Origin of the sequence: Achromobacter sp. (assembly GCF_049647645.1) — a bacterium.
In the GTDB taxonomy this organism is placed as follows: Bacteria; Pseudomonadota; Gammaproteobacteria; order Burkholderiales; family Burkholderiaceae_B; genus Achromobacter.
This window is the reverse complement of sequence record NZ_JBARYB010000131.1, coordinates 112,051-153,623: the sequence shown is the minus strand read 5'-3', so window position 1 is coordinate 153,623 and position 41,573 is coordinate 112,051. Positions and strand designations below refer to the sequence as shown.

The 41,573-nt window shown below is 65.5% G+C and carries 42 protein-coding genes and 1 tRNA gene (1 of these 43 running past the window's edge); 19 read left to right on the top strand and 24 right to left on the bottom strand.

Going from position 1 to position 41,573, the window contains the following annotated elements; all coding sequences use genetic code 11:
- The 6 genes from WBB14_RS16015 to WBB14_RS15990 form a co-directional block, all read right to left on the bottom strand.
- Positions 1 to 261: CoA-binding protein (locus tag WBB14_RS16015; protein WP_424240710.1), on the bottom strand; the 261-nt coding region annotated here is incomplete at its 3' end.
- Positions 262 to 278: 17 nt separating this feature from the next.
- Positions 279 to 1,274 (bottom strand): acryloyl-CoA reductase, encoded by a 996-nt coding sequence (locus WBB14_RS16010; RefSeq protein WP_424240709.1) that lies wholly within the window; start codon positions 1,272 to 1,274, stop codon positions 279 to 281.
- An 18-nt stretch (positions 1,275 to 1,292) separates the two neighbouring features.
- A complete protein-coding gene (locus WBB14_RS16005) occupies positions 1,293 to 2,462 on the bottom strand; it encodes an acyl-CoA dehydrogenase family protein (protein WP_424240708.1) in 1,170 nt (389 codons plus the stop codon).
- Positions 2,463 to 2,465: 3 nt separating this feature from the next.
- Positions 2,466 to 3,437, bottom strand: coding sequence for a Bug family tripartite tricarboxylate transporter substrate binding protein (locus WBB14_RS16000; RefSeq protein ID WP_424240707.1), 972 nt, complete (start codon positions 3,435 to 3,437; stop codon positions 2,466 to 2,468).
- 20 nt (positions 3,438 to 3,457) lie between these two features.
- The gene (locus tag WBB14_RS15995) at positions 3,458 to 4,441 is read right to left on the bottom strand and encodes a Bug family tripartite tricarboxylate transporter substrate binding protein (protein ID WP_424240706.1); all 984 of its coding nucleotides are present in this window, start codon (positions 4,439 to 4,441) and stop codon (positions 3,458 to 3,460) included.
- A gap of 63 nt (positions 4,442 to 4,504) precedes the next feature.
- Positions 4,505 to 5,671: an acyl-CoA dehydrogenase family protein gene (locus WBB14_RS15990; RefSeq protein ID WP_424240705.1), complete on the bottom strand. Its 1,167-nt coding sequence runs from the start codon at positions 5,669 to 5,671 to the stop codon at positions 4,505 to 4,507.
- Positions 5,672 to 5,854: 183 nt separating this feature from the next.
- Here WBB14_RS15990 and WBB14_RS15985 point away from each other — a divergent pair, with 183 nt between their 5' ends.
- From WBB14_RS15985 to WBB14_RS15975, 3 genes are all read left to right on the top strand, one after another.
- Complete coding sequence (locus WBB14_RS15985) at positions 5,855 to 6,652, top strand: IclR family transcriptional regulator (protein ID WP_424240704.1); 798 nt, start codon at positions 5,855 to 5,857, stop codon at positions 6,650 to 6,652.
- A complete protein-coding gene (locus WBB14_RS15980) occupies positions 6,642 to 7,415 on the top strand; it encodes an IclR family transcriptional regulator (RefSeq protein ID WP_424240703.1) in 774 nt (257 codons plus the stop codon). Before WBB14_RS15985 ends, WBB14_RS15980 begins: the two co-directional genes overlap by 11 nt.
- Positions 7,416 to 7,653: 238 nt before the next feature.
- Positions 7,654 to 8,853, top strand: coding sequence for an MFS transporter (locus WBB14_RS15975; RefSeq protein WP_424240702.1), 1,200 nt, complete (start codon positions 7,654 to 7,656; stop codon positions 8,851 to 8,853).
- Positions 8,854 to 8,930: 77 nt separating this feature from the next.
- On the opposite strand, the gene WBB14_RS15970 is transcribed toward WBB14_RS15975, so the two are convergent.
- Genes WBB14_RS15970 through WBB14_RS15955 form a run of 4 tightly spaced genes read right to left on the bottom strand, consistent with a single transcriptional unit; the run spans position 8,931 to position 13,093 of the window.
- A complete protein-coding gene (locus tag WBB14_RS15970; protein WP_424240701.1) occupies positions 8,931 to 10,241 on the bottom strand; it encodes an MFS transporter in 1,311 nt (436 codons plus the stop codon).
- Between the two features lie 42 nt (positions 10,242 to 10,283).
- Complete coding sequence (dgoD, locus tag WBB14_RS15965; protein ID WP_013396423.1) at positions 10,284 to 11,432, bottom strand: galactonate dehydratase; 1,149 nt, start codon at positions 11,430 to 11,432, stop codon at positions 10,284 to 10,286.
- Positions 11,429 to 12,082, bottom strand: coding sequence for a 2-dehydro-3-deoxy-6-phosphogalactonate aldolase (locus tag WBB14_RS15960; protein WP_424240700.1), 654 nt, complete (start codon positions 12,080 to 12,082; stop codon positions 11,429 to 11,431). The genes dgoD and WBB14_RS15960 overlap by 4 nt, the downstream gene beginning before the upstream one ends.
- A 9-nt stretch (positions 12,083 to 12,091) precedes the next feature.
- Positions 12,092 to 13,093 carry a 2-dehydro-3-deoxygalactonokinase gene (locus WBB14_RS15955; RefSeq protein ID WP_424240699.1) on the bottom strand — a complete coding sequence of 334 codons (1,002 nt, stop codon included), beginning with the start codon at positions 13,091 to 13,093 and terminating at the stop codon, positions 12,092 to 12,094.
- Between the two features lie 330 nt (positions 13,094 to 13,423).
- On the opposite strand from WBB14_RS15955, the gene WBB14_RS15950 reads away from it, so the two are divergent.
- Positions 13,424 to 14,242: an IclR family transcriptional regulator gene (locus tag WBB14_RS15950; protein WP_332013143.1), complete on the top strand. Its 819-nt coding sequence runs from the start codon at positions 13,424 to 13,426 to the stop codon at positions 14,240 to 14,242.
- 16 nt (positions 14,243 to 14,258) lie between these two features.
- Here the strand turns inward: WBB14_RS15950 and WBB14_RS15945 are convergent, their stop codons facing one another.
- The 4 genes from WBB14_RS15945 to WBB14_RS15930 form a co-directional block, all read right to left on the bottom strand.
- Positions 14,259 to 14,879 carry a glutathione S-transferase family protein gene (locus WBB14_RS15945; protein ID WP_424240698.1) on the bottom strand — a complete coding sequence of 207 codons (621 nt, stop codon included), beginning with the start codon at positions 14,877 to 14,879 and terminating at the stop codon, positions 14,259 to 14,261.
- 17 nt (positions 14,880 to 14,896) lie between these two features.
- Positions 14,897 to 15,475: a 1,6-anhydro-N-acetylmuramyl-L-alanine amidase AmpD gene (gene ampD, locus WBB14_RS15940; protein WP_424240697.1), complete on the bottom strand. Its 579-nt coding sequence runs from the start codon at positions 15,473 to 15,475 to the stop codon at positions 14,897 to 14,899.
- A gap of 75 nt (positions 15,476 to 15,550) precedes the next feature.
- A complete protein-coding gene (locus tag WBB14_RS15935; protein WP_424240696.1) occupies positions 15,551 to 15,814 on the bottom strand; it encodes a PP0621 family protein in 264 nt (87 codons plus the stop codon).
- A gap of 1 nt (position 15,815) precedes the next feature.
- A complete protein-coding gene (locus WBB14_RS15930) occupies positions 15,816 to 16,658 on the bottom strand; it encodes a cytochrome C assembly family protein (protein ID WP_424240695.1) in 843 nt (280 codons plus the stop codon).
- 106 nt (positions 16,659 to 16,764) lie between these two features.
- Here WBB14_RS15930 and ffh point away from each other — a divergent pair, with 106 nt between their 5' ends.
- Positions 16,765 to 18,168 (top strand): signal recognition particle protein, encoded by a 1,404-nt coding sequence (gene ffh, locus WBB14_RS15925; protein WP_013396415.1) that lies wholly within the window; start codon positions 16,765 to 16,767, stop codon positions 18,166 to 18,168.
- Positions 18,169 to 18,426: 258 nt separating this feature from the next.
- Here the strand turns inward: ffh and lysM are convergent, their stop codons facing one another.
- The 5 genes from lysM to trmB form a co-directional block, all read right to left on the bottom strand.
- A complete protein-coding gene (gene lysM / locus WBB14_RS15920; RefSeq protein WP_013396414.1) occupies positions 18,427 to 18,873 on the bottom strand; it encodes a peptidoglycan-binding protein LysM in 447 nt (148 codons plus the stop codon).
- A gap of 42 nt (positions 18,874 to 18,915) precedes the next feature.
- Positions 18,916 to 19,233, bottom strand: a complete 318-nt coding sequence (locus WBB14_RS15915; protein ID WP_013396413.1) for a hypothetical protein — start codon at positions 19,231 to 19,233, stop codon at positions 18,916 to 18,918.
- 280 nt (positions 19,234 to 19,513) lie between these two features.
- Positions 19,514 to 19,714: a sulfur carrier protein ThiS gene (thiS, locus tag WBB14_RS15910; protein WP_013396412.1), complete on the bottom strand. Its 201-nt coding sequence runs from the start codon at positions 19,712 to 19,714 to the stop codon at positions 19,514 to 19,516.
- Positions 19,715 to 19,728: 14 nt separating this feature from the next.
- A complete protein-coding gene (gene pip / locus WBB14_RS15905) occupies positions 19,729 to 20,667 on the bottom strand; it encodes a prolyl aminopeptidase (protein ID WP_424240694.1) in 939 nt (312 codons plus the stop codon).
- A complete protein-coding gene (trmB, locus tag WBB14_RS15900; protein ID WP_424240693.1) occupies positions 20,667 to 21,491 on the bottom strand; it encodes a tRNA (guanosine(46)-N7)-methyltransferase TrmB in 825 nt (274 codons plus the stop codon). Before trmB ends, pip begins: the two co-directional genes overlap by 1 nt.
- A gap of 185 nt (positions 21,492 to 21,676) precedes the next feature.
- Here trmB and WBB14_RS15895 point away from each other — a divergent pair.
- A tRNA-Gly gene (locus WBB14_RS15895) sits at positions 21,677 to 21,750 on the top strand.
- Between the two features lie 71 nt (positions 21,751 to 21,821).
- On the opposite strand, the gene WBB14_RS15890 is transcribed toward WBB14_RS15895, so the two are convergent.
- A complete protein-coding gene (locus WBB14_RS15890; protein ID WP_013396409.1) occupies positions 21,822 to 22,280 on the bottom strand; it encodes an Lrp/AsnC family transcriptional regulator in 459 nt (152 codons plus the stop codon).
- Positions 22,281 to 22,459: 179 nt separating this feature from the next.
- Here WBB14_RS15890 and WBB14_RS15885 point away from each other — a divergent pair, with 179 nt between their 5' ends.
- From WBB14_RS15885 to WBB14_RS15865, 5 genes are all read left to right on the top strand, one after another.
- On the top strand, positions 22,460 to 23,419 hold the full coding sequence (locus WBB14_RS15885; RefSeq protein ID WP_424240692.1) for a LysR family transcriptional regulator: 960 nt from the start codon (positions 22,460 to 22,462) through the stop codon (positions 23,417 to 23,419).
- Between the two features lie 214 nt (positions 23,420 to 23,633).
- Entirely contained in the window at positions 23,634 to 24,854 is a 1,221-nt protein-coding gene (gene metC / locus WBB14_RS15880; RefSeq protein WP_424240713.1) for a cystathionine beta-lyase, read from the top strand.
- Positions 24,855 to 24,894: 40 nt separating this feature from the next.
- On the top strand, positions 24,895 to 25,830 hold the full coding sequence (locus WBB14_RS15875) for a 4-hydroxy-tetrahydrodipicolinate synthase family protein (RefSeq protein ID WP_088158300.1): 936 nt from the start codon (positions 24,895 to 24,897) through the stop codon (positions 25,828 to 25,830).
- A 130-nt stretch (positions 25,831 to 25,960) separates the two neighbouring features.
- A complete protein-coding gene (locus tag WBB14_RS15870; protein ID WP_424240691.1) occupies positions 25,961 to 26,740 on the top strand; it encodes an SDR family NAD(P)-dependent oxidoreductase in 780 nt (259 codons plus the stop codon).
- Between the two features lie 108 nt (positions 26,741 to 26,848).
- Positions 26,849 to 27,868 (top strand): Bug family tripartite tricarboxylate transporter substrate binding protein, encoded by a 1,020-nt coding sequence (locus tag WBB14_RS15865; RefSeq protein ID WP_424240690.1) that lies wholly within the window; start codon positions 26,849 to 26,851, stop codon positions 27,866 to 27,868.
- A gap of 84 nt (positions 27,869 to 27,952) precedes the next feature.
- Here WBB14_RS15865 and WBB14_RS15860 read toward each other — a convergent pair whose 3' ends face one another.
- Positions 27,953 to 30,271, bottom strand: a complete 2,319-nt coding sequence (locus WBB14_RS15860; protein WP_424240689.1) for a molybdopterin-dependent oxidoreductase — start codon at positions 30,269 to 30,271, stop codon at positions 27,953 to 27,955.
- Positions 30,272 to 30,523: 252 nt separating this feature from the next.
- On the opposite strand from WBB14_RS15860, the gene WBB14_RS15855 reads away from it, so the two are divergent.
- Positions 30,524 to 31,780 (top strand): D-amino acid dehydrogenase, encoded by a 1,257-nt coding sequence (locus tag WBB14_RS15855; RefSeq protein ID WP_424240688.1) that lies wholly within the window; start codon positions 30,524 to 30,526, stop codon positions 31,778 to 31,780.
- A 69-nt stretch (positions 31,781 to 31,849) separates the two neighbouring features.
- Here the strand turns inward: WBB14_RS15855 and WBB14_RS15850 are convergent, their stop codons facing one another.
- Complete coding sequence (locus tag WBB14_RS15850; protein ID WP_424240687.1) at positions 31,850 to 32,812, bottom strand: GNAT family N-acetyltransferase; 963 nt, start codon at positions 32,810 to 32,812, stop codon at positions 31,850 to 31,852.
- Positions 32,813 to 32,971: 159 nt separating this feature from the next.
- Entirely contained in the window at positions 32,972 to 34,036 is a 1,065-nt protein-coding gene (locus tag WBB14_RS15845) for a GlxA family transcriptional regulator (RefSeq protein ID WP_424240686.1), read from the bottom strand.
- Positions 34,037 to 34,128: 92 nt separating this feature from the next.
- Here WBB14_RS15845 and WBB14_RS15840 point away from each other — a divergent pair, with 92 nt between their 5' ends.
- The 7 genes from WBB14_RS15840 to WBB14_RS15810 all read left to right on the top strand — a co-directional run bounded on the left by WBB14_RS15840 (position 34,129) and on the right by WBB14_RS15810 (position 41,306).
- Positions 34,129 to 34,914, top strand: coding sequence for an alpha/beta fold hydrolase (locus WBB14_RS15840; protein WP_424240685.1), 786 nt, complete (start codon positions 34,129 to 34,131; stop codon positions 34,912 to 34,914).
- A gap of 28 nt (positions 34,915 to 34,942) precedes the next feature.
- Positions 34,943 to 35,926, top strand: a complete 984-nt coding sequence (locus WBB14_RS15835) for a tripartite tricarboxylate transporter substrate binding protein (protein WP_424240684.1) — start codon at positions 34,943 to 34,945, stop codon at positions 35,924 to 35,926.
- A 166-nt stretch (positions 35,927 to 36,092) separates the two neighbouring features.
- On the top strand, positions 36,093 to 37,073 hold the full coding sequence (locus tag WBB14_RS15830) for a Bug family tripartite tricarboxylate transporter substrate binding protein (protein WP_424240683.1): 981 nt from the start codon (positions 36,093 to 36,095) through the stop codon (positions 37,071 to 37,073).
- Entirely contained in the window at positions 37,070 to 38,317 is a 1,248-nt protein-coding gene (locus WBB14_RS15825) for a CaiB/BaiF CoA transferase family protein (RefSeq protein WP_424240712.1), read from the top strand. Before WBB14_RS15830 ends, WBB14_RS15825 begins: the two co-directional genes overlap by 4 nt.
- Positions 38,314 to 39,477 (top strand): acyl-CoA dehydrogenase family protein, encoded by a 1,164-nt coding sequence (locus WBB14_RS15820; protein ID WP_424240682.1) that lies wholly within the window; start codon positions 38,314 to 38,316, stop codon positions 39,475 to 39,477. Before WBB14_RS15825 ends, WBB14_RS15820 begins: the two co-directional genes overlap by 4 nt.
- An 11-nt stretch (positions 39,478 to 39,488) precedes the next feature.
- Positions 39,489 to 40,496, top strand: a complete 1,008-nt coding sequence (locus tag WBB14_RS15815) for an acyl-CoA dehydrogenase family protein (protein WP_424240681.1) — start codon at positions 39,489 to 39,491, stop codon at positions 40,494 to 40,496.
- A gap of 24 nt (positions 40,497 to 40,520) precedes the next feature.
- Positions 40,521 to 41,306, top strand: coding sequence for a crotonase/enoyl-CoA hydratase family protein (locus tag WBB14_RS15810; RefSeq protein ID WP_424240680.1), 786 nt, complete (start codon positions 40,521 to 40,523; stop codon positions 41,304 to 41,306).
- 58 nt (positions 41,307 to 41,364) lie between these two features.
- Here WBB14_RS15810 and WBB14_RS15805 read toward each other — a convergent pair whose 3' ends face one another.
- Positions 41,365 to 41,573 carry the 3' portion of an amidohydrolase gene (locus WBB14_RS15805; RefSeq protein WP_424240679.1) on the bottom strand. Its footprint extends 1,117 nt past the window's final position, so only the last 209 of its 1,326 coding nucleotides appear in the window; the start codon falls outside the window, past its right edge — the gene reads right to left on this strand; the stop codon is at positions 41,365 to 41,367.

The window sequence follows — 41,573 nt, the reverse complement described above, 5'->3', positions numbered from 1 at the left end:
TTCCAGCGCCTGCGCGGCGTGGGCGGCGGGCACGGCCAGGATGGCCAGGTCCACATCGGCGTCCAGCGCGTCCAGGCCGGGGACGGCAGGGAGGCCGGCGATGGTATCCGCGCGCGGGTTGACGGGGATGATGCGGCCGCCGTAGCCGTGCTGGAGCAGCAGGCTGATCGGCATCGCGCCGATCTTGCCTGGCGTAGCCGAGGCGCCGACGATGGCGATGCCTTGCGGATCGAAGAGGCGGGACAGGGAGGTGTCGGTCATGATGTGGCGATGAAGAATCAGGAGAAACGCACGACGCTGCGGCCGGTGCTGCTGCGTTCGAGCATGGCGGCCAGCGCCTGGGGAAGTTCGCGGGGTTCGATGACGCGTTCGATCAGGTCGAGATGCGCGGGACGGTATTCGGCGGCGAGCTTGTTCCACACCTGGCGCCGCAGCGGCATGGGGCTGTTGGCGTTGATGCCCAGCAGCTTGACGCCGCGCAGGATGAAGGGGATGACCGAGGTGGGCAGTTCCGCCCCGCCCGCGTTGCCGAAGGCGGCGGCCACGCCGTCCGGCTTCAGGCTGGCTAGTGCGTGCGCCAGCAGCGGGCCACCCACCGAATCGATGACGCCGGCCCAGCGCGCGCTCAGCAGCGGCTTGATGCCGGCGGATAGATCGGGCGGCGCGATCACGTCCTGCGCGCCCAGCGAGCGCAGATAGTTCTCCGCATCCCGCTTGCCGGACATGGCGCAGACGCGATATCCGCGCTGGCTCAGGATGTCGATGGCCACGCCGGCGACGCCGCCGGTGGCGCCGGTCACCAGCACCTCGCCTTGCTCCGGCGTCAGTCCGCAGTGCTCCATCCAATGCAGCGACAGCGCGGCGGTATAGCCCGCCGCGCCCAGCACGGCGGCGTCTCGCAGCCCGATGCCGGCGGGCAGCGGCAGCACCCAGTCATGGCGCACCCGCGCGTACTCGGCATAACCGCCGTCGCAGTCCACGCCAATGCCGAAGCCGTGCACCACGACCTCCTGGCCGGGCGTAAGCGCCGGATCGGCGGAATGCACCACGGTGCCAGACAGGTCTATGCCGCCGATGCGCGGATACTCGCGGATGATGCCGCCGCGTCCGGCCTGGGCCAGCGCGTCCTTGTAGTTCAGGCCGGCGTAGGCCACCTTGATGAGCGTGTCGCCCGTGGACAGCTGATCCGCGGCCAGGGTATCGAAGCGGCCTTGCGGCGGCTCGCCCGCCGCGCCTGCGTGCAGGCGGTAGGCCTGGAATTCGGGATTCTGCATGCTCGTCTCCGTTGAGGCTCAGGCTTGCGCCAGCAGCCGGCGCGCCAGCGTGGCGCGGTGTAATTCATTGGCGCCGTCGTAGATGCGGAAGGGGCGCATTTCCTGCCAGACCATGGCCACGGGCGTGTCGTCGGACAGGCCCGACGCGCCCATCATCTGTACCGCGCGGTCGGCCACGCGGTTCACGGCTTCGGACACGAAGACCTTGGTCATGGCGCTGTGCTGTTTCACCGACAGGCCTTCGTCCATGCGGCCGGCGCAGTCCAGCGTCATGAGACGGGCGGCGTGCAGGTCGATGTGCGAATCCGCGACCATGGCCTGGATCTGCTGCAGGTCCGCCAGGCGCGAGCCGAACGATTCGCGCCGCACCACATAGGCCTGCGCCGTCTCCAGCGCGCGCCGCGCGCGGCCGATGTAGCGCATGCAGTGGGACAGGCGGGCCGGCTCCAGCCGCAGCTGCGCATGCTCCAGTCCGCGGCCGGGCTCGCCCAGCACGGCCTCGTCGCCGACCTCGCAGTCCTGCAGCAAGATCTCGGCATGGCCGCCGATCTGGTAGCCCGTGACCATGCCGATATCGCGCACCACGCGATAGCCCGGCGTATCGGCAGGCACCAGGAACAGCGTCGCGCCGGTATCGGTGCGCGCCAGCACCAGCGCGAAATTCGCGCCCACGCCGCCGCTGATGAATTGCTTGTGGCCGTTCAGCACCCAGCCCGCGCCGCGCCGCTCGGCGCGGGTGCGCAGCATGGACGGGTCAGAGCCGGCGCCGGGCGCGGGCTCGGTCATGGCGAAGCAGGCGCGTTGCTCGCCGCGCACCAAGGGCGCCAGGTAGCGGTCCTGCTGCTCCGGGCTGCCCAGGCGCAGCAGCGTCAGCATGTTGGGCTGGTCGGGCGCGGCGCAGTTCAGCGCGGCCGGACCGAGGAATCCGCGTCCCGCCTCCTCCAGCACCTGCGCCAGCGCGCGCCAGCCCAGGCCCAGCCCGCCCCATTCCTCGGGCAGCTGCGGCGCATACAGGCCGGCCTCGCGGGCCTGTATGCGCAGGCGGGCAATGCAGCCATCCAACGCGGCCACGTTGCGGGCGATGGCGGGGGACTCGGCAGGTATCGCCACATCGTCGACGAAGCGGCGCACGCGCGCGCACAGGTCTTGCAGGGCGTCGCCGCCATTGCGTACTTGCTTGGACTGCATGGCTTATTCCTCGATCTTCACGCCGGCCTGCTTGACCACGGCGCGCCATCTGTCGGTTTCGTCGGCGATGTGCCGGCCGAAGGCTTCGGGCGTGCCGCCGGTGGCTTGCATGCCCAGTCCGGCGAAGTAGCTGCGCACTTCCGGATCGGCCAGCACGGTGTTGATCTGCCGGTTCAGCAGGGCGATCACGTCCTTCGGCGTGCCGGCCGGCGCCATCACGCCCCACCAGGACGAGGCCGACAGCGGCACGCCCAGTTCGGTCAGCGTGGGCACGTCGGGCAGCTCGGGGTTGCGCGTCTGCGAGGCGATGGCGACGGCCCGCAGGCGGCCGGCCTTGACCTGGGCATACACCGGCGGCAGGTTGTCGAAGCTCATCTGGACCTGCCCGCCGACCAGCGCGGTGGCGGCCTCGCTGCTACCTTTGTAGGGGATGTGCCGCAGCGCGATGCCCGTCTGGTGCGCGAACTGTTCGCCCGCCAGGTGCGGGATGCTGCCCGTGCCGGCGGTGGCGAAAGTCAGTCCCTGTTGCTGCGCGGCGGCGCGCTTCAGATCGTCCAGGCTGCGCCAGGGGCTGGCGGCGGGCAGCAGCAGGTAGACCGGCACGTCCGTGGCCCATACCACCGGCGTCAGGTTCTTCTTTACGTCGTAGGGCAGCTTGGCGTAAAGCACGCTGTTGGTCGCCAGGTTGGCCGTGCCCATCAGCAAGGTGTAGCCGTCAGGCGCGGCGGCGGCAACCAAAGCGGTGCCGATCTGCGTGGCGCCGCCGGGCTTGTTTTCCACGATCACGGGCTGGCCCAGCAGGGGCGCCAGCTTGCGGGCGATCATGCGCGCCGCGGTATCGGTGCCGCCGCCGGCCGCGTAAGGCACGATCAGCCGCACCGGCTTGTCGGGATAGGCGGCGGCCTGCGCTGCGCCGGCCGCGCCCATCAGGGCGACGACGCACAGCGCATGCAGCGTTCGAAAGAAGGGTTGCATGGCGGTCTCCTTGCGATGGCCTATTGGATGCGCGCGCCGGTGGACTGCACCAGCTTGCCCCACCACGCGGTTTCGTCCGCGATCTGCTTGGCGAATTCGGCGGGCGTGCTGGCCAGCGGCTCGGCGCCCAGCTCCTGGAAGCGGGCGCGCAACTGCGGGTCTTGCAGCGCCTTGACCACGGCCGCATGCAGGCGTTCGATCACCGCGGGGTCGGTGCCGGCGGGCGCCATCAGGCCCTTCCAAGCCATCACCACGAAGCCCTTCTGGCCGGCTTCATCGAAGGTGGGGATGTCGGGCGCGGCGGTGGCGCGCTGGTCGCTGGGTACGGCCAGCGCGCGCAGCCCGCCTGCCTTGACCTGCGGCAGCAGCGCCGGCATGTTGTCGATCATGAAATCGATGTGGCCCGCCACCAGGTCGGTGATGGCGGGGCCGGAGCCCTTGTAGGGCACGTGTTCAGCCTGGATGCCGGTCTGCTGCTTGAGCAGTTCTCCGGCCAGTTGTGCGGGCGAGCCGTTACCCGGGGAGCCGAAGGACAGCTTGCCAGGGTTGTTGCGCGCGTACTGCAGGAACTCCTGCAGCGTCTTCACCGGCATCGATTTCGTCACCACCATCAGGTTGTGTTCGCGCTCCAGGCAGGTGATGGGCGCCAGGTCCTTGGCCGGGTTGAACGGCATGTTGGCGTACAGGTTGGGATTGATGACGGTGGGCCCTGCCGCCGCCAGCAGCAGCGTGTAACCGTCGGGCGCGGCGCGGGCGACGAAGTCGCCGCCGATGTTGCCGCCGGCGCCGGGCTTGTTCTCGACGATGACCGGTTGGCCGAGGATGGGGTGCAAGGCTTCGGCCAGCAGGCGTCCCAGGATGTCGGTCGAGCCGCCGGGGGCGAACGGCACGATCAGTCTGACGGGCTTGTCGGGGTAGGCAGCCGTTGCTTGCGGCGGCAGGGCGGCGCAGGTAAGGGCGGCGGCCATGGCGCCGATCCACTTCGGCAGGTGCTTGTGCAGCATGATGGAAGTCTCCTTTGGTTTGGCGGGCCGCCGGCTTCTTGCGGCTGCGGTCCCGGTATTGCCCTAGCGGCCGGGCGTGTAGCCCGCCTGGGTCAGCGTGTGGCGGGCGATATTCAATTGATGGATCTGGCTGGTGCCTTCGTACAGGCGGAACAGGCGCACATCGCGGTAGAAGCGTTCAATACCGTGATCGGCGATGTAGCCGTAGCCGCCATGCATCTGCACGCAACGATCCGCCACGCGGCCGCACATCTCCGACGCGAAGTATTTGCAGATCGACGCGTTCAGCGTCACATCCGCGCCCGCGTCGCGTTCACGCGCGGTTTGCAGCACCAGGGCGCGGGCGGCCTGGATCTCGGTCTGGCAGTCGGCCAGCATGGCCTGGATCAGCTGGAAGTCCATCAGCGGCTTGCCGAATTGCTGGCGCTCGGCCACGAAGCGCAGCGTATCGTCCAGCATGCGGATGGCCGGGCCTATGCATAGCGCCGCCAGATGGATGCGCTGCTTGTTCAGCACCTTCATTGCCGTCTTGAAGCCCAGGCCTTCCTGGCCGCCGATGATATTGGCGGCCGGCACGCGGCAATCCTGGAAATGCACGGCGGACACGGGCGATCCGGCCTGGCCCATCTTGTCGTAGGGTTGGCCGGTGGACAGGCCCGGCGTGCCGCGTTCCACGATGAAGGCGGTGATGCCCTTGGCGCCGGGCGCCTGCGGATCGGTGCGCGCCATGACGGTGAACAGGCCCGCCAGCGGGGCATTGGTGATGAAACACTTCTCGCCGTTCAGCACGTAGTGGTCGCCGTCGCGCACGGCGGTGGTGCGCAGGGCGGTGGCGTCGGATCCCGCCTGCGGCTCGGTCAGGGCGAAGCAGCCGGTCAGTTCGCCGGACGCCAGCAGCGGCAGGTAGCGGGCCTTCTGCGCGTCGGTGCCGTCGGCCACCAGCGCCTCGGAGCCGATGCCGGTGTTGGTGCCAACCCGGGCGCGAAACGCCACTGAGCACTGCGACAGTTCCATCGCGGCCAGGATCAGCTCTTCGGTCGTCATGCCCGCGCCGCCGTACTGCTCGGGGATGGAGTAGCCGAACAGTCCCTGCGCGGCCATGCTGGCGACCAGGTCCTGCGGCACTTCGTCCAGGCGGGCGACCTCGGCTTCGCGCGGCGCCAGTTGCTCGCGCACGTAGCGGCGCAGCGATGCGAGGAATTGCGGGAAACCGTCGGGGTCCCTGATCATGGCTAGTCTCCGTTTCATCATGGACGCTGATACTTGCCGCGCCGTGTTGAATCCAGGCTAGCAAAAGGCCGTGGGATTTGAGACAAGTGTTTTGATATCTTGAACGATAGACACGCCGCCCTGCTCTATGATCCGCAGGAACGGGCCGCGCATCCCGCGCGTTCCGGGCTCAGGATCGCGACCATGACCACCCGCCCAGGCGAGCGCCATGCCGACCCGGCCTTCGCCACCACGCTGGCGCACGGCCTGTCGGTGCTGCAGGCCTTCCGGCACGGCGAGCCTGCGCTCAGCAACCGCGAACTGGCGGACCGCACCGGCCTGTCCAAGGCCACGATTTCACGGCTGACCACCACTTTGATGCAGCGCGGCCTGCTGCGCTACGACGCAGGCCTGCGCCGCTACCGCCTGGGTACAGCGGTGCTGTCGCTGAGCTATCCGCTGCTGGCCAGCATCAAGGTCCGGCAACTGGCGCGTCCGCTGATGAAGCGCCTGGCCGACGCGGCGGGCGGTTCGGCCTCGCTGGGCATGCATCACGGCTTGAACATGGTGTACGTGGAAACCTGCCGTGGCCACGACGCCGTGTCGTTCCGGCCGGACATCGGCGCCTTGCTGCCGCTGCTGCCTTCGGCCATGGGACGCGCCTGGCTGGCGCAGGCGCCGGCCGACGAGGCCGAACCCGTGCTGGCGGCGCTGCGGCGCCAGGACCCGGCCATGTGGCGCCGCCATGCGCCGGACTGGGAGCAGGCGCGGCGCGACTACGCCGAACACGGCTATTGCGTGGGGCAGGGCGATTGGCACTCGGACGTGCATGCGGTGGCGGTGCCCATGCGCACGCGCGTCGACGGCCAGGCGCTGGTGTTCAATTGCGGCGTGCCTGTCACGCGGCTGCGCCCGGGCGATCTGAGGGGGCGTATCGCGCCGCGTCTGCTGACACTGGTGGCGCGGGTGGAAAAAATGCTGGAGCGCCAGAATGAAGAGTGACCAGGACCGCGAATTCACCACCACGCTGGCGCGCGGCATCGATATCCTGGCCTGCTTCCGGGCCGACATGCCGGTGCTGGCCAACAAGGACTTCGCACAGCAGACCGGCCTGTCGCGCAGCGCCGTGGCCCGCTTGACGCACACGCTGGTGGAACTGGGCTTCCTGCAGCGCGAAGGCGAGCCCGCGCGCTACAGGCTAGGCGCTTCGGTGCTGGCGCTGAGCTATCCCCTGCTGGCCAGCATGCAGATCCGGCAGTTGGCGCGGCCGCTGATGAAGCAACTGGCCGACCATGCGCGCGGCGCCGTGTCCCTGGTGGTGCGCGACCGCCTGCAGATGGTGTACGTGGAGACGGCCCGTTCCAATGAAGCCTTGCAGACCCGGCCGGACATCGGCGCTTCGCTGCCGCTGCTATCCAGCGCCGCCGGCAAGGCGTGGCTGGCGCGGGTCGGGGACGAAGAGCGGGCCGCGGTGTTGAACCAGCTGCGCGTGGCCGACGCCCGCCACTACGAGGCGCATTTCCCCAGCCTGGCGGCGGCGCGGCGCGACCTGGAGCGCAAGGGCTATTGCGGCAACAACCTGGAGTGGCGTCCGGACGCCTACGGCTTTGCCGCGCCGCTGGGGCGGCCCTACCAGTCTCTGCTGTATGTCTTCAATTGCGGCGTGCCGTCGGACGACGGTCCTTACCGCGAGCGAGCGGCCGACATCGGCCCGCGGCTGGTTGCCCTGGCTCGGGAGACGGAAAGGCTGTTGGGGCTGGCCTAGGGGGGACGCGTCAAGAGCTTGCATCCACCTCGGTGCGCTGAGCGCGCGGTACCCGGCCTGCGCCGGGATTCATGACTCCAAGTCAAAAGTGTTTCGCTGTTTCCTGCCTTTTTCCGCAAGGATCGCAGCGGCATACTGGGTGCCTGCCTTCCGATCGGGCCTTTCCCGGGCCCCGGCCATCCGCGCCGGTCCGCTCCCGAAACGCCCCGATTGGCGCAATCGAACCCAAGGAAACCACATGCATCCCCAGGACTCCCAGCCGGTGAAGGCCGGCCTGCCATTGTTGGCGCTTGCCGTCGGCGCCTTCGGCATCGGCGTAACCGAGTTTTCTCCCATGGGCCTGTTGCCCGTCATCGCCGAAGGGGTGGACGTGTCCATCCCCAGCGCCGGCATGCTGATCAGCGCCTACGCCATCGGCGTGATGGTGGGCGCGCCGCTGATGACGCTGGCCCTGTCGCGCTGGTCGCGCCGCAACGCGCTGCTGGTGCTGATGGCGATCTTCACGGTGGGCAACGTGTTGTCCGCGCTGTCGCCCAACTACACGACCCTGCTGCTGGCGCGCCTGGTCACCAGCCTGAACCACGGCGCCTTCTTCGGCCTGGGTTCGCTGGTGGCCGCCAGCGTGGTACCGCGCCACAAGCAGGCCAGCGCCGTCGCCACCATGTTCCTGGGGCTGACCATCGCCAATGTGGGCGGGGTGCCGGCCGCCACCTGGCTGGGGCAGGTCATCGGTTGGCGCATGTCGTTCGCCGCGACCTCGGTGCTGGGTTTGATCGCGATGTTGTCGCTGTGGTTCGCGCTGCCGGCGGGTGAGGCCGGACGCCGTCCCGACATCCGCCGCGAATTGGCCGTGCTGAAGAGCCCGGTGGTGCTGGTGGCCTTGCTGACCACCGTGCTGGGCGCGGGCGCGATGTTCACGCTCTACACCTACGTCGCGCCGACGCTGGCGGAACTGACCGGCGCCTCGCCCAACTTCATCACGGCGATGCTGGTGCTGATCGGTATCGGCTTCACCATCGGCAACACCGTGGGCGGGCGCTTTGCTGACCGCTCGCTGGACGGCAGCCTGATCGCCTTCCTGGTGCTGATCATTGCCGACTTGCTGGCGTTCCCCTGGCTGGCCGCCACGCCGGTCGGCGCCGCGATTGCGTTGCTGATTTTCGGCTTCGGCACGTTCGCCGTGGTGCCGCCGCTGCAGATGCGCGTCATGCGCGCCGCCACCGACGCGCCGGGCCTGGCCTCGTCGGTCAACGTGGGCGCCTTCAATCTGGGCAACGCGCTGGGCGCGGCAGCCGGCGGAGGCGTGATCTCGGCGGGCATGAGCTATGCCGCAGTGCCCGTGGCTGGCGCCGTGATCGCCGCTGGCGGACTGGGCCTGGTGCTATGGCAGCGCGCCAGCAACCAGCGCCAGCGCAAGCTAGCGATGCAGGGCTGCTGAGTCCGCGGCAAGCAGTCAGTAAAAAGGGCGCCTGTGCACATGCAGGCGCCCTTTTCCATGCCGCTAAACCGGAGCGATCAAGCGTCGATCCGTTCTACCTTCCCCACCAGAAGGATGTACGACAGCGCGCCCAGCAAGGCCAGCGACGACACGTACACGATGGCCGGCGCGAAGCTGTCCTTGGTCACCAGGAAGCCGATCACGATGGGCGTGCAGATCGACGACAGGTTGCCGACGAAGTTGAACACGCCGCCCGTCAGGCCCAGGAGGCGCACCGGCGCCAGCGTGGACACCAGCGACCAGGTAATCGACGCCAGCCCGTTGCCGAAGAAAGCCACGGCCAGGAAGAAGATCACCCAGGGGGTGGAGTCGGTGAAGTTCGCGCCGATCATCGAGGTGGAGATCAAGAGGCCCAGGATGATGGGCAGCTTGCGCGCCAGGCCGACAGTGGCGCCGCGGCGGATCAAAAAGTCGGACAGCACGCCCGAGCACAGCACGCCGACGAAGGCCGCCAGGAACGGCACCGACGCCAGGAAACCGGACTTGATGAAGTCCATGCCACGGTACTTGACGAGGTAGGTGGGGAACCAGGTCAGGAAGAACCACAGCGTGGACGTCAGGCAGAACTGGCCCAGGTACACGCCCCACAGCTTGCGCTTGCTCATGACCAGGCCCAGGTCGTTCCAGTTGAAGGGCGCCTTCTTTTCCTTGACGTTGCGGTCCAGGTCGACCACCCCGCCGCCTTGCTGGATCAGCTCGATTTCCGCCGCGTTGGCGCCCTTGAACTGACGCGGCTCGCGGTAGATCATGAACCACAGCACGCCCCAGACGATGCCGAGCAGCCCGGTGCTGACGAACACCATGTGCCAGCCGTAGTGATGCTGCAGCCAAGCCAGCACGGGCGTCAGGAACGCCAGGCCGACGAACTGGCCCGAGGTGTAGAAGCCGATCGCGGTGGCGCGTTCGCGTTCCGGGAACCAGGTGGTGACGACGCGGTTGTTGATCGGATAGGCAGGCGCTTCCAGCGCGCCCACGGCCAGGCGCAGCACGAACAGGATGACGAAGCTGCCGGCGAAGCCCATGAAGAACGTGGCCGCCGACCACAGGATCAGCGCGGCCGCGTACAGCACGCGCGGCGACACGCGGTCCACCAGCCAGCCGCCGGGAATCTGCATGGCGGCGTAGGTCCAGCCGAAGGCCGACAGGATCAGGCCTTCATGCACGGTGTCCAGACCGAACTCGTCCTTCAGCGCCGGCGCGGCGATGGACAGGTTGCTGCGGTCCAGGTAGTTGATGACGACGGTGATGAACAGCATCACCATGATGAGGTACCGGCTGCGCGTGGGGCGCTGGGCGCTCTGCAGGCCGGCGTGCGTGGCTGTGGACAAGGGCTGTCTCCTCTTTCTCTTTATCGGCTGGCTTTTATCGGCTTACCATTCGGCGAAGCTGCCGTCGGCGTGGCGCCAGACCGGGTTGCGCCAACGGTGGCCCACGGCGGCGCGTTCCTTCACGTATTCCTCGTTGACCTCGATGCCCAGGCCGGGGCCTTGCGGAATCGCGACCATGCCGTCTTCGTAGGCGAAGACTTCGCGGTTGCTGACATAGTCCAGCAGGTCGTTGGCGGCGTTGTAGTGGATGCCCAGACTCTGTTCCTGGATGAAGGCGTTGTAGCAACCGGCGTCGATCTGCAGGCAGGTGGCCAGCGCGATCGGGCCCAGCGGGCAGTGCAGGGCCAGCGCGACGTCGTAGGCTTCGGCCATCGCGGCGATCTTGCGGGTTTCGGTGATGCCGCCGGCGTGCGAGGGATCGGGCTGGATGATGTCCACATAGCCTTCGGACAGCACGCGCTTGAAGTCCCAACGCGAGAACAGGCGCTCACCCAGCGCGATCGGCGTAGAGGTCAGCGGCGCCAGTTCCTTCAGCGCTTCATAGTGTTCGCTCAGCACGGGCTCTTCGATGAACATGAGCTTGAACGGATCCAGCTCTTTCATCAGCACCTTGGCCATGGGCTTGTGCACGCGGCCGTGGAAGTCCACGCCTATGCCCACGTTGGGGCCAACTGCGTCGCGCACGGCGGCCACGTTCTCCAGGCACTTCTCGACCTTGTCGAAGGAATCGATGTACTGCAGTTCCTCGGTGCCGTTCATCTTCACGGCGGTGAAGCCGCGTTCCACGGCGCTCTTGGCGGCCGCGGCGGTGTCGGCGGGACGGTCGCCGCCGATCCACGAATACACGCGGATGCGGTCGCGCACATTGCCGCCCAGCAGTTGCGACACGGGCACGCCCAGATGCTTGCCCTTGATGTCCCACAAGGCCTGGTCGATGCCGGCCAGCGCGCTCATGTGGATGGCGCCGCCGCGGTAGAAGCCGCCGCGGTACAGCACGGTCCAGTGGTCTTCGATGTTGCGGGGATCCTTGCCGATCAGGTAGTCGGACAGTTCCTCGACCGCAGCGGCCACCGAATGCGCGCGGCCCTCGACGACGGGTTCGCCCCAGCCGACGATGCCCTCGTCCGTTTCAATCTTCAGGAAGCACCACCGCGGCGGCACGATGTAGGTGGTGAGCTTGGTGATCTTCATGCTGAGGTCTCCTGGACGGGATAGGCGCGTTGCCAGGCGGCGATGAATGCGCGCGCGTTCTGGCCGACTGCGGCGGCCGACAGGCCGGGTTTGTACAAGGCGGAGCCCAGGCCGAAGCCGCTGGCGCCCGCCTGGGCGTAAATGGCGATGTTGTCGGGCGTGATGCCGCCCACGGGCGCCAGCGCGATCGGCGGGCGCAGCACGGCGCGCCAGGCTTTCAGCACGGAGGGGCCGAGTTGTTCGGCCGGGAACATTTTCAGCACGTCGGCGCCGGCGGCCAGCGCCGCGTAGGCTTCGGTGGGTGTGGCCACGCCGGGGCAGGAGGCCATGCCCAGCTGCTTGGCGCGGCGGATCACGGCGGCGTCGCTGTGCGGCATGACGATCAGCTCGCCGCCAGCCTGCTGGACGCGGGCGCAGTCGTCGGGATCCAGCACGGTGCCGGCGCCGATCAGGCAGTCGGTGGGGAGCGCCGCGCGCATGGCGCGGATGCTGTCCAGCGGGTCGGGCGAATTCAGCGGCACTTCGATCAGGCGGAAGCCCGCGGCATAGAGTTCCAGCCCTATGGCTTCGGCCTCGGCGGGCGTGATGCCGCGCAGGATGGCGATCAGGCCGCAGTGGGCCATGGCGGTTTGCAGACCGGGGTGGTTCATGTCGGGTTCCTATTCGGTGGAAGGCGAGGCGACCAGCCCGGCGCAGACGGCCAGGTGCCAGAGGCCGCGCTCGGTGGCGCTCTGCGCCTGTTCGGGCGTGCCCAGGCCGTAGTGCTGCATGGCCTGGATGTAGCGGCGGCACAGCGCGGGATCGCCGCAGAGCACGATGCGGGGCAGTTCGCCCTGCTGTTGCAGCATGTCGGCCAGCGCGGCGATTTCATGGCCGATGAGCAGGCCCGACAGATAGTCGGCCTGCGACTCGGGCGCCAGCTCGCCGGTCAGGCCGAGCGCGCGCGTGCTGAAGATGGTGGACAGCACACCGGCGCGGCCGGCGGGCGCGCCGGCCACTTTCAGACCGCGCTCGAAAGCGGCCATGTCGGCGCTGGTGGCGTCGGCCATGGTGCGGCCCAGGATGGTGTGGCCGCGCAGCGCGGCATAGACCTCGCCGGTCATGAAGGTGTCGAAGTGCGTGACGCGGCCGCGGCGGGCGCTGACCCACTTCGAATGCGTGCCGGGCAGGCCGATCAGGACGCTGTCGGCGCTGCGGGTCGCCTGGTCCGCCATCACGCCGACGACCTGGGTCTCTTCGCCGCGTATCACGTTGGGCAGGCCATGGCGCTGGATCAGGCCGGGCACGATATGCAGGGAAGGGCCGCCCTCGCGTTCGACCTCGGTCAGCAGCGTGCCGATGCGCTGCAGGTCGACCGGCACGTCCAGGTAGGCGGCTTCCTTCCAGCCCTGGGCGCTGCCGACCATGCCGCAGGCGATCACCGGCAGGGTTGGCTCGGCCCGCAGCCAGTCGCCGCAAGCCTGCTCGAAGGCCAGCTCGAAGCCCGACAGCGCCGTGGTGGCGGCGCCGTCCTGCAGCGGCTGCGGCAGGCGCATGATGCCCCAGGGCAGATGGCGCGTGTCCAGCGTGCGGCCGGCGGCATCCAGCCGGTAGGCGCGTAGCGAGGACGTGCCCCAATCCAGCGCGATGAGCGCCGCGCGGGCGGGAGATCCGGTAGTCATCAGAATCTGTCTCGTTTCTGGCCGCAAAGCCGGCTGCGGACGCGCGGTGGGGCTGGCGCGAGGCAGGGGTCTGCGGACCTTGTTGTCTGGTGCCCGCCGGACGTTTGGAGCGCGCGGCGGGCGATGGGAAAAATTCTAGATCAGTGCTTGAAAAATCTCAAAATATAGAATTAAATCCCATATATAGGGAATAAATGGTGGTGAAAGTCCTTCCGCTATCCTGCGCTCTGTCTGGGACATCCCCTGGAAAGCGCGCCTTTTCCCGGCATCCCGCCGCGATCATGGCGGTTATGCTTGCACTCGTTCCCTTTGTCGCCCGACCCCGTTTTCATGACTACCTTGCAGACTCCCGACCGTACGCCCACCCTGGATCCCGATGCCGCCGCGCCCGCGGGCACGCAGACGCTGATGCGCGGCCTGGCGGTGGTGCAGGCGGTGGCTGGGGGCGCGCGCGATCTGAAGGAAATCTGCGCCCGCATCGGCGTGGCGCGCAGCACCACGCACCGCTTGGCCAGCTGCCTGGTGCAGGAACGCTATCTGCGGTCCTTGCCCGGCGTGGGCTATGTGCTGGGGCCGAAGCTGATCGAATTGGGTTTCCAGGCGCGCGAGGCCTTTCCCATGGCGACGCTGGCGCGTCCCTACCTGGACGGCCTGGCGGAGCAGACGGGCGATACCATCCATCTCGCCGTGCGCGACAACGACGAGGTCCTGTACCTGGAAAAGATCCCCGGCAAGAAAGGGCTGGAAATGCGTTCGCGCGTGGGCCACCGCATGCCGCTGGCCGCCACTGGCGTGGGCAAGGCATTGCTGCTGGATACCGAAGAGCCGCAATGGAAGGCGCTGTACCGCGTCGGCGCGCCGGTGTCGTCGCGCGCGCCTGGCGGCAGCCAGACCTGGGAGATCTTCCGCGACCGCATGCGCGACTATGCCGCCAACGGCTATGCGTTCGACCTCGAAGACAACGAGCCGTCCATCCGCTGCGTGGCGGCGCCGGTGCGCGACGCTTCCAGCGGCATCGTCGCCGCAATCAGCGTGTCCAGCACGGTGCCCTACATGTCGCTGGAACGCATGCGCGACATGGTCGCCGTCGTGCAGGGCGCGGCGGCGGGGATTTCAGCGGAATTGGGATGGAAGGTGGACCGCGGCTGACCCGCGGCCCCGCGCCTTATTCCAGCGGCAGCGTCAACACGCCCTGCGGGGCCGGACGCATCATGACGCGGCGATACCAGGCCGACAGCGCCGGCGTGTCGGGGCGCTCGATCGGCAGGGCCAGCCAGCGGTGGGCGGAGCAGACCAGGGCGATGTCGCCCATGGTCAGGTGACGCCCGGCGATGAACTCGCGGCCCTGCAGGGCCTGGTTCAGGATCAGCGCGCGCGCATTTGAACGCTTGACCGAGTTTTCAATCGCGGCCTGGTCGCGCTTGGCCTCAGGCGTGCGGATCAGGCCCAGGAAGGCCGGACCCATGACGCCCTGCCATTCGGTGGCCTGCCAGTCCATCCAGCGGTCGGCGTCCGCGCGCATGCACACGTCTTCCGGCCACAGGCTGCCGGCGCCGTAGCGCGCGGACAGATAGCGCACGATGGCGTTCGATTCCCACAGCACGAAGCCGCCGTCGTCAATGACGGGTACCGTGCGGTTGGGATTCAGCTTGGCGAATTCAGGCGTATCGACCACGCCGAATGGACCGCCCGCCTGCATGAAGGAATGCGGCAGCGCCAGTTCGCGCACCGCCAGCATGACTTTCTGAACGTTGACGGAAGTCAGGCGTCCCCAGATCTTCAACATAACCATTCCTTGTAGTGTCAGACGGGCGGCAGCTGCCGCCGTGCAAAGCCGCTGTCGCGCGCAAAGCGCGTCCAGTTGAAAGCGGGTCCGGGGTCGGTCTTGCGTCCCGGGGCGATATGTTCATGGCCCCAGGCGGCCGCCAGCGGGTGGCGCGCGCGCAGGGCCGGCGTCAGCTTGCGCAGCGCCAGGTACTGCCCGTCGGTGTACGGCAGGGTGTCGGTGCCTTCAAGCTCTATGCCGACGGAGAAGTCGTTGCAACGCTCGCGGCCTGCAAAGCGCGAGACGCCGGCATGCCAGGCGCGCTCGTCGGTGGAGACGAACTGGATGATGCTGCCGTCGCGGCGGATGAAAAAATGCGCCGACACGCGCAAGCCGCGCAGCCGTTCCAGCCAGGGATGCGAACCGTAGTCCAGCGTATTCAGGAACAGCCCGGCAACTTCAGGGCCGCCGAATTGCCCCGGCGGCAGGCTGATGTTGTGGAGCACCAGCAGCGACACCTGCGCGCCGGCGGGGCGCGCGTCGCGGTTGGGGGAGGGCATGAGCGAAACACCCGGGGCCGGCGCCAGCCAGCCATGACGATCCAGAAGCAAGGCCATGGGAAGAGAGCATGCGTGTGGTTTCCAACACGCATTATGCCGTGCGGGGCGGCAAGCTTCTAATGAGGCGGCGGATCAGTGCTTGGCGGGGCCCAGGCGCGCGTGTTCCGCGCTGCACCAGGTCTGGCCGTCCTGCTGCAAGGCTTCGGAGCGGGGCAGATGGATGCCACAGTGGGCGCAGCGCACCATGGATTCCAGCGGCTTGGGCTGGCGGGCGCCGGCCTTTGCCTTCTTTGCGCCTTGCGCGCCGTCCTGGCGCGCTGCCGCCATGCGGCCTGCCAGGCGGGCCACGAACAGCACCAGGATGATCAGAACAATCCAGAACAGCAACTTGCCCACGTCAACCTCGATGCAGAATCATTTCCAGCACGAACCGGCTGCCGGTATAGGCCAGAATCAGGAACCCGAAACCCGTCAGCGTCCAGCGCAGGGCGACGCGGCCGCGCCAGCCCCAGATGTGGCGTCCGGCCAGCAGCACGCCGAAAGTCAGCCAGGACAGCAGCGTGAACACGGTCTTGTGGTCGAACGGCAATATCTTGCCCGTCAGCTTCATGGACGCCACCGAACCCGTGCCCACGGCCAGGGTCAGCACGATGAAGCCGATCCAGATGATGCGGAACAGCAGCTGTTCCTGCACCAGCAGCGGCGGCTGGGAATCCAGCACCCGGCCGATGATGCTGCGCTCGGCGGGGGCGTCCAGCGGACGGTGCAGGTGGCGGTCCAGCAGCGCCATCATCATGGCGTGCAGGGCGGCTATGGTGATCAGGCCATAGGCCGCCAGGGCGATCAGCAGGTGGACGCGCAGCCAGGCGTCATTGGCATGGGGTACGAACTGGCCCTGCGGGAACAGCGCGGCGAGGCCGCTGGCGAGGGTGGCGGCAGGCAGCAGCAGCAACTGCAGGCCGTCTATGCGGACCAGCAGGCTTTCCAGCCAGAACACCACCATGCCCAGCCAGATAGCCGCGGACAGGGCCAGCGCCCAGCCGATGTACAGGTGCTGGGCGCCCAGCATCGATTGTTGCAGCCCGATTCCATGGAGGACCAGGGCTCCCAGCAGGCACAGCCGGGCGATTTTGCCCGTCTGTTCCACGCCGCCGGCGCCGGCCAGGCGGATCCAGAGCGACCCTCCTAGCACTGCGTACGCCAAGGCAGCCGCTGTGTGAAATACAATGCCTAGTGACATAGAAACCGTTGTCTGGATGGGGCCTTGGGGCGCATGCCGCCCGAAAGCGCAGAATCCGCGCCTGCGGCCACCGTTCAATCAACTAGTTTAAGCGGAAACGCCTCTCATGCTCGATAACCTAACTCAACGCCTGTCGCGCGTCGTCAAGACGCTGCGAGGGGAAGCCCGCCTGACCGAGGCCAATACCCAGGAGATGCTGCGCGAAGTGCGCATGGCGCTGCTGGAAGCCGACGTGGCGCTGCCCGTCGTGCGCGAGTTCGTCGCGCGGGTAAAGGAAAAGGCGCTGGGCGAAGAAGTCGCCAGCAGCCTCAGCCCCGGCCAGGCCCTGGTGGGCGTGGTCCACAAGGAACTGACCTCCCTCATGGGCGGCGACCTGGGCGCCGATTCCGGCGAACTGTCGCTGGCCGTGCAGCCGCCCGCCGTCATCCTGATGGCCGGCCTGCAGGGCGCCGGCAAGACCACCACCACCGGCAAGCTGGCGCGCTGGCTCTCCGAAGGCCAGCACACGCAGCACGGCCGCAAGACCGGCAAGAAGAAAGTGCTGGTGGTGTCCGCCGACGTCTACCGCCCGGCCGCTATCGACCAGTTGAAGAGCGTGGCGGCGCAGGTCGGCGTGGATTTCCTGCCGTCCGACCCCAGCCAGAAGCCCGAGGACATCGCCCGCAACGCGGTGGATCACGCGCGCCGTCATCACTATGACGTGCTGATCCTGGACACGGCCGGCCGCCTGGGCATCGACGAGGCCATGATGCGCGAGATCCGCGCGCTGCATGACCTGGTCAAGCCGGTTGAAACGCTGTTCGTGGTCGACGCCATGCAGGGCCAGGACGCGGTCAACACCGCGCGCGCCTTCGCGGAAGCGTTGCCCCTGACCGGCGTGGTGCTGACCAAGCTGGACGGCGACGCCCGCGGCGGCGCGGCCCTGTCGGTGCGCCACGTCACCGGCAAGCCCCTGAAGTTCGTCGGCGTCTCGGAAAAGCTGGACGGACTGGAGCCGTTCTACCCCGAGCGCATGGCGCAGCGCGTGCTGGGCATGGGCGACATCGTGTCGCTGGTCGAGCAGGCCCAGAAGAACATCGACATCGCCGAAGCCCAGAAGCTGGCCGCGAAGATCAAGTCGGGCAACAAGTTCGACCTGAACGACTTCCGCGACCAGCTCGGCCAGGTGAAGAAGCTGGGCGACATGGGCTCGCTGCTGGAAAAGCTGCCGGCCCAGTTCCAGCAGGCCGCCGGCCAGCTGCAAGGCGGCCAGGCTGAAAAGCAGCTGCGCCGCACCGAAGGCATCCTGAATTCCATGACGGCGGCCGAACGCGCCAAGCCCGAACTCATCAAGGCCTCGCGCAAGCGCCGCATCGCGGCCGGTTCCGGCGTGCCGGTGCAAGAGGTCAACCGCCTGCTCGCCCAGTTCGAACAGATGCAGGGCATGATGAAGCAGATGAAGAAGGGCGGCATGGCCAAGATGATGCGCGCCATGGGCGGCATGAAGGGGATGGGCCGCTTGATGAAGTGATGCCCCACGGCGCGCGCACGGCGTGCGCTTGCTGCTTCCGGCGGGAGCGCTTTTCCCTTGGGCCAGCCTGGCGGGAAAAGGTTTTCCTGCATGGGACTGGAATGCCCCTGCGGGGGCATTTTTCATTGGGATGCAGGGGCAAAAAAATGGCCAGACGTTGCGTCTGGCCAAGTAATCGCGGCTAGCAGGGGGCGCCTGCCGCGATGCAAGCCGGAAAGCGCATGGGTGCTTTCCGGCTTGTCCGATTTCCGCAGATGATCAGGACAGGGGCGGGATGCGCAGCACCTGGCCCGGGTAGATCTTGTCGGGGCTGGTCAGCATGGGCTTGTTGGCTTCGAAGATCAGGTTGTTCTTGGCGCCCTGGCCCTTGCCATATTGCGCTTCGGCAATCTTCCACAGGTTGTCGCCCTTCTGCACCGTGTACATCTTGGCTTCCGGCGCGGCCTGTTTCACCTTCAGTTGGTTGTCCACCTGGGCCACGCCCACGGTGTTGCCCAGCGCCAGCGTGATCTTCTCTGCCGCTTCCGTGCTGAGGGCCTCGCCCGCCACCGTGACCTTGTCGCCATCGACCGAGATCTGCAAGCCGTCGGCATTCAGGCCGTGCTTATCCAGCTCTTTCTTCAATTCGTCCGCCGTCGCGGCCTTGGCCTCGCTGGCGCCGAAGAGCTTTTCTCCAACGTCCTTGATGAAATTGAGCAGACCCATAGTGTTTCCTTTATCTATGTTGCGGTGAGAAAACCAGTGCCGTCAGGGCTTTTGGCCCATGAACATTTTGCGCACGATGCCGGCGATCAAGGTCAGCACGGCGCCACCGACGCCGCCGCCGACCACGCTGCTGGCGATCGCGGAAAGATCCAGTCCCGTATTGCTCGCTGCAACCGCGTCGGCTCCCGCGGTAATCATCGGTGCCAGCCAGGAACCGCCTGCCAAGCCGCCGATGGCGCCCGCGATGGTGTTGCCCAATGGACCCAGGTTGAACTGCTGGAGCATCTTTCCCAAGCCATTGCCTCCGGCAGCGCCGGCGACAAGCTGGATGATCAGGTTGATGATGACTGCGGTGTTCATGATGCCTCCTCTGCCCATGAGGGCGATGTGCAACGCTAGAACAACAGCAAGACAAGAGTACGAAACCAGCAGGAACGATTATGACTCGCACATTCCCCGCGCGACGAGGGGTTAACGTGTAACAGGTTGCTAGCCCGTTGGCAGACTACGCAAGAATGCTGGTCAGTTTGCAGGGAATGCGCCGCGGCGGGTCTAAACCGCATCCGGCGCGCGGCTACATGCGACAAGGGCCGCTATCGCAGCGGCCCTTGTCCTTACAGCTATCCGTGCGGCGCCGGCTTCAGCCGCCGCCCACGGCCACGACGATTTCGATCTGGTCGCCGTCCGTCAGCGCGGTCTGCTCGTGCTGGCTCTTGGGCACGATTTCGCCGTTGCGTTCCACGGCCACGCGCTTGCCGGCATAGCCCAGGGCTTCCAGCAATTCGTTCACGGTCGTGTCCAGGGGAAACTCCCGTGCGTCTCCGTTCAGGGTGATGTGCATGCAGGTCTCCTCAGTTATCGCGCGTAGCCGTCGGTGGCGGCGATCAGCCGCGCCAACGTGCCGGGTTCGTCAAACGCATGGCCCGCGTCCGGGACCAGGTGGAATTCGGCCTCGGGCCAGGCGCGGTGCAGGTCCCAGGCGGTGCGCGCCGGCGTGCAGACGTCGTAGCGGCCCTGCACGATGGTGCCGGGTATGCCGCGCAGCTTGTGCGCGTCGCGGATCAACTGGCCTTCTTCCATGAAGCCGTGGTTCACGAAGTAGTGGTTTTCGATGCGGGCGAAGGCCAGTGCGGCGCGGTCGGCGGCATGGCTCTGCTGATGGCGCGGGCTGGGCAGCAGCGTGATGGTGCTGTCTTCCCATTTGCTCCAGGCCTTGGCCGCGCGCAACTGCTCGGCCGGATCGTCACCCGTCAGACGCTTGTGATACGCCGCCACCAGGTCGCCGCGCTCGCCTTCCGGAATCGGCGCCAGGTACTCTTCCCAGCGGTCGGGGAACAGCCACGACGCGCCTTCCTGGTAGAACCAGTGGATCTCGGAGCGGCGCAGGCTGAAAATGCCGCGCAGCACCAGCTCGCTGACGTGGGACACGTGCGTTTCCGCGTAGGCCAGCGCTAGCGTCGAGCCCCAGGATCCGCCGAACACCAGCCATTTTTCCGCGCCCATGACCTCGGTGCGCAGGCGCTCGATGTCGGACACCAGATCCCAGGTCGTGTTGTTCTCCAGGCTGGCGTGGGGTTGCGAACGGCCGCAGCCGCGCTGATCGAACAACAGCACGTTATAGCGCTGCGGATCGAACAACTGGCGATGCACGGGCGAGCAGCCGCTGCCGGGGCCGCCGTGCAGGAACACGGCGGGCTTGCCCTGCGGATTGCCGCAGAGCTCCCAATAGATCTGGTGGCCGTCGCCAGTGTCCAGCGTGCCTTGGCGATAGGGTTCGATAGGCGGATATAGCATCAGGCGACTCGCTTGAAGATCAGGTCCCAGACGCCGTGGCCCAGCCGCAGGCCGCGGTTCTCGAATTTGGTCAAAGGGCGGTAATCGGGGCGGGGCGCGTAGCCGTCCGCGGTATTGGCAAGCTGCGGCTCGTTGCCCAGCACTTCCAGCATCTGTACCGCGTAGTCTTCCCAGTCCGTGGCGCAGTGGATGTAGCCGCCCGGCGCGATGCGGCTGGCCAGGAGCGAGATGAACGCGGGCTGGATCAGGCGGCGCTTGTGATGGCGCTTCTTCGGCCACGGATCCGGGAAATAGATATGCACGCCGGCCAGCGAATCGGGGGCGATCATGTCGCGCACCACTTCCACCGCGTCATGCTGGATGATGCGCAGGTTCGGGATGCTGGAGTCTTCAATGCGGCGCAGCAGCGAGCCGACGCCGGCGTTGAACACCTCCACGCCCAGGAAGTTGTCGCCCGGACGCGCCAGCGCGATCTTCTCGGTGGTCTCGCCCATGCCGAAGCCGATCTCCAGCACCGTCGGCGCCTGGCGGCCGAAAGCGGCGGCGGGATCCAGGCGTCGCGGCGCATACGCGATGGACCATTGGCCCATCAGGCGCTCGAGCGCGGCCAACTGGCCCTGGGTGATGTGGCCGCGGCGATGCACAAAGCTGCGGATATGGGTCGCGCCGGGGCTGTTGGGGGCGTGCGCGGTACTGGCTAGCGCCGCCTGGGTTTCCGGGGAAACGGCGGCCGACGCGGCCTCGCCGCCAGGCGTTGCGGGGGTGCTTGCGGCAGCCGGGGCCGGGGCGTTCGCAGGGTTGTTTTCGGGGGTGTTCGTATTCATAGCCCGAATTGTAGTGGCAGGTCCGGCGCGCCGCTGTCGTCCAGACGCACTAAATTGGGGACATATTTAATCCGTGTAGGCCGAAGCCCTCCGGAGTACGGCGGCGGCAGGCCTGCGGCAATGAAAAAAGGCGCGCTATAATCGCCGCCTCTGCTTCGGCTTTGCGCCGAGGGCACGACACCCGAGCGGGTGTAGTTCAATGGTAGAACGGCGGCTTCCCAAGCCTCAAGCGTGGGTTCGATTCCCATCACCCGCTCCAATTACGTTCCACATCCAACCCGTCGCTTTGGGATGCCATTCCCTAGGGCTGCGGCTTGCCGCGCTTGCGAATCAAAGATGGTCTAGCGGCAACGCCGTGGTGTACTTGAGTTCCTCCATCGCAAAACTCGAGCTGACGTCAAACAGTTCGGCGACCTGGATGAGCTTCTTGTAGACGAAATCGAACCCGGCGATATCGGGCACCACCACCTTGAGCAGGTAGTCGGTGTCGCCGGTCATCCGATAGAACTCCATGACCTCCGGCATATCCTTGACGCCGAGCGAGAATTTTTCAAGCCAATTGAGGTCATGGCGGTTCGTCTTTATCGAGACGAACACCGTCACGCCCAGTCCCGCCTTGTTGTTGTCCAACAGGCAAACCTGGCGGCGAATCAGGCCGGACGCCTGCAAGTGCTGAATCCGCTTCCAGCACGCGGTCGGCGACAGGTGGACCTGTTCCGCGATTTCATTGTTCGAGAGGCGCGCATCTGTCTGAAGCAACGCAAGGATGCACCGATCTTTCTTGTCCATGGCTCACTCAACTTACCCTCACTCTTGCGCGGCAAACCATCCGGGATGCCGGTGCCGCCGCGCGGTTCGGAGGCCAAACCTGAGGCCGATGTTATAGATCGCCCCGGCCTGGGGCGATACAATTCATCGAGCCAAACCTACAAGAAATTTTATATTTGAACCGGCAAGCCGGAGGCGCGATGCAAGAGGTGGACCTTACTCTCACGCAGACTTTTTTCCTCGTCGCACAGGAGGGGACCTATTCCGCCGCGGCGCGCCGGCTGAACATCACCTACCAGTCGGTGGCCAATCACATCCGGCGCCTCGAGCAGCGCGTTGGCGAGAAGCTGGTGATCGCTGGGCGCGGCGCCAAGTCGATCAAGCTCACGCCGCGCGGCACCAGCCTTTATCGGCTGCTGGCGCCGGAATTCGATGTCATGCTGACGCGGCTGGGCAGCCTGATCGATAAGGAGCGGCCGGTCATCCGTATCGGGATGCCGCACGCCATCTTTTACTACCTGCTGCCGCCGGTGCTGACGAAGTTCCGGCGGATGTATCCCAACGTCGAGATCGTTGGCTACGAAAAGGATGTCTCGCTGCCGGAACTGATCCGCAACGGCTCGCTGGATGTCTGTTTGAGCGAGCGCTATTTTGGCGATACCGTGATTCCCCAACGCGTTATCTGCGACTATCAGCCGGCGCTGGCGTTCCCGTCGAGCTGGCCCGCGCCAGCCGATGAGGCGGCTGTTCCGGAGTGGGCGCTTGGACGGCCGCTGGTGACATATGAACCCGGCCAGATGCTCCGCAATATCGCACTGGACTATTTGTCGGTCGGCAACGAGCAGCCCAAGGTCGCGGTGTCCACCTCGACCAGCATGAGCGTCAAGCGTTGCGTCGACGAAGGCCTGGGCTTCGCATTGCTGCCCACCTGGTGCATCGACGAGTCGGACAGGCGCCTGAACTGCATCGCGCTTCCCAACGCGCCGAGGATTCCCATCTATTTCGGCGAAGCCATGTTCCTGAAATCGAATCCGTTCGTCCGTACGCTGCACAAGCTTTGCCTGGAGATTTTTCCCACCACCATCGAAGAGCGCGCGGGCCGCTGGAACTCCCTCAAGGCAAGCAGGCCGAGACGCGCGCGCTCCGCTGTCCGAAGCTGAGGCCCTTCATCCGTGCCGGGCCCGACCCGGCATAGCCAGTCCGCCTGCGTCAGATTGTCAGGATTTGGCGGTGATTATTTTTCTCTTTTTGCCTCCGGAAGGGGTAAAAAATCGAAGAGTTTTCACCCACTATCCTCATAGACTTGATCACGTCATCAGTGGTCACCGACTTCCCGTGGAAGCGCTGGCCGTGCATCCACGGAGATTGAAGTTCATGAGGGAAAGCACTCAACTCGTCGGCGCAGGCCGGCATCCGGAACGTTTTGGTGGCCTGGTGAATACCCCGATCTGCAGGGCATCGACGATACTCGCGGGCAGCATGGCGGAATGGGAAGGCATGAAGCGCGCCCGCGCCGCGCAAGAGCCGGGCGCCACCACCTATGGCCGCTATGGAACCGCCACCGCCCACGCGTTCGAGGAGGCCATGGCTGCCCTGGAAGGCGGCCACCGCTCGTTGGTCTTTTCCTCGGGCCTGGCGGCCATTGCCACGGCGCTCACCGCATTGCTCAAGGCCGGCGACCATATCCTGGTGTCGTATAGCGCCTATTCCCCGACCCGCTCCTTCCTCGATCGCGTGCTTAGCCGTTTCGGGGTGGACGTACAGGTCTACGACCCTGCTTGCGGCAAGAGCATTGAATCGCTCATGCGGCCCAATACGCGCGTCGTATTTGTCGAATCGCCGGGTTCCGAAACACTGGAGATCCAGGATATCCCTGCCATCGCGGCCGTCGCGCACGCACACGGCGCCTTCGTCGTCATGGACAACACCTGGGCCACGCCATTGTTCTTCAAGGCCTTCGAGCATGGCGTCGATGTGTCCATCCACGCCGCGACCAAGTACATCGTGGGCCATTCGGATGCCATGCTGGGCGTGGTGACCTGCAACCAAGCCACCTGGCCCAAGGTCAAGGAGACGACGCAGGAAATGGGTCAGACGGCCAGTCCCGACGATATCTTCCTGGCGCTGCGCGGGCTGCGCACCATGGACGTGCGCCTGCAAAAGCACATGGCGTCGGGAATCCGCGTGGCCCAATGGCTGGAGCAGCAAGCGGAGGTCGAGGCCGTGGTGCATCCAGCGCTGCCGTCGCATCCAGGCCACGCCATCTGGAAGCGTGATTTCAAGGGAGCGAGCGGCCTGTTCACAGTGGTCCTGCGCGCAAGCGATGACGAATCAGTGGCCGCCTTTGTCGATGCGCTGCAGTATTTCGGAATCGGCGTGTCCTGGGGCGGATTTGAAAGCCTGGCCATACCGTTCAGCCCCGGAAAGCACCACGGCGATCGCTGGCCTCACAAAGGCAAGGCAGTACGCATGCATGTGGGGCTGGAGGATCCGGAAGACCTGATGGCCGACCTGAAGCAGGGTTTGGCTGCGATGGTTGCCTGCCAGGAGGCGCGGCAGCAAGATACTCGGAACGAAGTCGCCCGCTCGGCTTGAGCCCCTACCATTTTTGACTCGGCCATTATTGGAGATATACATGAGCAAGATGAAGATCACCGGGTCCTTCGTGGCCCTGATTACCCCGTTCAACAAGGACGGCAGCCCCGACTACGAAGCTTTCCGCGAGCTGCTGAAATTCCAGGAAGACAACGGCACCAGCGCCGTGCTCATCATGGGCTCCACGGGCGAGGTCTCCATGCTGTCGCAAAAAGAGCGCCAGGACATCATCGTGGAAACCGCGAAGATGAAAACCGGCAAGATGAAGCTCTTCTATGGCTGCACCGGCAACAACACCGAGGCAACCATGGATTACCTGCGCTTTGCACGGGCCAACGGCGCCGATGGCGCCATCCTGGCCGCGCCCGCCTACATCTGCGCCTCCGAATCGGACATCGAAAGCTATTTCCTCGAAATTGCCGACGCCACCGACCTGCCGCTGGGCATTTACAACAATCCGCCGCGCGTCAAGAGCGACCTGCACTGGGACCAGCTGCTGCGCATCTTCAAGCACCCGAACTACGTGGTCCACAAGGAATCCACCACGCGCGTGGGCCAGGTGGCGCAGGTGCTGTATGGCGCGCCCGACGTATCCGTGATGTGCTGCGATTCGCCCAACCTGGGCCTGGTCGTGCCGACCATGAGCCTGGGTGGCCATGGCACGGCCAACATGACCGGCAATATTGCTCCGGCAGAGTTGACCGAGATTTCCCAGCCCTGGACGTCGCCCGAGGTCAGCTTCAGCTTCCGCGAGTCCTATTTGCGCAATCTGCAGTTGCTGCACTACTCGTACTCGGCCATCAACCCGGTCGCCATCAAATCACTGATGAAGGCCGTGGGCCTGCCGGCCGGCGAACTGCGCAAGCCGCTGCGTGCGCTGGAAGGAGAACCCTTGCTCAAGGGCCTGCGCGCGGTCAAGGCGCTGGGCCTCGACAAGAAGTACGGCTGGAATTCGCTGCAGCTGAAGGCCGCGTGATCCGTTGCTGGACGAGTCCGGAAAGGACGTGCGTCGGAAGATTGTCCGCCCTGCGGCTTCCTGCTGACGGAACGCCTTTCCGGCCATTTGATGGCATGGCTCGGGCTGCGCCTTTGCAATAGGAAACGCTATGGATTTGGGAATTCGAGGCCGCCATGCGCTGGTTTTCGGCGGCAGCAAGGGTATGGGCCGCGCCTGCGCCCATCAGTTGGCGAGCGAAGGCGTCAACGTGACCATCGCGGCGCGCACGGAAAGCACGCTGTCCAAGACCGCTGATGAAATCACGGCGGCCACGGGAACCCGGGTCCGATATGCGGTTGCCAATATCACCACGGATGAAGGGCGGGAGGCGGCGCTTTCGGTGTGCCCCGCGCCCGATATCCTGGTCAACAATGCGGACGGGGCGCCGCCTGGTGACTTTCGCCAGTGGACCCAGTCTGATTGGCATGCGGCCCTTGATGCCATGGCCCTCGGGCCAATCGACATGATCCGGCGGGTCGTCGACGGCATGATGGAGCGCCGCTTCGGCCGCATTGTGAATATCGTTTCACGCAGCGTCAAAACCCCGCAGCTGGAACTCGGGCTTTCCAACGGCGCGCGCTCCTGCCTGGTGGGTTTTGTCGCGGGCCTGGCCCGCCAGACGGTGCGGCACAACGTCACCATCAACAACCTGCTTCCTGGAGTCTTCGCCACCGATGCGCAGCGCCATCACATAGAAGGAATGCTGGAGCCAGGCGGCAAGAGCTTTGACCAGCTGTGGACGGAGCGCGGATCCAACAATCCTGCTGGCCGCTACGGGGAGCCCGAGGAATTGGGCGCGCTTTGCGCATATGTCTGCGCCGCCCAATCCGGCTATATATGCGGCCAGAATATCTTAATAGACGGCGCAGCCTATCCAGGCACCTACTGATTCACCTACGATCATCCAGCTTTCCACACCGCCCCTCTTGCATGGATCGCGGGTCCGATGAGGGGCGTAGTACTCGTTGCCTAACCATTTTCAATGAGATCGTTCGCCATGCGTAATACCCCATTTCGTTCTCGCCGCTTTTGCATGAAAGGTATTGCGGCCGTTGTCGGTGGCTTGGCCGTGCTGGGTTCGGTGCAGGCGCAGTCGAAGTCGGACGCCTCCTATCCCACCCGCCCGATTACCATCGTGGTGCCTCACCCTCCTGGCGGTTCCGTCGACGGCCTTGCCCGTATTTTTGCCGTGAAGCTTGGCGAGGAGCTGAAGCAATCGGTCATCATCGACAACAGGGCGGGGGCGTCCGGGATGGTGGGCGCAGGCGTGGTCGCACGTGCTGCGGCGGATGGCTATACGCTGTACCTGAATGCGTCGATCCACAACATCAATCCGTTGCTGTATGGGAAGAAGATGACCTTCGATGCGGTGAAGGACTTCACCCCTATCAGCGGTCTCGCCCAGGGCGCACTGATATTCAGCGTGAACAACGATGTTCCTGCGAAGACCGTGCAGGAATTCGTCGGCGCGTTGAAGGCAGCCCCCAACAAATACAATTTCGCAACCACGGGCTTTGGTTCGGCGGGGCACCTCGCCATCGCGCAGTTCGCATATGAAGCCGGCCTTTCCGATCTGCAGATCCCGATCGTCCTCTACAAAGGCGGGGGCCCCGCCTTGACCGATTTGATCGGCGGGCAAGTTCACGCTCTGGCCGATCCGATGCTCTCCTCGCTGCCCATGGTCAAGTCAGGCAAGATACGCGCGTTGGCGGTCACCGGCGATAAGCGCAGCGCCTTGCTTCCGGACGTGCCGACGATGCGCGAAGCCGGGTTGAAGAATTTCGAGTTCTATTCCTGGTATGGCTTGTGGGCGCCCGCCAAGCTGCCGGAGCCGATACTCAAGAAGCTGGAGGTCGCCACGCAGAAAATCATGACGTCCGCCAGCATGAAGGAGCAGCTCGACAACCTCGGCTTTGAAAGCTCCTACAGGAACAGCGCGGACTTCGCGCAGTACATCCAGGCCGAGACGGCCAAGTACAGCGCCATCATCAAACAGGCCAATATCACCGCGGACTGAGGCTATTTCCCTTGCACCAGAGCGCCCCATCGAGGGGCGCTCTGAGCGCCGCGGCAACGCCGCGTCCCGCCTTGGCGCAGATGGCTATGCAGCACGATCCGATTTGACGATCGCCGGTATCTCCAGGGCCCGGACCAAAGGCGCTGCTTCTTCCCAACGCACCACCTCCACCAGCGCAGACTGGGCGCTGCTTCCCTGAGTCAAGCGGGAAGTGCCCACGTCGATCGTCAACACGTTGGGGTTGCCGTGTATCTCCAGATTCGCGTCGGCAGCGTCAAACCATGCTCCGGTAGGCAGGGCCACCACGCCAGGCTTGAGGTCGGCGTCGATAACCGCGGTTGCAAGGCACGCGCCACGGTCGTTGTAGACCTTGACGAGATCATGTTGCTCGATGCCCCGCGCTTGCGCATCCGACGGCGAGATACGCAGGGCTTCCCGGCCATTGATCTTGAGATCCACCGATGTCTTGCCGCCATCCATTTGGGAATGGAGCTTGCCCGCCGGCTGCGGGGTGAGCAGGTGCAGCGGCCATCGGGCTGCCTTGGGTGATCCAAGCCACTCGTCCGGCGTCAGCCAGCAGGGGTGGGGCGGACAGTCGGCATAACCGAATCCGGCGATTTTCTCGGAATACAGCTCGATGCGACCCGACGGCGTACGCAGCGGGTTGCTCTCGGGATCGCGACGGAACTCTTCGAACAGCACAAATGGTCTTTCAGGCTCGGGTATGCCCACGAAGCCCCGGCTCCAGAAAGCATCGAACTCAGGGGCGATATGGCCACTGCCGCGCCATTCCTTAGCCATGGCTTCGTAGATATGCCGCACCCATTCCATCTCGCCCCGGCCTTCGGTAAAACCATGTTCATAGCCGCCCAGCGCGGCCAGTTCCCGGTATATGTCGAAGTCATTGCGGCTGGAGCCGATCGGCGCCAGGGCCTGGTGCATGGCGAATACGTGGCGATCGCGCGTCGATCCGCCGATGTCATTTCTTTCCAGCGTGGTGGTCGCCGGCAGCACGATGTCCGAGCGGCGCGCCATGGGTGTCCACCAAATCTCGTGAGCAACTATCGTTTGCGGCCGGCTCCATGCCCGGCTGAATCGATTCAGGTCCTGCTGGTGATGGAAGGGGTTACCGCCGGCCCAGTACACCATCTTGATGTCCGGATAAGTGCCTTCGCGCCCATTGAATTCGTAGCGCTGGCCAGGCTGCAGCAGCATGTCGGTGACCCGGGCAACAGGAATCACCGAACCGGTCGGATTGCGCCCCGATTCCATGGCGGGCCCCGCAATCTCCATGCGCGGGTTTCCGGCGCCATTCATGGAGGCGTGTCCAAATGCAAAGCCCCCGCCGGGCAGCCCGATATGCCCCAACGCGGCGGCAAGCGCAATGCTTGCCCAGTACGGCTGTTCGCCGCGATGAGCGCGTTGCAGTGACCATGCGCAAGTCAGCATGGTGCGAACGTTGCGTGCCTGGCGCGCGAGCGCGCGGATCGTCTCGGCCGGGACATCGCAAATCACCTGGGCCCATTCGGGTGTCTTGGGGGTTCCGTCTGTCTTGCCTTCGAGATAGTCGCGCAAGGCCGGAAATCCAACGCAATGGAGCTGAAGGAACTCCGCGTCGTGGACGCCATCGGCGATCAGCGCCTGGATCATTGCCAGCATCAGGGCGGCGTCCGTGTTGGGACGAATGGGGATCCAGCGCGCGCGCACGCCGGCAGGCACATCCCCCCTGGTTGGGCTGATGACCACAAGCTCCATGCCCGCAGCCACCGCCCGTTCGAGCTGCCCGGGAACGGGATGGTCGCCGGCGCCGCCCGAGGTGATCTGAGTGTTGCGTAACGGCATGCCGCCGAATGCGATCAACAGCCGGGTATGGCTCGTGACACTGTTCCAGTCTGTCACACGGCCGGTCACCGGCGTATAGGTGCCGATCACATGGGGCAGCAGGAACTGCGCGGTGCCCCAGCTATAGTTGCCCGCCTGATTCGTAAACCCGCCGCCGGCGTTCAGGAACCGGTGCGTCTGGGTGCGCGCATGGTGCAAGCGGCCTGCCGATGACCAGCCATATGAGCCGCCGAAAATGGCCTCGCTGCCATGCTCAGTCCTCACGCGCTGGAGTTCTGAATGGACCGTCGCAAGGGCCTCATCCCAACTGACCTCGACGTAGTCGTCGCGTCCGCGCTCGCTCCCGTCGCACAGGTGCCGATCGCGCAGCCATCCCTTTCGAATGGCCGGCCGATCCACTCGTAGCGGCGAATGGACCATGGCAGGCATCGAGCGCAGGATGCCCGAGGGCGCGCTGTCATGGGCGAACGGCTCGCAATCGATCAGCCGGCCGCCCTGTGTGACCGCGGTGTATGCGCCCCAGTGTGAGAGCGAGGGGACGCGGCGAATCTGTTCAGTCATGATTTGACGAGGTCTTGGCCCCGGGGCACACGCATTTCAAGCATCCGGACCGATTGCGGATATTCAACGCGCCATTAATGCTAACAACACCGCCGGTGAATTTTTTTTCCATTCGCGCGGATTGGCGCCCGAACAATGAAATAAATTTCACTTCGGCCCCCTTTATTCTGGAATCCGGTCAGGCGTGACGCCGCCGGGCTCCGCCTTCCGATTACGCCCCAGATACCACGATAGACCAAGATAACCACGCCCATGAAAGTGCTCATTCTCGGATCCGGCGTAGTCGGTGCCGCAACGGCCTACTATCTTTGCCGCGAAGGCCACGAAGTCGAGGTCGTGGAGCGCCACTCTGCGGCAGGAATGGAAACAAGCTTCGGCAATGCGGGTGGTTTGTGTCCGAGCTTTGCAGCGCCATGGGCTGCGCCGGGAATGCCGATCAAGGTACTGAAGATGGCGTTGAAGGCCGATGCCCCGGTGCGCTTTTCGCTCTGGCCGGAATTTGAGAGGCTCCGTTGGACCAGGCGATGGCTGATGGAATGCAACGCGCCGCGATTTCGCATCAACAAACTGCGCATGCAGCGCGTGGCCCACTATAGCCTCGCTTGCCTGAAACAGCTTATGGCCGAGACGCCGATCGCGTTCGATTTTCATGCGGGCGGCGTGTTGCAGCTATTCCAGACCGAAGCGGAGTGCCAGTACGGCAATATTGCCGCCAGCGCACTGAAGGAATTCGGCATCCCTCACAGTGTGTTGAACGGGCGCGATGCGCTGGCGGTCGAGCCGGCCTTGCGAGACGCCACCGCCAAGATCGCGGGCGGCCTTCATTTGCCATCCGATGCCTCCGGCGATAGCCACGTCTTCTGCCAGGCATTGGTCTCTTGGCTTCAGAGTGCAGGCGTGAAGTTCCGCTTTGATACCGACGTGCGGCGATTGCTGCATGAGGGCGGACGGGTGGTGGGCGCCGAGACCTCTAGCGGCGTGCTGAAGGCCGATGCCACGGTTGTTGCCTTGGGCAATCAGGCCCCGGCATTGCTTGCGCCGTTGGGGATCAAGCTTCCCGTATATCCGCTCAAAGGCTATTCCATTACCGCGCGCGTGACCCATGCCGAGCAAGCGCCCAACATGTCTGTCATGGATGAGCACAACAAGGTCATGATTTCCCGACTGGGCAACAGAATCCGTGCGGCGGGCATGGCGGAACTGGTCGGCCATGACTTGTCATTGCAGGCAGGACGCAAGGATGTGCTGGTCCGAGCGGTGCGCAGCCTGTTCCCAAATGGCATCGACTACGCGAACGCTACCTTTTGGGCAGGCCTGCGCCCCATGACGCCGGATGGTCCCCCCATACTCGGAATCTCCGGTTGGGACGGGCTGTTTCTCAATAGCGGGCATGGCTCGAACGGGTGGACCCAGGCATGCGGAACGTCCCGCGTCGTCGCGGATCTGGTATGCGGTCGCAAGCCTGAAATCGACCTCGATGGACTCACGATTGAGCGCTTCCGCAGGTAGTATGCCGATTCAACCCAGGCACTTTCGGGTCAAATCGAGGGCCTGCGCGGCTGATTGGCGAACGCTGGTCTACAGATGGAAATCGCCCGCGGCTTCCGGCTGGTAAAGCACTTTCCTGATCCCGATCCGGCGGGTCCGGTCCGAAATCCTCCAGTCGATGGCATCCCCCTCCTGATAGCCCAGGATGGCGGCGCCGACGTCGGAGCACACGGAGAACTTCCCGGCGCTGCTGTCCGCGTCTTCAGGGTAGACCAGAGCCACTTCCATTTCTTCGTCGTCCAGCTGCAGCAAGGCCCTGGAGTTCATCGTCACGACGTTCCGCGCCACCTGTTCCGGCTTGACGACGATGGCTCGCTCAAGCTCGTGCTCGAGTTCGACAACCGCGGGGCCTTGCTCGAGGTCTATCAGATTCCTGAGCCGGGCCTTGTCGATTTCGGTGATGTAGATATCAGTGGAGTCGCCAATGGCGCCTTCGCGCAAGAGCCGGAGATAGCGCCCCGCTGTCATGGAAAATGACTTCAGTGTCGGCGTTTCGCTTTCAAGCAGAAAGCCGGTGCGCAGAAAGGTTTTCAGCGAGCGCGCGTTGTCCGGGTGGATCTTGGCGATGAGCTTCTGGGCCCGCATGTCGAGGAAGGCCAGTTTCATGCCTTCGCGGATCGTGCTGGCGCCGAGGTTTCGGCCCCAGTTGTCGCAGTCTCCGATGACCAGGACGATCTCGCAGTCCGGGCCGGTCTTGACGAGGCGGACGAAGCCCACCGGGACGTCGTGCCGGTCATAGGCCATGAAGAACCGGCCGCCCTGGTTGAACAGATGGGTCAGGATCGGCAGCTGAGTCCGATCGATGGCTTGCTCGATGAAGCGGGAGACATGGCGCGAATCGCTCAGATAACAGGTAACGCGCTCATCTTCCAACCAATCCATCAGCGTCAGCGCGTGTGTCCGGGTAATTTCCGGGCACAGCGAAATGAAAGGCTTGTTCATCTTCACCACACTTATTCGTAAAGGATGAAAGCCCTTCATGGCGATGGCCATGACGGTTCTTTCGACAAACCGGGCATTTTAGGACGGAATGCGGATGGATGCCGTACGGCCCCGGAAAGGCCGTCGCCAGCAAATTCAGGGAGGCGCACCACATGGGATGGATCCTGCTCCATTGCATGACCCATGCCCCGAACTCCACGAACAGTTTCCCTAGGCCTCCCTGCCATACTGCTCCATCTTCCACCGTGCCCGCGGCCCACGCTGCGTGTACTCGCGCCGGTAATCCGCGGGCGTCAGGCCGAACTTGCGCTTGAAGGCGCGGCGGAAGGCCGCGACATCCAGATAACCGCAGTCATTGGCAATATCCTCCACCGAGCGCAGCGTCACCTCCAGCCACATCTGGCTCTTCCGCATCCGGATATCGGTGAGGAACTCATGAGGCGTTATCGCCAGATGCATCCGGAACAGGCGCGCCAGGGTTCTTTCGCTGACCGCCGCATGCTGTGCGGCATCGCCTATCGTGACGGCTTCCTGCGCATGCGCCAAAAGCCACTGCGCGGCCCGATACAGCGGGCTGTCGCGCGTGAGGCCGCTGACCTTCTCGATGGGCAGCGTCGATGCGATGAACTGCCGCGTCGGATCGAAGACGAGCTTGTCGCGCGACGCGCCGGCCAGCCCGGCGATGCCCGTGCGCTCCATCAGCTCGAGCACACAGTCATAGGCCAATGACGGCGTACCGGCCAGCAGGATGCGCTCGTTGGCCCAGACAATCGGATCGTTGGCGATGGCCAGGTCCGGATGGGCGCGCGCGAATCCCGACTGGTACGCCCACTGCACCGGCGCTTGCATCTTGTCCAGGACGCCAGCCGCCGCCACCAGCCAGACGCCGGTGCCGACCGCGCAGACATAGCGCTTGTCGGCCACGGCGCTGCGGATCTCGCGCAGCACGGCTTCGTTGCCCGCCACGCTGGCGCGCAGTTGCGGCACCGAGACCGTTTCCAGGGGCGGCACGAAAATGGCGCGCTCCGTTGCCGAATCCGGTGCGCCCGGCGGCAGAAAGCATTGGTGTTCGGATGCAGCGTCCGTTCCCGCCGGCAGGTCTGCGCCCGCGAGGCGCCAAGTCACCGCATGGCCGGACGCTTGCCCGCTGCGGCTGCGGGCAATGCCGTTGGCGGTGCGAAAAGTATCGATCGCGGCATGGATGGGGCCGTTCAGCCTGCCGGCTGGCAGCAGCAGGTCCACATGCAGCGGGTAGTTGTCTGGAGCGGCACCCATGATGTCTGTTTGGAGCGCGGTGTTTCCGCAGGGGATCGAACAAAATCAACACGCAGATATTAGATCAACCGATCCCTCCGAGGAGCTTTTTCGTGCCTTATGCAACCGCATCCGACGACACCCGCATCTACTACGAAACCTATGGCGACGGCGCGCCCGTCCTGTTCATCCATGGCGGCGGCGGCAACACCATTTGCTGGTACCAGCAAGTGCCATTCTTCGCCGGCAAATACAAGGTCATCGTGATGGACCTGAGGGGGTTCAAGAACTCCCCGTGCGCGCCGGAGCGCAACCATCCGCGCCATTACCCCGCGGACGTGCTGGCCATACTGGATCAGGAAGGCATAGGCAAAGTCAACCTCGTGTGCCAATCGCTGGGCGCATGGGCTGGCCTGCCGCTGGCCGTGAAGCACCCGGAGCGCGTCCAGACGCTCTTCATCAGCGGCTCGCCGACGCCTGCCTATTCGCCCGAGACCTGGGAGATCCTGTGCAAGGCCGGCAAGACCTTCGATGACGGCCGCCACGACCTGCGCAGCAAGAGCATAGGCTGGAACCGCAGGAACGTCGAAGCCCAGCCCCAGATGCTGCACCTGTATGGCTGTATCAAGGCGCTCAATCCCAAGGGATTCCTGGCGCTGACCATGCAGGCCGACGACGTCAAGATCCACCCCGCAGAATTCGACGGCTACCGCGTGCCGACCTTGATGACGGGCGGCAGCCACGATGATTTCCTCACGCCGGAAAGCCACCATCTGGTCGCGAGATTGCTCCCCAACAGCCGGAAATACACCTTTGAGGATTCCGGCCACTCTCCGTACTTCGAAACGCCGGACGAATTCAATCGCGTGGTGCTTGAGTTCCTGGACGCGCACAACTAGTTCGTGATTTCCGCAAGGAGGAGACCAAATGCTTGCCATCAAGAAAACATTGAAACTTGGGCTGGCGTGCGCCATGGCGCTGGCTAGCCTGGCCGCCATGGCGCAGGCTGGCTATCCGGACCGGCCCATCCGCTGGATCGTTCCCTCGCCGGCCGGCGCGCCTATCGACGCCATCGGACGCAAGCTGGGCGAACTCATGTCCGCGCGGCTGGGTGCGCCCGTCGTGATTGAAAACAAGCCCGGCGCCGGCAGCACCATCGGCGCTACCGAAGTCGCGCGGGCCAAGCCCGACGGCTACACCTTGATGTTGAGCGTCGGCGACGCGCTCATCTCTTCGGTCGTCACCATGAAGGTGCCCTATGATCCGCAGCGCGACTTCACGCTGATCAGCAAGATAGCCGCGTCCGGTCCGGTGCTCATCGCGAACAAGAACATGCAGTCCGGCGATCTGGCCAAAGCGGTCAAGGAGGCCCGGGCCGCGCAGGTTCCGCTGGCCTATGGGTCGTACGGCCCCGGCTCGTACCCGCAGCTGATCATGGAGAGCCTGGCCAGGCAGTCTTCGGTGACGTTCATCGAAGTCCCCTACAAGGGCTCGCCGCCGGCGATGACGGATCTGCTGGGCGGGCAACTCGCATTCACCTTCACCTCCACCAGCATCGCGGCTCCCATGGTCGCGGACGGCAAGGTCAAGGCCATCGCCGTCATCGGCGACAGGCGCTCGGCGCTGCTGCCAGAGGTGCAGACCTTCGCCGAAGCGGGATACGACGCCTTCATATTCAAGAACAAGGCCTGGGTCGGTTTGAGCGGTCCGGCAGGCATGCCCGCGGATGTGGTGCAAAAACTCGCGACGGTGGCGCAGCAGGTGGTGCACGATCCGGAGTTCGGCAAGTATCTGGCAAACATCGGTTTCGATGCCGTAGGCAATTCGCCCGAGGAATTCCTGCGGGAGTACCGGGAGGAATATGCGGTGGTGCCGGGGCTGATCAAGGAGCTTGGCGTGGCGGCGCATTGATCATCGGACACTTTCGGGATATCAGGGCCTTCTGATACGTATTCGATATCAAATATCAAATTCTTAATATTAGACAGCCCCACCCAGCACGCCTAAAGTCATCCGCTGGACCCCAAGGCCAGGACCGCCGCCTAGAGCGGCCAGCCTTCCACCCAAGGAGACTTCCATGCTGCACCGCAGACAGATGCTGACGGCCATGTTGGCCACGGCGTTGCTTGGCGCCGCCGGTCATCAGACCGTGGCGCACGCCGAAACCTTTCCCTCCCGGCCGATCAAGTTCGTCGTGCCGTTCGGCCCGGGTAGCGGCACCGATACCTCCGCCCGCTATTTCGCCCGCCAGTTGCAGGAACTGACCGGGCAGCCGGTGGTGGTGGAGAACAAGCCGGGCGCCAATGGTTTCATCGCGGTGAAGAACGCGCTGTCGGCGCCGGCGGACGGCTATACGGTTTTCATCGGCAGCAATTCGACGCTGGCGGTCAATGCGGCGCTGTTCAAGGCGCTGCCCTATGACCCCGTCAAGGATTTCGCGCCGCTGACCATGATGATGCGCTCGCCCGCCATGCTGGCCGTCAGCCCCCAGGCGCCGTACAGCACCTTGAAGGACCTGATCGCCTATGCCCAGGCCAATCCGGGCAAGGTGAATTTCGGCGCGGGTTCGGCGGGCTACCAGCTGATGGGCGAACTGCTGAATGACAGCGCCAGCCTGAAGACGGTCCATGTGCCGTTCAAGGGCGCCGGCGACGCCATCATGGCGGTGGCCGCGGGCACGGTGGACTACACCTTCGCCGAGGTCACCGCAGTGCAGGAACTGGCCAAGGACGGTCGCGTGAAGGTGGTGGCAGTGGCCTCGGACCAGCGCGTCGGGACCTCGCCCGACGTGCCGACGGCGGCGGAGGCCGGCTTGCCGGGATTCGAGGCCTATACCTGGGTTGGCGCGATGGTCAGCGCCAAGACGCCCGCCGAGCAGACTGAACGCCTGGCCGAACTGTTCACCCGCATCTCGAAGATGCCCGAGACCCGCGCCTTCTATGAACGCCTGGGCGCCACGCCGATGACGGGCGGCCCCTCGCAAATGCGCGAGTTCCAGCAGAAGGAGATCGCGTTGTGGCAGCGCATCGTCAAGAAGGCCAACGTTCCCCAACAATGAAGGAAGAGGCGGCCATGACGGCACCAGCCCTGCAGAATGTGAAGGTGCTCGATCTGTCGCGCGTGCTGGCCGGCCCCTGGGCCGCCCAGACGCTGGGCGACCTCGGCGCGGAGGTGATCAAGGTGGAGCGGCCGGGCACGGGCGACGATACCCGCGCCTGGGGACCGCCCTACGTGACCGATCCCGCCGGGCAGCCCACGGGCGAGTCAGCCTACTACATGTGCGCCAACCGCAACAAGCAGTCGGTCAGCATCGACTTCACCAAGCCGGAGGGGCAAGAGCTGGTTCGGCGGCTGGCGCAGCAATGCGATGTGCTGATCGAGAACTTCAAGACTGGTGGCCTGGCGCAGTACGGCCTGGACTATGGCTCGCTGAGCAAGCTGAATCCCAGGCTGGTGTATTGCTCGGTCACGGGCTTTGGCCAGGACGGTCCGTATGCGCACCGCGCGGGCTACGACTTTCTGATCCAAGGCATGGGCGGGCTGATGAGCATCACGGGCCACCCCGACGGCATGCCCGGCGGCGGGCCCATGAAAGTTGGCGTGGCATTGACGGACATTCTGACGGGGTTGTATGCCAGCACCGCCATTCTGGCAGCGCTACAGGCGCGTGAGCACACCGGGCGCGGCCAGCATATCGATCTGGCCCTGCTCGACGTGGGCGTGGCGTGCCTGGGCAACCAGGCAATGAACTACTTGTACGGCCAGCAGGCGCCGCGCCGCATGGGCAACGCGCATCCGAATACCTTGCCGTATCAGGACTTTCCGACGGCGGACGGGCACATGATCCTGGCCGTCGGCAACGATGGCCAGTTCGCGCGGTTGTGCGCCGCCATCCAGCGGCCGCAATGGGCCGAGGACGAGCGCTTTGCGCGCAACGCGGCGCGGATCGCGCACCGCGATGAACTGATCGAAGGTTTGCGCGCCATCACCGTCACCCGCAGCACGCGCGAGTGGATCGAGCTGCTGGAGCAGCACGGCGTGCCTTGCGGCCCCATCAATACCGTCGCGGACGTATTCGAGGATCCGCAGGTCCAGGCGCGTGGTCTGAAGATGAGCATGCAGCATCCGCAGGCCGGCGAAGTGCCGCTGGTCGCCAGCCCCATACGCTTGTCGGATACGCCGGTGAGCTACCGCCACGCGCCGCCGCAACTGGGCCAGCATACCGATGCCGTCCTGGCCCGCCTTCTGGACCTGAGCGCGGATACTCTGCACATGCATCGAATCAATGGAGTCCTGGGATGACGAGCCTGAATTCACTGGCGTTGCCGCTGACGCGGATCCCGCCCGAAGACGAGGCCTTGCGCCCCGCCGTGCGCGCCTTCCTCCAGGAAGCCGTGCGCAATATGCCGGCGCATATCCGGGCGCGTTCCTGGGGCGGCTACGACACCGCCTTCAGCCGCAGTGTCGGCGAACGCGGCTGGATCGGACTGACCCTGCCGCGCGAGTATGGCGGCGGCGGGCGCAGCGCCTTCGCGCGCTATGTGCTGGTGGAGGAGTTCCTCAATGCCGGCGCGCCGGTGGGGTCGCACTGGATCGCCGATCGGCAGAGCGCCCCGCTCATCCTCAAGTACGGCACGGAAGCGCAGAAGCGCTTCCACGTCCCCCGCATCTGCCGCGGCGAGTCTTTCTTCTGCATAGGCATGAGCGAGCCGAACTCCGGGTCGGACCTGGCCAGCGTGCGTACGCGCGCCGTGCCCAACGATCGCGGCTGGCTGCTTAATGGCCAGAAGATCTGGACCACCAATGCCCACCACTGCCAGTACATGATCGCCCTGGTGCGCACCTCGGGCGGACCGGAGGACCGGCACAAAGGCCTGTCCCAGATCATCGTCGACCTGTCCCTGCCCGGCGTGACGGTTCGGCCGATCGAGGACCTGTCGGGCGACAGCCACTTTTGCGAAGTGTTCTTCGACAACGTGCAGCTGGGCGACGACGCGCTGGTGGGCGCTGAAGGGCAGGGCTGGGAGCAGGTGACGGCCGAATTGGCGTTCGAGCGCAGCGGTCCGGAGCGGCTGTACTCCAGCATCGTGCTGTTCGATCAGTGGCTGGACTATGCGCGCCTGCCGCCCAATCGCACGCCCTCGGCCCAGCGGCTGGCGGGCAAGGTGCTGGGCCAACTGACGCCGCTGCGGGCCATGTCGGTATCGGTGCAGGAGAAACTGACGCGCGGCGCCAGCCCCATCGTGGAGGCGGCGCTGGTCAAGGAACTGGGCACCACGCTGGAGCAGATGATTCCGGCCTGGATTGCGGAAGACCTGTACTCGCGCGAGGCCGAGGATATACCGGTGGAACTGCTGATGACACTGAAATACGTGACGGAGGCTGCACCCTCGTTTTCCTTGCGGGGCGGCACCCGCGAGATCCTGCGCGGCATGATCGCGCGCGGCCTGGGCCTGCGTTGAAGGAGCATGACATGAGCGATAACGATCTGTACGCCGATGCCGCGCGCCAGGTGCTGGCGGACCATTGCACGCCGCAGGCGGTGCGAGATATCGAGGCGGGCGGCGAGTCGGCCCGCCGGCTCTGGCAGCAGTTGGAGGCCGCCGGCCTGGCCGATGCGCTGCTCGGCGAAGACGACGGCGGCTCCGGACTGAGTCTGGACCAGATGTTCGGCGTGCTGGAGCAGTGCGGCGCCCACGCGCTGCCCTTGTTGCTGGGTGAAACCATGATCGCACGCGCGCTGCTGCTGGCCGCGCAGCGCCCGGCAGGCAGCATAGGCCTGGCGCGCGGCCGGCAACAGGCCAACGGTGCGTGGCAGTGCGCGCTGGTGCGTGGCGGCCGTGTCGCAGACAGCGTGCTGGTGCAGGCTGACGGCGCCTGGCGCCTGCTGGATGCCGGGCTGGCGCAGCGGGAGCCGCAAGCCCTAGCGCTGGACGCCGCCATGCGCTGGGAGCCGGCGCAGGTCGAGGCCGCGCCGCTCGTGGTGGTCGACGCCGCCGTCGACATCCGGACCTTGCAGGCCTGCGTGGTCGCGCCACAGATGGCCGGCGCGCTGGGCAGCGTGCTGGAACGCACCTTGCAGTACGCCAATGAACGCCAGCAATTCGGCCGGCCTATCGGCAAATTCCAGGCCATCCAGCATCAACTGGCCGTCATGAGCGAGCATGTCTGCGCCGCGCGCATGGCGGCGCAGCTGGGTTGCCATGCCGAGGGCGTGGCGCCTGACCGGCTGCGGGTCGCGGTCGCCAAGGCGCGCTGCAGCGAGGCGGCGCTGGTGGTGGCCGAGGTGGCGCATGCGGTGCATGGCGCGATAGGCTTTACGGAAGAATACGATTTGCAGCTCTACACGCGCCGCCTGCATGCCTGGCGTCAGACGGCGGGCAGCGAGGCGTACTGGCAGGACGTGGCCGGGGAGGCGCTGTTCGCGCACGCAGGGCCGACCCTGGACCTGGTGCGCGCGATTACCGACGTTCCGGCGTAAGCCCGGCTTACAGGAGATTCTGGCATGGCCTTTTTGCAGATAGAACGCGACGGCGGCATCGTCGTCGCCACCATGAACCAGCCGGAAACACGCAATGCGCTGACCGGCAACACCGCCATCGAAGAGATCGTGCAGCTGTGCGCCGACATACGGCAGGACGCGGGCGTGAAAGTACTGATCCTGACGGCTGCGGGACCGATCTTCAGTTCGGGCGGCAACGTCAAGGACATGCGCCGCTTCTTCGACGACGCGCTGACGCCCGAGAGCATCTGCGAAGAGTACCGTCAGGGCATCCAACGCATTCCGCTTGCATTGCATGGCCTGGACGTGCCGGTCATCTGTGCCGTCAACGGCCCGGCCATCGGCGCCGGCCTGGATATCGCCTGCATGTGCGACATCCGCATCGCTGCCGATACGGCCACGTTCGCCGAGAGCTTCGTGCGCGTCGGCATCGTGCCGGGTGATGGCGGCGCCTGGCTGCTGCCGCGCGCGGTGGGCATGGCCAAGGCTAGCGAAATGGCCTACACAGGCGAGGCCATCAGCGCGCAGGATGCGTTGGCCTGCGGTCTGGTCAGCAGAGTGGTGCCGGCGGCGGAGCTGCTCCCGGCCGCCAGGACGCTGGCCGCGAAGATCGCCGCCAATCCGGGTGGTGTCATGCGCATGACCAAGCGTTTGCTGCGCGAAGGCCAGCAAAGTAGCTTGGCATCCCTGCTGGAACTGTCTGCCAGCTATCAGGCGCTGGCGCACAAGACCGCCGAACATCGCGAGGCGGTCACCGCCTTCATCGAGAAGCGCGCGCCGAGGTTTTGATCGGTGACACTGCCGATGCCATGATGCATCGGCAGTGCGCGCTTTGACTCCCTGCGGCCTACTGCCTGTCCATGTACGTCAGCGCGGAAGCCACCAATGCCCGCACACCCACGCGCAGCGCGCTTTCGTCGATGGCGAATTCCGGCGAATGGTTGGGTGCGCCGCTCTTGTCACCGTAAGGCGAGGCATTGATGAACCAGAAGACCGAGGGCACTTTGCCGCTGACGCCATAGGCGCCGAAGTCCTCGCTGCCGGTCGACGGGGCCG

Excerpts from the sequence above, each read along its gene's own strand:
- WBB14_RS15950 (WP_332013143.1), top strand. The coding sequence starts at position 13,424 with ATGACTACCTTGCAGACTCCCGACCGTACGCCCACCCTGGATCCCGAT.
- WBB14_RS15890 (WP_013396409.1), bottom strand. The coding sequence starts at position 22,280 with ATGGACAAGAAAGATCGGTGCATCCTTGCGTTGCTTCAGACAGATGCG.
- WBB14_RS16000 (WP_424240707.1), bottom strand. The coding sequence starts at position 3,437 with ATGCAACCCTTCTTTCGAACGCTGCATGCGCTGTGCGTCGTCGCCCTG.
- WBB14_RS15815 (WP_424240681.1), top strand. The coding sequence starts at position 39,489 with ATGAGCGATAACGATCTGTACGCCGATGCCGCGCGCCAGGTGCTGGCG.
- WBB14_RS15930 (WP_424240695.1), bottom strand. The coding sequence starts at position 16,658 with ATGTCACTAGGCATTGTATTTCACACAGCGGCTGCCTTGGCGTACGCA.
- WBB14_RS15850 (WP_424240687.1), bottom strand. The coding sequence starts at position 32,812 with ATGGCCATCGCCATGAAGGGCTTTCATCCTTTACGAATAAGTGTGGTG.
- ampD (WP_424240697.1), bottom strand. The coding sequence starts at position 15,475 with ATGGCCTTGCTTCTGGATCGTCATGGCTGGCTGGCGCCGGCCCCGGGT.
- WBB14_RS15865 (WP_424240690.1), top strand. The coding sequence starts at position 26,849 with ATGCGTAATACCCCATTTCGTTCTCGCCGCTTTTGCATGAAAGGTATT.
- WBB14_RS15870 (WP_424240691.1), top strand. The coding sequence starts at position 25,961 with ATGGATTTGGGAATTCGAGGCCGCCATGCGCTGGTTTTCGGCGGCAGC.
- WBB14_RS15810 (WP_424240680.1), top strand. The coding sequence starts at position 40,521 with ATGGCCTTTTTGCAGATAGAACGCGACGGCGGCATCGTCGTCGCCACC.
- WBB14_RS15915 (WP_013396413.1), bottom strand. The coding sequence starts at position 19,233 with ATGAACACCGCAGTCATCATCAACCTGATCATCCAGCTTGTCGCCGGC.
- WBB14_RS15825 (WP_424240712.1), top strand. The coding sequence starts at position 37,070 with ATGAAGGAAGAGGCGGCCATGACGGCACCAGCCCTGCAGAATGTGAAG.
- WBB14_RS15960 (WP_424240700.1), bottom strand. The coding sequence starts at position 12,082 with ATGAACCACCCCGGTCTGCAAACCGCCATGGCCCACTGCGGCCTGATC.
- WBB14_RS16010 (WP_424240709.1), bottom strand. The coding sequence starts at position 1,274 with ATGCAGAATCCCGAATTCCAGGCCTACCGCCTGCACGCAGGCGCGGCG.
- WBB14_RS15990 (WP_424240705.1), bottom strand. The coding sequence starts at position 5,671 with ATGATCAGGGACCCCGACGGTTTCCCGCAATTCCTCGCATCGCTGCGC.
- WBB14_RS15835 (WP_424240684.1), top strand. The coding sequence starts at position 34,943 with ATGCTTGCCATCAAGAAAACATTGAAACTTGGGCTGGCGTGCGCCATG.
- trmB (WP_424240693.1), bottom strand. The coding sequence starts at position 21,491 with ATGAATACGAACACCCCCGAAAACAACCCTGCGAACGCCCCGGCCCCG.
- WBB14_RS15995 (WP_424240706.1), bottom strand. The coding sequence starts at position 4,441 with ATGCTGCACAAGCACCTGCCGAAGTGGATCGGCGCCATGGCCGCCGCC.
- WBB14_RS15985 (WP_424240704.1), top strand. The coding sequence starts at position 5,855 with ATGACCACCCGCCCAGGCGAGCGCCATGCCGACCCGGCCTTCGCCACC.
- WBB14_RS15885 (WP_424240692.1), top strand. The coding sequence starts at position 22,460 with ATGCAAGAGGTGGACCTTACTCTCACGCAGACTTTTTTCCTCGTCGCA.
- WBB14_RS15845 (WP_424240686.1), bottom strand. The coding sequence starts at position 34,036 with ATGGGTGCCGCTCCAGACAACTACCCGCTGCATGTGGACCTGCTGCTG.
- lysM (WP_013396414.1), bottom strand. The coding sequence starts at position 18,873 with ATGGGTCTGCTCAATTTCATCAAGGACGTTGGAGAAAAGCTCTTCGGC.
- ffh (WP_013396415.1), top strand. The coding sequence starts at position 16,765 with ATGCTCGATAACCTAACTCAACGCCTGTCGCGCGTCGTCAAGACGCTG.
- WBB14_RS15820 (WP_424240682.1), top strand. The coding sequence starts at position 38,314 with ATGACGAGCCTGAATTCACTGGCGTTGCCGCTGACGCGGATCCCGCCC.
- WBB14_RS15855 (WP_424240688.1), top strand. The coding sequence starts at position 30,524 with ATGAAAGTGCTCATTCTCGGATCCGGCGTAGTCGGTGCCGCAACGGCC.
- dgoD (WP_013396423.1), bottom strand. The coding sequence starts at position 11,432 with ATGAAGATCACCAAGCTCACCACCTACATCGTGCCGCCGCGGTGGTGC.
- WBB14_RS15860 (WP_424240689.1), bottom strand. The coding sequence starts at position 30,271 with ATGACTGAACAGATTCGCCGCGTCCCCTCGCTCTCACACTGGGGCGCA.
- WBB14_RS16005 (WP_424240708.1), bottom strand. The coding sequence starts at position 2,462 with ATGCAGTCCAAGCAAGTACGCAATGGCGGCGACGCCCTGCAAGACCTG.
- WBB14_RS15830 (WP_424240683.1), top strand. The coding sequence starts at position 36,093 with ATGCTGCACCGCAGACAGATGCTGACGGCCATGTTGGCCACGGCGTTG.
- WBB14_RS15980 (WP_424240703.1), top strand. The coding sequence starts at position 6,642 with ATGAAGAGTGACCAGGACCGCGAATTCACCACCACGCTGGCGCGCGGC.
- WBB14_RS15975 (WP_424240702.1), top strand. The coding sequence starts at position 7,654 with ATGCATCCCCAGGACTCCCAGCCGGTGAAGGCCGGCCTGCCATTGTTG.
- metC (WP_424240713.1), top strand. The coding sequence starts at position 23,634 with ATGAGGGAAAGCACTCAACTCGTCGGCGCAGGCCGGCATCCGGAACGT.
- WBB14_RS15945 (WP_424240698.1), bottom strand. The coding sequence starts at position 14,879 with ATGTTGAAGATCTGGGGACGCCTGACTTCCGTCAACGTTCAGAAAGTC.
- thiS (WP_013396412.1), bottom strand. The coding sequence starts at position 19,714 with ATGCACATCACCCTGAACGGAGACGCACGGGAGTTTCCCCTGGACACG.
- WBB14_RS15875 (WP_088158300.1), top strand. The coding sequence starts at position 24,895 with ATGAGCAAGATGAAGATCACCGGGTCCTTCGTGGCCCTGATTACCCCG.
- pip (WP_424240694.1), bottom strand. The coding sequence starts at position 20,667 with ATGCTATATCCGCCTATCGAACCCTATCGCCAAGGCACGCTGGACACT.
- WBB14_RS15955 (WP_424240699.1), bottom strand. The coding sequence starts at position 13,093 with ATGACTACCGGATCTCCCGCCCGCGCGGCGCTCATCGCGCTGGATTGG.